This is a genomic window from Enterococcus cecorum DSM 20682 = ATCC 43198, from assembly GCF_000407565.1.
Lineage (GTDB): Bacteria > Bacillota > Bacilli > Lactobacillales > Enterococcaceae > Enterococcus_E > Enterococcus_E cecorum.
In genome coordinates this window covers 958,871-1,015,712 of sequence record NZ_ASWI01000003.1, presented here as the reverse complement: position 1 = coordinate 1,015,712, position 56,842 = coordinate 958,871, and the positions used below count along the sequence as shown (strand labels likewise).

Here is a 56,842-nt window from a genome sequence, read left to right as displayed (position 1 = left end):
ACTTATTTAGATATTGTTTGATTTTCTTTATTTTCAGAAACAATTTCCTCTTTCTCTTTTACCTTTTCAATGTTTTCTTTTATCTCTGCAATATCTTGTATATTATTATCTGATTTAAATACAATCTCGCTTTGATTAAATTTATCAATATTATTAGCTATTTCTTGATTGTCATTTTGATTCAAAAAGAGTAATAACAAGTAAAAAGTTGAAAACACTAATAGCATTACAACAGCGACTTTTCTTAAATTTTTTAAGTGTATATATAACTTCTCCATCAATTCCCCCTCCTTTTTGACAAAAAAGAGAGTAGCGGTTAAACTACTCTAATTTAGCCTTATTTTTTAAATCTTTTAAAAGTTATAAATGCTAAAACACTTGCTAATGATGTTGTTGCTAATGCTATTAAGATATTGTTTTTGTGTGATTTGTTTGATAAAGTTTGTCTTTCTTATCTTCTTTTGTTGTTTCTTTTTCTTTAGAATCTTTTTTAGAATCTTCTTTATTTGTATCTGTTGTTGTAGTATCAGTAGTTCCTTCAGTATCTGTTACAACATTACCATTTACATTTCCATCGCCATTATCAGTATCAGTAGTTTTTTCAGGGTCTGTTGTTGTTGTTGCTAGTGTTAATCCCATCATTGTTGTTACTGCGAAAGTCATTATTGTTTGTTTTACTGTCATTTTAAACACTCATTTGTTTTTTTTATTTTCTCCATTTGTTTAATATTATATTTATTTAAACACAATATTTATCTCTATAATCTATTTATAGCGTACTTAATTAAGTTAGTCAAATTTGAACAACACTTTTAATCAAACATTGTTATACCAACAAAAACAACCTTGAATTTAAGGCTCTTTTAAGTATTTATTTGCTTCAACTATTTTTAGATAGTTTTTATAAAAGTATTTTTTATCTTTGTTTTGTTTATTAGCTTTAATATTAAATAGTGTTTGTTTTGTTATTTTAGATAATTTAGCATATTGATTTACCGATATTTTATTAGATTTAATTGCATTTTCCATTAGTTTGATTTCTTGATTGATTATATCTTTATTTTGCTTCAAATCTAAGTATATTAGATATAATTTTAGATTGTATCGAGGGTTTTTAGATTCTTGATTATTAAAAAATGTTGTGTCACTTAAACTGTATTTTTTCCTAAAAACTTTAAAAATATCAACTTTGCAATCTGCTAAAACACTATCAATTAATCTTTTTGTTTGTGTATAATTAAATCTAATCACTTTGTTGTCTGTAGTAGTATATTGATAGATATTATTTCCTAAATCTTCAAATTCAAAAACAATCTCCTTATTTTTTTCTTTGTTTAATATCTTTACTTTTTTCATTTTTTCACCTCTCTTTAAAGACTTCTAAAAATTGTTATTCCTGATATTCCATTAACTTTTGTTGTTGCTGTTACTGTTTTATCTGTTTTTGCAGTAGCTATTACTCCCATTCTAAAATTGATACTACCATCAGAATATTTCTCCATAAATTCTTCAAAAGTTAGGTAAGTAGTTCCTCTTAAATGAAATTTAAACTCTAAATTTAGCTTTCTAGTCTTGATAATGTCCCCATCTTGATTTCTGAACTCAAAAGCTTTAGTAAACTCATCGATATAATATTCTTCAATTTGATTTTTCTTTAAATTCTTTATCTCATTTGTCTTTTCAATAATAGTGATTTTAGTAATAATTTTTGGGTCAATGGCATCCTCTGCTTGTTCTAATCCATCGGTAAATATGTTTGATAAACTCGGTTTTAAAGTATCTTTAAATAATACATAACTAATCAATACAAATATGCCAAATATTACTATTGCAACAATCACAAGCAAACCTTGTGATGCTCCATCTGTCATGATACCTCCCTCCTTTTATAATAAAAAGCTTTAGATACTAAATAATTAATATCTAAAGCTTTTAAGTATCTTACTTAATTTATTATTTTGTATAATTTAAGCTTGCTTCTGCACCTGAAGTTGCATTATAAAAAATATTTTTTAGGCTGTGTTGTAAATTGTCTCTAAACAAAATATAAGCAATTAATACAAATATACCGAAAATAACAACAGCAACAATTACAAACAAGCCTTGTGATGCTCCATCTGTCATTTTGCCTCCCTCCTGTTTTTTTATTTATATAAATATTATATTTAAATAAATACAATATTTATCTATATTTATATATTATCATCATCTAAAGCTTGTAGTCAATTTTAAGTATCATTGTTGTTTATTATTAATAATTAAAAATAGTTTACTATGTTAGATATTTAAACTGTTTGATATAAAAGTAAAGCAAAAATAGTGCTTGTGATAAGCACTATAATTTATCTAAATTTTTTAAATCTCGCCACTCTTTTTTTCTTGTTGCAATTGTCTTTTGTGAAACACAAAAAATGCTTGCTAATTCTTTATTAGTATATTGATTAGATTCAAAATGTTGATGTAAATGCTTTAGTTGGTTAGTATTTAACTTATGTTTTCTGCCCTCTCTGTAAGTTACATCATTTTGTCTTTTATATTCTCGACCTTCAAGCATTCTTTCAGCAATTAGATTTCTTTCAAATTCGGCAAATGCTGAAAACATTGTAAACATAAGCTTTCCAGAAGGTTTGTTATCTAAGATTCCCATATTTAATATATTTAAAGTTATATTTTTACTTGTCAATAACTCAGCGATTTTTAAAGCATCTGCTGTATTTCTTGCCAGTCTATCAAGTTTAGTGACAATTAAAGTGTCATTTTCCTTTAAAATTTCTATTAAATTATTAAAAACAGGTCTATCTTTTGTGTTTTTTCCTGATACATTTTCAATAAAAATGTTATCTTCTAACACTCCTTCAGCTTTTAATATTTCTATTTGTTTTAAATAAGTTTCTTTTTCAAATTGACTTCTAGTCGATACTCTCACATACCCATATTTCATTTTACACTCCTCCAAATTGTTAATTTTTTTATTTCTTAATTACCTCATGTTTTTACACTGTTCAATCACTTGATAAATAAGGAAATTTAAAAGAGGTAAAAACTTTGAATATATTACCTCATTTTAAATTTTCTAAATCTGCTAAAGCTGTATTAGCTCGTTCATCATCAGTGTTGATTTCATTTTGATTTTGATATGTTTTAAAATTGTCTAAATTGTTATAGTATTCAGCTAATTCATTTTCAAATTCAATATCAGTAGTTTCTGTTGTTGACTCTGTTGTTGCTTTTAAATTGTCAGATTCATTAGTATTATCAATAATTGCTTCTGAATTTAATGTTCCAATTCTTGATTCTTTTTTCTTTTCTTCTTGTTGTTTTTCAAAATTCTCATTATTTTTATCTAACAAGTTACTTCCTTTTTCTGAAATATTATTGACTGATTCAGAGACTTTATTTTTTGCTTTATCAACAATTCCTGTTGTGTTTTCTACTATTTTATCTGTATTACTGTCAAAGTTAGAATAGCTAATATAAATATAAATACAACTAATGATTGCTAAAATAATTGTTAGTTTTCTCCTATATTTGATAAAAATAGGAATTATTAGCAACAAGATAGCTAAACAAAATACAACATTATCTTTATTAGCAATCAAAAATTCAATTAGTTTCATGATTTAATCAATCCCTCCCTTGTTTATAATTTCTTCATCAAAATACAAAATTGGGTTATTAAAGTCATATGTTTCAATGTTTTCAAAAGCTCTCACATCGATTTTATTTTGAACTTTAACAGATGAAAAAGCATCAACACCTATTTTTTTAAGATTTTTTCCCCTCCCTTTAAATTCAACATTTTCTAATTCGCTATACAAAAATGCTCCAGCTTCGATAATTTCAATACTTTCAGGAAAAACAATACTTGTTAGACAATTTGATTGAAAGGCATTTTGACCGATATATTTAACATTTTCAGGTATTATCAAAGTTCCTTCTAAGTTGTTTGCAAATTGGAATGCTCTATCATCAATTACTTCTAAATTTTTAGGTAAAATCAACTCTTTGACATCAGATTCCCTGAAAGCCTCTTTTCCGATATATTTAACACAATATTGTAAAGTATATTTCTAACAGTGTTTACTTCTGTTTCTTTGTTCTCAACATCAGCAATATACTTTGATAATATTTCAAAACTCTCAACATTTAAGTCATCATTTACTTTGATATTTGCTAACTTAAACATCAATACTTGTGTATCTAAAGTATCAATAAATACTGATTTATCAAATGTTTTGTTGGTAATTGGATATTGATTAATGATTGATTGTAGTTGTTCGATTGCTACAAGCAATTCTAAATCATTAATCATATCATCAATAGTTGCTGATTGTTTACTTAATTTATCTTGCTTAAATCCATTGTCGACTCTAGATTTTAATATCAATCTAAAGTCTTTATCTATTACTAGCTCCTGATTTTTGTAGATTTGATTGTAGTATCTATAATTTAAATCTCTATCAAATGTTGTGTTCTCCTTTCCCTCAAATTCTAAATATTTCATTTTATTTTCCTCCTGATTTTTTATATTTTAAATTCTAAAACTTCAGTCACATTAATAAGATTACTGTTACCGATTCTTTTTATTTTTTTAGTCAAATCAATGCTATTAGATAGCTCAATCAATCTTGATAACTGATAAATTATTTTACTATCAAATGCGAATAATTCTTTAAAGTAATGTATTCCTATATATTTTTTTGTGTCAAAAGTGTCAAAACAAGTATAGTTAGTAGTCAAATAAACTTTATTACAATCATCAAAATCTATAAAATTAGAATTACTTATTACTACTTTAGAATCACTATTTAACACATTAGTATCTAATACACATTCTGCAACATCATCTAATACTCTTTCTAATTGCTTAAATAGCTGTTTTACATCTAATTTGTCTATTTTATCTTTTTCTGATTGCTCTAACACATCACCTTTATCTCCATTTTGATTAAAATCTAATACATAATTTTGTTTAATTATCTCTAATTTACTCATATTAAAAACTCCTTTATATTTATTTAGATACAATATTTATCTATATATCTATTAATAGCGTACTTAATTTTAATAGTCAAATTTAAACAACACTTTGTATCAAACATTGATGTATCAGTATTCAAACACAAAAAAGAAGCAAGGCGGAGTAACCTTGCTTCAGAAATAAATTTATAAATGACAGTGAGATATGCGACTTTTCGCTACTAACATATCTTTATATTATTATAGATACAATATTAAGTCAAATTTAAACAACATCATATATTATTAAATTTATCAAAATCCAAAATATCACTTGAAATACCTTCATTTTCTGTCTGTTTTACAGTTTGTTTGTCTGATATTTTATATTTTTTAGTTATATAGTCAGTAAGTGTAAATGTTTGTGATTTAACAACTTTAAAAGCAATTGCATCAATAATTGTATAAATTGTAAATACAATACTTATCAACATAAATAATTTAATCATGATAGCTTTCCTCCCCTTTTTTATAAATCTAAATTATCAAAGTCAAGAACTTCATCATCAGATATAGTTTCATTAATGCTCTGAATAGTTGATTCTTCTTGATTGTTGACAGAATCTCTCTTTTGTCTAAATGCTTCTAACTTATCTTTTGTGTTAAATTTTCTGCTGATATTCTTAGCAATTTCATCTGAATCAATATAATTAGTAGCAACTTCTATAAATCTTTCATCACTCAAGTATAGAAAATTATCTTCATTTTTAACTTTTAATTCACTTGATTTAAAATAAAATTGACCCATATTTTGCTTATTGTTATTTGTTATATGATTAAACATAAAGCCTGATTTATCAATGTTATTCCAAACATTACTACTAGAAACTCCATAAATCTGTGTTGTTGTTTGCTTTCTATAAGCTCCCATTTCTTTAACATTAAAGTCTTGTGTTCCGACTAATATTCTTAATCCTCTGCTTCTATGTGTTCTTGCCATTTTAGCTAATTTAATTTCATATGCTTGTTTTAAATTAACTGTTTCTCCAAATTCATTTTTTATCTTAATATATTCTAAATCAGCAACATTATTTTGCTTTTCATCAATTTTTAAATTAAAAATCCCCAATTTTGGTAAGTGACTGTATTTGCTATTATTAGCGATAGTCTTATTATAGTCTGCAATGTCTTTAGCATATACATCAGTTATTTGTTTACCAACTTCATATTCAAAATAATCATCGATTAAACACAAGTAATCATATTGTTCTTGAGGTTCTTTAACTATTAAAGCACCAGTTTTTTCAAATGGTTTCCTAAAATCCTCATTTGCTTTAACTGACATAAAAACAAAGTCTTGATATTCATATTCGCCATTTTCATCTTTTAATTCCATCTCAAATGCAGTTTTTAAATTAATAAAGCTTGTCTTACCACTCCCGGCTAATCCACCAATTTCATCATTCAAATTCTTAGGATTGTGTGCATTAGGATACTTAACTACCAAATCTTCAGTCAATGTTGAACCTATATTTAATTCTCTTTTTTCAGCCATTTCTCTAATTTCATTGTATTTAACTTCCCTACCTTTAAAATCATCATCAAAGACAAACATTAGATAGCAACTATTATCTCCATCACCTTTAAGAATATAAGGTGTTATACCTAACTTTGAACCAATGTAACTCGCTTTTGACTGTATCTGACTTTTAGTAATAGAGTCTAAAATCATAAATACTTTTAAATATTTCTTAGTCACAACCATTTTTTTAGCGAACTGATTGTGCAAGTGCATTCCCAGCACTTCTTTAGTATTATCTTGTCTTAAAAAATTAATATATTTAAGTGCTTCTTTGCTTAAACCTTTATTTTTTAATTCTAAGTCTTCTAAATCACTATAATATTTCGCAAAATCATTATCTAAAATATACTGCTTAACATCAAAAACTGGCTGTAAATTAAGACTTTCAGCAATTAAATTGTCTAAATGTAATTCTATCTGATAATTACTAACTAATTTATTTTCCGATGGTATTATTGATAGATTTAATCTATCATCTGTTGATTTATTAACTGTAATCTTAGATTTATCATTTATATCTGCTTTTATAGTTATTTTTACTATTTCATTTAAATCTTTAGTTATACCTGTTTTAGTATAATCTAACTTAATATTTAATGTCTCTTCGATTTCTTTTGTCTTTTCTAAGTAGCTTAAAATTAAATTTTGCAATTTATATTGACTGCTTGTGTTTGCAAATAACATATAAATATCATACACATCAGCTCTAATCTTTTTAAGTTCTTTTAAATTTTCTTCATTTTCTGCCTCTTTTACAAATTGTTTAATTTTGTAAAAAATAGGAGCTACTACAAATAATGCAACAAATACAATAGATGATAAATAAACCTTTAAAAACGAAAAAGCAACTTTTAAAATAACAAATGCAATCAACATTAATAATATATTCGCACTTAAATTTTCTTTCTTTTCTTGCCATGACATTTGTTTTCTTGCTTGCTTTCTAGCTAGTTTACTAGCTTTTTTCTCTTCTTTTTTAGCTTCAGCATTACTGATTAATTGATTATATATATTTACATCTGATTTGCTTACTTCTTGCAATATTATTCTAATTAATCTAGATTTATCAGCAGTATATGTTCCCTTTTTATCTAATTTTGTTAAAGATTTTATTTTAAAAAAATCAAATATATTTTTGAAAAATAATTCTAAAAAAGGCTTTGTTACTCGATATATCATTGTTGCTTTATCTGATATATAATTTAATGATTGTTTAGCAAATAGCTTTACTTTCTCCATCAAATCATTATTCTTATTGCTATTGTCACTGTTGTTACTATTGTTGCTACTTAAATTATGCAAATTATTAAAATCTGTCATTTTAGACTACCTCCCTTCTTCTATACTTTTTCTTATCTCTTTTCTTCTTTATATATTGATAATTCAGATTTTTTATCTCATATTCATTTTTGACTAAACTACTTAATTTATTCGATTGAATAAACTGTAACAGTTGCTTATGTTCCCTAATTTTCACTAATTCTAATTCTGAAGAATTGGAATCGAAGAAATACAATGAATCTAAATTTGAATCATAAATCAATATTTCTTTTTTGATTTCTTTTGTTACTATCTTATGTTTAATAACATTAAATAGTTTAGTTTGATTAACTACTAACACATCAACATAATTTTGATTGACTGTTTCAGCATATTCTTTAGCTATATCATCAATGTTTATCAGACTAACTACATTAACTCTTAAACTAAATGTAAATAAAATATCATTGATTTGCTTAAAAATATCTAATATCAAATAACTTTCTTTTCTTTTTTTACTTTCTTTTAAATCAACATTGCTGTATTTTAGATTAAATTGATTAATTATTGACATAATACCAATCAATTTTTTATTATGTTCTATATTTTCAAAATCGACATTTGATTTATAGTATATGTTTTGATTTATCCTATTTTTCTTGATTATTTTTTTATCTGCTAATGATTTTAGATTTGTATTTAATCTTGATGCAGTACAGTTTAGCAATTTTAGTAAATCACTCTCTGCAATCCCTTTACTGTTGTTGACAATATTTAATAACTCTGTTGTGTTGATTGAACGATTATTTAAAGTCATTTACATCACTCCTTTTTTTATTTTTTTATCCCCTCTTTCTCATTCGGTTTTTAATGCAAATTTTAATAAAATTTCTTCAAAAAAATATTTTTTTAGAAATATTTATGTTATATACCCTCTTTTCAGACAATATTTTAGTTAAATTATTTAGAAAATAATTTAACTATATATCTTTGAAAAGTTTGATATATCTATATTTCCAATATATTTATGGCTAATTTTTTCTGAATACACCTCCATCAATTTTTTTTAAAACTACTTAACATCTACTACACATCTACTAATGGTCCTTCACACATCTACTACACATTTATTTTTCAAAAAAATAAAAACATAAATTCTTTAAAACAGTTGATAAATCAACCTTTTAGTAATCTACCTTTAAAAACTACTTATTTATCAAGGTTTATTGTATTTTTATAGATATAATTTTAATCTATAATTTAATTATAAAATGTTATTTATCTGTAGTCAAATTTAAACAACACCTAGTTAAAAAGACTTGATTTTATTAGATTATTTACTTATATACAAACAAATATACCACTTTATATAGATTGTCATGTAAGTAAAAGGTTGATTTATCAATCGTTATTTAAAAGTGTTGTTTAAATTTGATTAAGTCAAAAAATGATGTTATAAATATAGTTAGATAGTTTACAAATTATATTTAAATAAATACAAAAAAAATAACGGAGAGGATGGTAATGACAATAAAATTAGACAGCAAAAGAGTAACTGATGATGATTTAAAAAGTATAAATCTAAGATTTAAAAATAATGGATTGATTACTGAAGAAATCACTAATGATTTTGGAAATTATATTGTTAAAAGTTTTAATCAATTTAACTTTTTTAACATTGATTTGATTAGCTTATTTAATAAAGTAAACGATAAATCCCAATTTTTACAAGAGACCTTTGATGATGTAAAAACTTTGTATTTAAATCAAAATACTAGTATCAACAATCAAATAAAAAGCAATAAACAATTAGAAAATATACTCGATACTGCAATTAAGTATAGATTAGCAACTTTTTACAATGCTTTTCTTTCAGAGGATTATAAAATATACAAGACTTTAGAGATATTAAAATCCGAGGGAATTAAAGCTCATGTATTAATATCTGATATTTTAGACAAAAAATTCGGTATTGATTTTATTTTAATAGTAAATAATGAATTTCCGCTATATTTCCACAGCATAAACGGCAGTAACAATGCAAAAGAGAGATTAAAAACAAAGATAAAAAAACAAGTTAAATTAGGTAATATTACAATAAATAGAGCTACTCTTTTTAACAAAAAATACCATTTTATTTTTACTGATTTTAAAGGTGATTACTATCATTTTAAAGATTTGCAAATCAACAATCAAAAAAAATACAAGGAATCTATAACTAAAAACATTGAAAAACAAGCAAAAAGTATTATCAAAATATATAAAAATGTCTCTGAAGATGAAAAAGAAGAAGCAAAAAAGGAATTAGAACAAATCACAAAATATTTAAATGAAACTAACATCAAAGTTGAAATCAAAGCAATCATAAATTAAGACCTCAAAATTGGGGTCTATTTTTTTATTCAAAATTAATGACAAAACACACTTAAAAAATGACCCCTTTAAAACCTTGATTTTATAAGGGTTTTTATTATGTTGACAAAAAAGAAAGATTATTGTTATATCAAGGTTTTAAGCACCTATTTTTCAAAAAACACCTCTCAGATTCAATTAAAAAAAATTTATGGGTAATTCTACACTAACTTTTAAATTTAAGGTGTTTTTTTGTTATGAATAATTTAAATATCTAATGATAAACAGTTAATAAGTACTGATATATCAATGTTTTATTGATTATTAAATAGAGAGCAAATTTTACACATTTGACTGAACTTAAATATGTTATATAAGTAAGCAAGCTCTGCTTGCTAATACTCAACAATCAGAAATAGAAAAATAGATGCTTTAAAGCTTGATATATCAATGATAACCTTTTATAGCCCCCCTAAAGTAGTATTATATTATATATAGGGGGGCTATGAAGCAATTAAAGTAGAGATATTGTTGATATATCAGTATTTATCTTACATTGATAATGATTAATTTATGTAGTATATTGCTTATTCTTAGATATTAAATAAATAGATAGCAAATAAAAAAGAATACTGTTAAATCAGTACTCTCCTTTCATTTTTATTTTAGATAAAATATATTACCTTTAATTACTGTTGATTTATCAATACATAATTGCTCTTTTAAGTCATTAGATATTTTATCAAAAGCTAAATCTTGCGAGTAGTAATTGCTATATTCTAAAACTACTTTATTTCTAAACTTTGTTAGATTCTTTTGGACTTTTGGGAATTTATTTTCTTTCAATAATTCTACTAATGTTGAATTTTTAATATAATTTGTATCATTTTCTATTAGATAAGTATGTATCACACTCATTATCATTTCAATTTTTTTGGTCGAATCATTACTTATCACTAAATTATCAGTAATATTCTTAACTTCAGAATCAAATTTTTGTGGGAATACTTTTAATGCTATTTCTTTACTGTAGTTAGTATATAACCATTCAAAATTTAGACTTCCTTCGACTGTAAATTTTTTAGAATTTAATTCTTTTAGAATGCTTTCAACAGTTTCTAAATCTGCATTGTCTGCTATGCTTAAAAAATTTGGGTATCTTTTATATCTTTTTAAACCTGTTTCGTTATTGCTTTTAGCTCTAGATTTATCAATGTTTTCTAATAATTGCTTGTCCACATTTTCTATTTTCTCTTTGATTAAAATATCTGTCAAAGTTAGTAAATACATACATTTAACTACTGTTTCTTTGCTTACATTTTTATGTTTGACTCTATGATTGATTTGTTTAGTCAAAGAATCAACAGTTAGATAGCTCATTATCTTAACATTACCACTACTGTCTATATATTTATACTCAGATACAATCTTAAGCATTGATGTAATTTCTTCCAAATTTCGACTTAAAAATTTATAAGAAGTTGGATAAAGATTTGATAAATCAGGATTTTCTAAACTACTAATTAGATAATCCACTGTTCTAATTTGTCGCTGAATCAAAGTATCAGTTACTAATTGACTATCTGTTAGATACATTAATAGTTCAATAGCTTCGAATGCTGTTATGTCAGCTAATTTAGCAACTAATCTAACTAAATCAGCTCGATAATTGTTAGCAAAATTATGATAAATTTGTGTTTCTGTTTCAGAAATGTAAACTCCTGCAGATGGCTTATTATCTTCAAAAACAATGCAATTAAATGATTTTTTTGTCGGTAAATCAAGGAACTCTAACATATCAACTTCAGTTTTAAAGAAATGATTTACACTTGTTTCATTTTTGAATTGATTATTTAAAACATTAGTATTGCTATATTTAATAGCAATAATCTCTTTAGCTTGCTTAAATTTTTTATTTTTAATTAACTCATAAACATAAGTATTATCAATAATTTCAAAATCTTTAGGTATGTTTACTTCATATCTTTTAACTTTTTCTTCTAATACTTCTCTGACCACTTCAGATTTCTTTAATCTATTTTCAAAATTTATTTCTCTAAATCCTGAATTACTACCAAAAAACAGGCGGTTAGGGTTACTTGTGTGTCTGTCTGCTTGAGGATATTTGCTTAACAATACTCTATAAGCCATTTTCACTTCGTCTGCTGTGTTTAATTCTTTATCTAAAGCAAATACTACTCTAAATTTATCAATAAGTTTAGAATCGCTAAAAGTGCGATAGATAAAGCAAGCATTGTCTTTAATAAATTTATCATTAAGTGCTTGCTCTAATGTAAATTGATTGTCTTTATCTTGATTATCAAAGTCTAACATTAAAATAGATTGTTGCTCTAATTCTGACTGCTTTAAATTAGCTATATAAGTTGCTAACATTACTGTTCTGCCTTTTTCAGCAATTTCTTTAGCTAATTCTCTTAAATCTAAATTTGCTCTTTGTTTATATATCTTGTTAGTGATTATTCCAATTTCTTTGCTTTCGGGCTTTCTATTAAATTGTTGATTATCTAAATATACTTGCATGGTTTCACTCCCTTCTGTCATTTTTTTTAGTTTTTAAATTTTAAAAACTTTATCAGTAGTTAGATATTAAGTTATCTAACTACTTAAAAACCTTTAAAATCAACCTTCTTCAACTTCTCCAAAAATTTCTTCAAAATCTTCAACATCTAAATTTTCCATTGCAAACTCTTTAGCTTCTTCGTCACTTACTAGATATATTGTGCAACTACCTGATGTTGTATTATTTCCGATTTCTTTCGCATATTTTGATAATGGACCACCTTCACCATACATAAAAAATGCCCCCTTTTTAGTTTGATAAAGCTCTTCTAAACAATAATTAAAATCTCTTTGATTAGAGTACTCATAAGTTGCTATTAATGTTGCTGTTTCTGTGTTATATTTTTTTCCTTCAATAATTTTTTGCATAGTATTTTTACCGTCCTTTTTATTATTTTGTATTACTTTAGATACAATATTTATTTTTAAATTTTTTTATTAAAAATCCTTGTCAAAAATAGAATTAGTTATCGCATTAGCTCTCAATACAATATATAATGCTAGTGTCTCAGACTGTTCTGTTGTGTATTTTTTATGTTTAAAATCACTTACTAAAGCATAATATATTTCAATTTGTTCTTCTTCTAATCCTAATTCTTCTAACTGCTTAATTTCCTTATTTTTCATGACATTTACCTTCCTTTTATTTTTTGTATTTAATTAGATATAATAATTTTTCAGAAATTTTTTTAACTCTGATTGCTTATTATTACTAATGTTGTAACCTTTTTTTAAATAGTTGCTTAAATGTTGCTTAGATATATTACAATTACTAACTATAAATGATTGCTTTACTCCTTTTTTATTTACTAAATCTAACAACTCTTGCCTTAAAGCACCTTCTTTATCTTTATTTTCCAAGTTAATTACCCCCTTTTTTATTTTTGTATCTTCATAAATATAATACTTATGTCTGCTACATCTACAGTTATAGCATATTTAAAAATAAAGTCAAATTTAAATGTTGACTTTATTTTTAATTTATGTATCAATCAAATATACCATAAAAATTAAACTGTCAATCATTGATACATCAACATTATTGATATGTAAGCATTTCTAATTTTTGCGATATGATTGAGTATAAAAGTTATATACTATAAAATATTTTTTGTCATTTTTATCAATCTTAAGAATTTCTTAATAATTTATATATAAAGATATATAAAAAAGTAGTCTAAAAGCGATTAGACTACTTTTTTGTATATTTATGTGTTTTTTGATAAAAAACTTAAAAGATTTAGTTGCGACAAAACACTGATTTATACACATATTTATTTACTAAAATGACACACTTTTGACCCAAAATTTTTAAACTAGAGCTATTTTTAGCTTAATTTTAAGTGTTTCTGTCTAAAATAAAATTTGAGAAACATTGATATAACAGTAATCTGTTGTTTCTTATTTTTAAGTAGCAAAACACTTCGACTCCCACCGCCTCCATAGGTATTTTTTAAATGTGCTAAAAAAGCGTTGAGATTGCTCAACGCTTTTTTCTTTATATACAAGATAAGAGCGCCTCAACGCGATTGGAAGAAACGCTCTTTTTGTATGGCTAATCATCTGTTGTGATATAATCCACACCCATTTGTTCCATTTGCCAATATTGACTTGCAGGAACAGTCCAGGCACCAACCTGTAAACCAGCAGCTTTAGCTTGGGCTACCTTTTCATAAGTTAGATTTTGCCATTTAATATTTAAACCAGCTCGCGTTCCTAAGTGTTTGGCTTTTTTGATATTACTTGCCGTGATATCTTTATCCAAATACATCACCGCAGCTTCGGGCATGATTTGTTTGATTACTTTTAAGGGTTCATAATGAAACGAAATAAATCTAGCAGTCAAACCAAAACCAGCTTCACGCACCATTTGCACCAAATGTTGATAAGCAGCCTCATTTATTTCTTTATCTTTAATCTCAATGACCGGAATTTTTTGCTTACTTTGACAGATTGCTAAAAATTCTACCAGTGTCGGAATTTTTAACTCCGCATATACATAGTGTTGCTCACCAATACCAATTAAACGAAATTGAAGAAGTTGTTGGTAAGTAAATAAGCCCAATTTTCCTCTACCGTTACTTGTACGATCTAAAGAATCATCGTGCATAATCACCCACTGTTGATCGGCCGTTAAATGAATATCTGTCTCAATCGCTTCATATTTTGTTTGCTTAAAAGCTGGCAATGAATTTTCCGGTGCATATTGATGATTGCCCCGATGATTGACATACATAGCCACTCGATTTTTCGATACCTTATCTTTCATTTCACCCATCCTTTGTGTTCCAGTTTGATCTATCTCAACATCTACTAGACTATCAATTTCCTTGCCATCAAAATGAACTCTGCGCGTATCAATCATCACTTCAAAAATTCCTTGTTGATTTGGCGAATTAACTGTATACCACTGCAAGTCATCTTGATTGCCTCTAGCCGTCCATACTGCAAAACGTGCTTGCAAAATACGCTCATTCTTATTTAACTTTAATTGTAGCGCATAAATACCACGAGGCCCATCTATTTTCTTCATTTTGTAACTAATGGTTTTCAAAATATATTTAGGAATGAAAAATTGCTTGCTAATGAAACTAACTTGCGACTGAGTTGGCGTATTTCTTTGAATATAGCCAGTATAATACCCCGTCTCATAGCGATTATGATCATGGTTCGTAAAATATAAAGATAAATGCTTTGGTCCTGTTTGTTTTAATGGATAATTTTTGACATCATCCAAGCCATTTGCCTGACTGAACATCGCTATTTGATAAGAAACTTTTTTTAATAATGGATAAGTAAAGTTGAAATCCATCTGAATCTTTCCATCATCAATCTTCGTATAGTCAAAATACATACTCTCAATGCTGTTTTGTTTTTGATGTTCAAAATCAGCTAAAGAAAAATCTGTTAAATGATGCCCCATGAATTCATGTTTTTGTGACTTTCTTTCGCTGTGAACAAATTTTTTCAATCGTTTCTCTTTAATCAAATGCATTGGTTGAGAAGAAGCTAACTGTAGGCTCGGGTATAATAATTGCTTAGGTTGATGATAATTTTTTGCTTTGAAATGATCTTGAATTGGAAAATACTCATACTCCATCAACATTCCCGAAAGCAAAACCCCTTGGCGCCATTTTGTTTTTGGACGCTGAGAAAAAAATTTTGTTTGAATATAATAAGTCGTATCAGATAATTTCTTGGCTGGAATTTCGTAATAGTCTTTACTATTTTTTTGATAAAAGACCATTGAGACAAAGCGACTCTGTTGACTAACGGGTATTTCGATATAACTTTCAAAATAGCCATTTTTAGATTGCGACTGATGATTATAGACTTTCACCGCTTGATTGGCTAAACCATCCATTTGGATAGCATTGACTAAACCTAGCTGCTGTGCTAATTGAGGAATCATCGCATCTGGTTTTGTTTTAAAAACATGCTCTTCTTTAGGTGGATGTAAAGCAAGATAAATATCATCTGCATAACAATAGATAAGCATGCCGATTAGGATAATAGCAAGCGTCACACCACTGATAATTTTTTTATTTTTCATGATTTAATACCATCTTTTCTTCACTATGAATCAGTATAAAGCTTTCCAAATGGTATGTGAATAGATGTTATTTCATTCTAAACAAATCTTAATAAAATAAACGGCCTCTTCTCTAAAATTTAGAAAAGAAGCCGCTTTGAAGCTTTCATTATAAACTATCTAAAAGAATCGCGACATATTGTTCTAAAAATTCTTGATCGATTTCATCATACATGCCAATTTTAGAACTATCGATATCCAGTACTCCGATTAACTTGCCGTCTTTAACCATTGGCACGACAATTTCAGACATTGCTGCAGAATCACAGGAAATATAATTCTCATGCTCTTTGACATTAGGGACGATTAATGTTTCTTCCTTTTGCGCAGATTCTCCACAAACACCTTTGCCCATTTGAATTCTCGTACAAGAAACTCTCCCTTGAAATGGTCCTAAAATTAATTCTTGTCCATCAAAAAGATAATAACCGGCAAATACCGTTTCTTTTAATGTTTCATTTAATAAAGCAGATGAATTACTCAAATTGGCAATCCAATTACTTTCAATCTCTAATAAGCCTTTTTGTTGAAGCAATAATAACTCATAAGCTTCACGTTTTTCTTCTTTTGACCACATACACGCTGCCCCTTTCATTTTCCATAATGATACTTTACCATAAGGAATCTGAAAAGAAAATCTTTTTAAGTTATCCACATCATTCAAAAAATATCGGAATTTTTGTTTCACAATTTTTGGGGAAGATAAATTTTTTTCTTGACGTGTTGATATCATTCATTTTTAAAGCAGAACAAACATTTGTATATCAGCAAGTAAAACTGTTTACGTGAGTTATCCTCAAAAAAATGAAAATAAAAGAATGCTTATTTGACGCAATTTCATACGGATTATTTCGCAAAAAGCGTTTTATTTTTTCACCTTGTTTCACTAAAAAATTTGTTTCACAGCAGCACGTCACTTATTGAACATTCATTATTGGAAGAATGCTAGTAAAACACCGGCTGCTACGGCTGAACCAATAACTCCGGCAACATTTGGTCCCATCGCATACATCAATAAATAGTTATGAGGATTGGCTTTTTGACCTTCTAAATGAACTACACGCGCTGCCATTGGAACGGCTGATACCCCTGCTGCACCAATCATTGGGTTTACTTTTCCTTTTGTCACATAATACATTAGTTTGCCCATCAATACCCCTGAAGCGGTGCCAACTGCAAAAGCGATCAGCCCAAGCATAATGATAATTAAGGTCGTTTTGGATAAGAATAAATTTCCTTCTGCCTTGGCACCCACTGTTAAACCTAAAATAACGGTGATAATATACATAAAGACATTTTGTAAGACTTCAGATAATTTCGGTACTAATTTAACTTCACGAATTAAGTTCCCTAACATTAAGCACCCAATTAATGTCGTAGCACTAGGAACTAATAGACTGACAAAAATAGTCACAGCGATTGGAAAGATAATTTTTTCTTTTTGACTCACTTTACGGGTGACTTTCATTGGACATTGGCGTTCTTTTTCTGTAGTTAGTGCACGAATAATCGGTGGTTGAATAATTGGCACCAACGCCATATAAGAATAAGCAGCTAAAGCGATGGCGGGTAATAAATTAGGTGCTAGACGACTGGTTAAAAAGATTGCTGTCGGACCATCTGCCCCACCAATAATGCCAATGGATGCCGCTTCTTGTAGCGACATATGAAACAAAATTGCTAAGAAAAAGGCCGCAAAAATACCAAACTGGGCAGCTCCCCCTAAAAGAATCGTGTAAGGATTGGCAAGCAAAGGTTCAAAATCTGTCGCTGCTCCTAAACATAAAAAGATTAATGGCGGATAAATCCCTAATTCCGTACCCAAATATAAATAATGTAATAAGCCACCTGGTTGACCATTGGTAGCACCGGCCATAAGATTAGCTAAAGGTAAATTCACTAACAACATCCCAAAGGCAATCGGAATCATTAAATACGGCTCATATTTCTTTTTAATTCCCAAATATAAAAAGAAACACGCTAATAAAATCATGATTCCATTTTGCAGCGTTAAATTGGCTATTCCTGAAGTTTCAATCATTTGTTGAACAATTGCTGACATATGCTCCCCCTACTTTCCACCTTGATTTAAGATTTTACTCATCACGACCATTAGCCCCCAGATGCCTAGCAAGACAACAAAAACCACAAGCATCGCAAAGAGCGTTAAAAATAGAATATCGCCTAATCCATACATACACTCACCTTCTTACCACTTTTTGATAGCGCTTTCTATTAACTATAGTATAACACAGTTTCAATCATTTGACTGATAAATAAGAAATTTTTCACATAAAACAAAAAAAAATAAACATGCACCTTGCTTGGTGAAAACAAGGTGCATGTCCGTTAATGATTCATTTTCAATTATGATAAGTCATGAATGTAGCTATCTTGATAGATGCTTTCCCAATCTTGTGAGAAATCATCAATAGCTTTTTGGATAGATGGCATACTAAAGGCTTGAGCAACAACATCTGGACCAATCGTAACAGCTTGAGTCCCTTGATTGATAGCCTGTAACACTTGACTGACATTTTTAAAACTAGCTGCTAAGATTTTACTATCGGAATGAACCCGCTTTATCTCAGCTGCAAGATTTTGAATCACTAAACTAGCCTCAATGTTTAAATTTTCCATCCGATTATAATAAGGTGCTAGATAATCCGCCCCTGCATGAATGGCCAACAACCCTTGAAATTCTGTATAAATTGCCGTGGCTGTGATATGGATACCTTGACGTTTCAACTCCTTCATTACTTTAAAGCCAACTTCATTACTCGGTACTTTAATATAGACTTGATCATCCACTTCCTTTAAGATTCTTTGCGCATCAGCCAACATGCCTTCATAGTCCGTCGCAACCACTTGGACATGTAAGGTACGATTTTTGCCAATGATTTGCCGAATTTGGCGTAAATGTTCAAAAAAATCGATTTTTCCTTCTTTTTTAATGATGGATGGATTACTGGTTACCCCATCAATTGGTAAAGTATTTACATATTTTTGAATTTGTTCTAAATTGGCAGTATCTAATAATAGTTCCATTTTTTTCACCTTCAGTTACAAGTTTTAAATGACATGTTCAGTACGTGCAATAATATCATCTTGAGTTGCTTTAGATAAGGCATTAAAGAAAGCTGAATAACCCGCAACCCGCACAATTAAGTCACGGTGTTTTTCAGGATGTTTTTGCGCATCTAATAAAGTTTCTCTTGAGACGACATTATATTGAATATGGTAGCCTTTCAAAGTATTAAAGAAAGTACGTAATAACATAATCAATTTTTGTTTATCTTCTTCCTTGGCTAATGTTTGCGGATTCACTTTTTGATTTAAGAGCACACCACCTAAGATATCTTCCGTTGGCAGTTTAGCCACTGATTTTAAGACTGCGGTGGGGCCGTGCTGATCCATATTATGTGATGGTGAGCAACCTTCAGCTAATGGGCTCCAGGCTTTTCGACCATCTGGAGTAGCCATCGTGCCTTTTCCTTGACCAACATTTGCAGAAATAGAAGAAGTACCTGAGTAACGAATACCACCAATTGGGCCACGACCATAACGAGTATTTGGATATTTTTTGATTTCATCAATATATACTTCATAAGCATCATGAACTAATTGATCAACATAATCTTCATCATTGCCATATTTTGGCACCTCTTCAATAATCAATTCACGGATTTTTTCATTCTCTTCTCCTTGCCAATCATGAATCAACGCATCCCATAATTGTTCAGTCGTAAATCTCTTTTCTTCAAAGACAAGCTTTTTAATTGCAGCTAAAGAATCAGCTAAATTCGCAATACCAATCTGTAAAGCAGAAATATAATCATAGACGGCACCGCCTTCTTTTAAGGTTAAACCACGTGCAATACAATCATCTGTCAAAGCCGAACATAAAATATCAGGAACTTCACTTTCAATCGCTAAATCGACCACGTTTTCGACAATGACACTCATTTTGGTTAATTCACGTAAAGTCTGATCCCAAGCTTGAAGCAAATCATCAAAACTTTGCATTTGGGTAAAATGGCCATGACCTTGTGCATAACGTTTACGGCTAACAGGATCAATCCCATCATTCATCGTAATCATCAATATCTTAGCAAAATTGATATAGCTCATACCGGTACAACGATAACCCCATTTTCCAGGTACAGCTGTTTCTACACAACCAATCGCACTATAATTGTAAGCATCCTCTTCTTTGACACCAAACTTGATAAAAGATGGAATAATAATTTCATCATTGTTAAAAGCTGGCATACCAAAGCCGAGTTTCATTACTTCAATCGCTTCATTCATAAATTTCGGATTTAAATTTTTATGATAGCGCACCGTCAAATTTGGTTGTGGCAAACGTGTTTGAGCAACACTTCGCAATACTAAGAAAGATAAATCATTCACTGCATCTTTTTTATCTGTTGTCTGGCCACCAATTGTTACATTTTGGTATAAAGGACTACCTGCACTGCTGAAAGTATGGGATTGGCTACGAACTTTATTAATCGTTAGTGTTTTAATCCAAAGGTTAGTTAATAATTCAATAACTTGGTCTTCAGCTATTATTCCTGCGTCAATATCATGGCGGTAATAAGGATACATATATTGATCAAAACGACCATAAGATAAGGAATGTCCGTTCGATTCAATTTGCAAAATTAATTGGATAAACCAAACAGATTGAATCGCTTCATGGAATGTTTCAGCTTTTTCATATGGTACTTTCGCACAAATACGACTAATTTCAAGTAATTCAGCCTTACGTTTCGCATCTTGTGTTTGTACAGCTTTTTCTTTAGCTAATTGACTAAAACGCATAGCATAGCTTCTTACCGCATCAATTACAATTAACACAGCGCGGTAAAAATGATACTTATGGATATTTTCTGGTTTGGTTAAGTCTAATGCCGCTTTAGCTTTTTTCGTTCGTTCTTCAAAATCGCGTAATCCATATTTTAAGACTTTTTCGTAATTCACGGCTAAATGGGCATCTCCAGAATTCATCTTACCTTCCATACCGAAAAATCCTGATTCCATATAAACTTTTACTTCTTCTGGCAACATCGCACCGGCTCTAGCTCTTAGATTATTATTTTCCCAAAATGGCGCAATGGAACGTAATTGTTCTTTGGTTTCTTCTGTAATATAGAAAACATCGCCATCACGTTTTTCAAAAGTATCCAATTCATTCAAGACAAATTCGAGGGTGTATTCTGGAAAAATCGGTGCATCTTTATTGGATTTTGCTTGATTTCCTACAATTAAGGTCTCATCTTCAATATAAATACTCATGTGCTCCAAAATATTTTGTAACATATAAGCACGTTTCAAAAGATTAGGTTCGTTTTGATGCCGTTTATAGCTTTCAGTAGCTAAAATCGCGCGCTCTGCACAAATATAAGGCTTCTTGTCTAAAACTTCTTCACGATATTGATTCATCCGTGGGGTTAAATCTCCAAAATGTTTACGATTAACATGATCTTGCGTCGCTACAGCAGTTGACATATAAATCCCTCTTTTCTTCATTTGAAACCTTTATTGATTTCTTCCGCACACAATATAGCACATCTTTTCACAATTTGTCAAATGAAACTTTGTTAAATTACGAATGAAAGTTATAAACTTAAACCAATAAAAAAAGTCTAAGTAAAACTAGCGAAACTAGATCTACTTAGACAAAAAACATTTATTTTAGACTGTCTCAACCTGAATGTCTTGCTCATTTAAAAAGTGAATGGTTGCTTCATCAATTCCCGCATCCGTATACACATGCGAAATATCGGCAAAATTAAATTCAGAAATGACCCCCATTTGTTCAAACTTGGTGGAATCAGTAAGCACAATGGTTTGATTGGCACTTTGCATCATCGCGTTGGCAGTATCCGCTCGAGTGATATCACTACCAGTAAAACCACGTGCACGATCAAAGCCATCAATCCCAACAAATAGTTTATCTACTCGAAATTCACTGATTACTTTTTTGACAAGCGGCCCCACATTGACTTGCGAATCTTTTTGATATTCTCCACCAAGCAAAATAATTTTGACACTATCTGACTTACGCACATAAGAAGCAATAAAACAAGAATTGGTAATAATCGTCACATCATTTTTATTATATGCTAATTCTTCTGCTAGAAGTGCACAAGTCGATCCTGATTCAATCATCACCATCTCGCCATCTTTTACTAATTCAGCAGCTTTTTTAGCAATTTTACGCTTCAAGTCATAATTAATAGCCAGGCGATAATTGATATCATCTTGATTATTTAATACGGCAAAACCATGTTGGCGATGCAAAATTCCCCGACTTTCTAATTTATCTAAATCTTTTCGAATCGTGACCCGTGAGACTTTTAATAAATCAGCCAATTCATTGACTTCTATTTTTTTCTTTTCACTAACAATCGCAATAATTTCTTCTTCTCTAGTCATCAACCTCATCCTTTCTCAGGCAAATCTAGCATAACATAAACCAGCATGCCTTTCAATTTACAGATATCATATTTCGTTTGAAACAAATTATATTTACGTTTGAAGTTTATTGTGTTAAGATAAACATGAAAGAAAGAAGGGATACTATGATGCGTTCAGTTAAACAAGCTTGTATTTTCAATATTCAAAAATTTAGTCTACATGATGGTCCTGGGATTCGCTCTGTCGTATTTTTCAAGGGTTGTCCATTACGATGCTATTGGTGTGCCAATCCAGAATCTCAAAATGCCCATCCTGAAGAAATGTTTCATCCTCAAAAGAAAAAAATGCAAATAGTTGGTAAAATGCAAACAGTCGACCAAATTATGGAAGAAGTATTAAAAGACCTTCCTTTCTACCATGAATCAGGTGGTGGCGTTACACTATCCGGTGGAGAAGTCTTGTTTCAAGCTGATTTTGCCCTCGATTTACTCAAAGCCTTAAAAGCCCAAAATATCCATACCGCTATAGAAACGACTGGATATTGTAAAGCAGATACCTTTCAAGAAATCGCACAGTATGTTGATTTAATTTATTTTGACATTAAACATTATGATAACGAAAAGCATCGCCAAGGTACGGGGGTTAAACAAGATATCATCTTGCAAAATCTCAGTTATGCCATCCAGCATCATCAAATCATTGTGCGGATTCCGATTATTCCAGGATACAATGATAGCCTAGAAGATGCTAAAGAATTTGCAAAATTATTTACTTTATATGGTGTGCAAAATATTGAGCTACTTCCTTTCCATCAATTTGGTGAAAAAAAATATGAACAGCTCAACCGTCCCTATCGTCTAGCTAAGGTCAGCCAACTACATACAGAAGATCTCTTCAAACATCAAAAAATCTTTGAAAAAGCAGGAATTACTTGTCTCGTGCGCTAAAGCATTTTTTTGGTAAATTCATCCATTCTTGATATAATGAAAAAAAGAAAGGATGAACGTCATGACAACTATTGATATTCGCAGTAAAAAAACACGCCAACAAATCATCGAGGCCTTCATTACTTTATTGCATCAAAAAAGTTTAGAAAAAATCAAAATTGCCGATATAACCAATCAAGCACAAATCAATCGAGCCACTTTTTATAATTATTTTACTGATAAATATCACTTGCTAGACACGATTACTAAAGAAACCTTACTCGCTCAAATTCAAGAACAAATTCTACCAGACGAGCCTTTTTCTTTAGAGTTATTAAAGAAGATTTTCTTAATTTTGGCTGATTTTCATACCGATATGGCTAGCATCTGCAAAAAGAACTATGTCGAAGCCTTGAGTTTTTATACCAGCCCTGTATTAAGAGAAGATTTGCAACTGATTTTACAACGGGCGATTCCAAAACCATTACGCACACCAGAAAGTGAAATTTTAACCACTTCAACCAGTTGGCTATTAATCGGTATGGCCTATGAATGGAAAAAGTCGCAAAAAGTGCCAGCTGCTCTTTATTTTGATAGCTTTAAGCACCAATTCGAGCAATATGTCTTACAAATCCAAATGAGTGCATAAAAAAGAACGGTCAGCCAACCGTTCTTTTTTTATTCCTCTAATTCGCCTAATTTCACTTGATGGCGGATATAAATTTTCACACAAACCATACTGATCACTGCCAGTAAAATAGCTACGAAAAATGCTGCATGGAGTCCTTCATAAAGCACTTTTCGTAAAATCTCATGTAATCGACTCGCCACTTGATGCGCCGTTTTTGGATTGACAAATTGGTTTAACAAATCTGTGCGTCCAGCTAAATGTTGCTTATCTAATTCTTGGTTGGTCATAAAGTTAAAGATTAAACCAAAGACAGCTACCATCACCGTTTGTCCAATGGTTCTAACCAAGGTATTAAATGAGGTTGCTTCTCCCAAGTGACTTTTGGGTACAACTTGTTGTGCAGAGACCGTTGTCGAAACAATTACTATCCCCATGCCAATTCCAAAAATGAACATCAGCAAGACAAAATACCATGCGCCAATCCCCATCGGAGCGAAAAATAAACCAACCGTCGTCATAAGAATCGCCAACAAACCAAGCATGACAACCTTTTGAATAGATTGTTTGGCCATCATTTTACTGGCCACATTCGTACCTACAACCCAAAATAGTGAAATCGGTGCTAATACTAAGCCTCCAATTCCAGCAGCTAAACCTAATACACCTTGCATCCACATCGGAATATACACATCTACCCCCATTAAGATGCCACTTACCAATGCCGCAATTAAATTGACGCCAACAAATAAAGGATTTTTAAACAAACTAAATGTGATAATTGGATCTTCGGCGCGCTTTTCCACCCAGATGAATAATACAAAAAATAGCACACTAGCAATAAAGCAACTCATGACCAGCCAACCCAATCCTTGATCACTTAATAATTGGAAACCAGCTAATAAACTCAGCAAGACCAACATCAAAACAACACTACCGAAAAGATCCATTTTCTTCGTTTCACGCGCACGTTTTTCTTCATGCAAACTCATAAAAACTAAGAATAGTTGCACTAAACCGATTGGCACATTAATAAAGAAAATCCAATGCCAACCAACTGTATCAACAATTAATCCACCAGCTAATGGCCCAATCACGCTAGCTATTCCCCACATCGTTGAATTATAACCCATGACCTTTGTACGCTGTTCAATTGGATAAAGGTCCGCCAACAAAGTCAATGAAACCGGCATTAATGCACCAGCACCCATTCCTTGTAAAGCCCGCGCTAAAATCAACGTATGCATATTAAAGCTCATGCCACAGAGTGCTGAACCGATAATAAAAAGCAAAGTCCCAACCATGAAAACAGGTTTACGGCCAATTTTATCCGTTAGTTTTCCATAAATTGGGGTTAACATCGCACTGGTTAATAGATAAATCGAAAAGACCCAGTTCATTAACTCAATCCCGTGTAACGAACCGACAATGGTAGGCATCGCAGTCGTCACAATGGTCCCTTCTACCGCCGTCATGAAAGTCGCCACAAAAATTGCCACTGTCACTAGGCCCACATTTGTTTTTCGCAAAATCATAACTCCCTTCTTAAAAAAATCAACATTCCTAGCATAGCAAAAATTAGCGCAAAAATATAGTACAACGACCTTTTTCTTAAAAGATTAGTCGCTGTACTAAAACAAATTATGATTGTAAAACTCTTAGCTTCGTCGCTTGTTCAAAAGCATAGCCAATTTGCAGCAAGGTAGCATCTTCCTCTTTAAAATATTCTCCTTAAAGGTGATTGGTATACCAAATAATGGGTATTTATTGTAGTCTATCGTTGCCTTTTGTTCATCACATTTACGTGCCTGTTCGATAGCTTGCGGATGAATCTCAGAAATTGCATTCATTCCACCTACTAAGATATCGGTTTCTAACATCCGAAATAGGTAAAAGGCGGTTAAATCTTCATAGCTAAATTTTCCTGCTTGAATTGCTTGTTGCAGTTCCGGAATTGATTTTTCGATAATTTCTGGTGCAAGTCGATGTAAGTAAGCAACATCTTGACCTACTAACTGTTCCTTGATTTGGCTAACCAAACGCTCACTTTCATATTGAATACGTTCTTGTGGCGCTTCATAATCAACCGTAATTTTTTCCATTACCTCACTCATGACAACAACCTCATTTTATCTTTTTTTCATATTGTAGCAGTGTTTTTCCCTGCTTACGAACCAAATGACTACTTGATTTATCACCTTGACAAAGTTTTTTTAAGCGTTTACGATAATTACAATAAAAGAAAAGGAGAAAACAGATGAAACGATATCTTTTAGACATTTTTATCACTAGTTTGTATTTCGAAAAAAATCACTTAGCTAGTCAAAAAGCAATGGATAAAATGTTATATCTAATACATCTTCTAAACAATTTATTGATTACCCCGATACTATTTAGTCTTTTCAGCTATAGTATCAAAGAAAAATATGCATACTTCTCCTTACTCTTCTTATTGCCGATTTGTTTACTACTAGTTGGATTAAAAGAAAGTACCCTCACTCTTCAAAATGAAAAAAGAAAATACTCGCTGTATAACCTTGGGCTTTCTTTTAAACAAATTCACTTTGCGATTGACTGGGCGCTTAATTATACAAAAATAATTGGTTTGTCGCTTTTTACTTATCTCTTTTTTATATTTCATTATGCTAAATATCAGCTCAATTTTAGCTACTTATTCATTGAGCTCATACTTTTAGTCAGCGTAATCTGTATTCGACCTATACTTTTAAAACCAAAATGGCAAAGTCTAGATTTCTTAGGCAGATACCTAATCAACTATCCTACTTTGGTGATTATTTTTTCAAGTATTTCGCTTTTCAAAAAAATTTTGACCACAACGCTACATGTCAAGATATGGATAGTTTTAATGATAATCATGATAGGCATCTTACTTTTGAGTTATCGAATCCTAAAAAACAAAATCCAATTACGATTCAATCAGAGCTCGCTATTTCTTGAATTTTCGATTCTTATACATGAATCTCACGTAACGATTTCTGCTTTTCTTTTCATGGTCCTAGTCCTACCTGGTCTTTTAATATATTTTGCCTTTGAAGTAAGCCGAAATTATAGCTACCTTTTTAAAGACAGTATCCGATATTGTATACTATTTTGGTTACTATTTACAGCTATCGGTAGCAATAACTCTTTTTTATCTACGTTGACAAGCTTTGATTTAGAAGCAAAACGGATGATTCAACTCCAGCATTTTGGTCACTTTTTACAAGAAAAATTTATACGAAAATTACAAATCAATTATCTACTCCATTTCTTTTGTGATGCTATCTATTTTTTAGTTTTTCTGAGTATGATTCCAGAAAGTTGGACAGTAAAATTAATGATTGTTATTTTAGTGCTTCCTTTTGCATTAGTCATATTACCAGCTAGTTATCCGATTGCCACTTCAATCTACCCAAACTTTTTTAGAACCGGTCCATTTTATAATCGACCAACGATAAAAGCGATTCTTATAAATGTTATCGGTATTCTTTTATTTGAACTCATCAATTTAGTTGTCTTGTTTCAATTGCACCAGCCTAATGCCAACGTTTATTTGCTACTTACTTTCTGGGCACTATTGCATTTGATAGGAATCTTTCTGACTATTTTGGCCATTTATCTAACCAAAAAACATTTAACACATTTTGTAGAAAGGAATAGTAACCATGTCGCATAATCATTTAGAAGTAAAAAACTTAAACTATAGCTATCCCAACCATACTTTTGCCTTAAAAAATATCCAAATGTCGTTAAAATCTGGATATATTTATGGCTTAGTAGGTAAAAATGGCGCAGGAAAAACCACCTTATTAGATAATTTAGCTGGCTACTATTCTGCAAGCTATCCTTATCTTCTGTATAATAATGAACCTTTTACTCATGAATTAATCAAAAATAATTTAGGCTATCTCGAAACCAACTTATTATTATATGATTACTTGACGATTGATGAAAATATGAGATATATCTGTCAAATTAGAAGGCTGCGATATCCTAGTGACGAAATGGATCACCTAATAGAACACTTTGAATTGACTCCCTTCTTAGACCGACCATTGAATCAATTATCAAAAGGAACGTTGCTAAAAGTGCATTTGATTATGACTCTTATTCACCAACCGGCAATTCTTTTATTAGATGAACCATTTGATGGATTAGATCCTACACAAGTCAAAAATCTACAAGAGCTATTGATAGATTATGCCCATCAAGGAAAAATCGTTCTGGTTTCTTCCCACGTTTTAGCTTATCTCACTGACTTATGTAATGAAATTTTTTATATGCAAGAAGGAAGGATAACCGCTGACTTATCTTATCGGGAATTTCCATTATTAACTGATTTCTTTCAATTAAACGATTAATATACGACTATCTATTTTTTCTTTTCTTGATACTTATCACTTAAACTTTTACTTCTCAAACCGTTTTTTTCAATACTCTCACTGATTATTTCTGAAACAGCCTAGAGATTTTCAAAAAAACATCTGTCTGACAAGAATTTTCTCTTTACAGCACTGCGCAAAATATGTTAATATACTTTTTGAGCGTGTTTGCTCGTTAATTACGATATTCCGCTGGGGCCTTATAAAGTCTTAAGAATATTTGGTATAAGGAGAAAGAAGAAATGAATCCATTAATTCAAGAATTAACTCAAGAACAATTACGTTCAGACATCCCAGCATTCCGTCCTGGTGATACTGTACGTGTACACGCAAAAGTTGTGGAAGGTTCACGTGAACGTATCCAAATTTTTGAAGGTGTAGTAATCAAACGTCGTGGTGCTGGCATTAGCGAAACTTACACAGTACGTAAGATTTCTAACGGTGTTGGTGTTGAACGTACATTCCCATTACACACACCTCGTGTAGCTAAAATCGAAGTAGTACGTTACGGTAAAGTACGTCGTGCGAAACTTTACTACTTACGTGCATTACACGGTAAAGCAGCTCGTATTAAAGAAATCCGTCGTTAATTTATCGACACAAACCACTTGCCCATTTGGTGAGTGGTTTTTTTCTTTTTACAGCAAAAAACAAACGGATAGTCTGCCTACCCGCTTGCCTTCTTTATTCTTCAATATCTTTTTGTGCTTCTTCTTGTTTGACCTCAGCTAGTAGTTTAGCCATTTGTTTGGTTAAATCCAATTTTTCAAGCATATCTGGACGACGTAAATAGGTTCTGCGCAATGATTCTTTTAATTGCCATTCTTCTATTAATTTATGATTACCATTCGTTAAGACAAACGGTACCTCCATCCCCTTGAAATTCGCTGGTCGGGTATATTGTGGATGCTCTAATAACCCGGTCGAATGTGAATCCGTTTGAGCAGAAGTTTGATTGCCTAAAACATCTGGCAATAAGCGGACTGTAGCATCAATCATTACCATCGCCCCGAGTTCGCCCCCGGTTAGCACATAGTCCCCTAAAGAAACTTCATCCGTCACTAAAGTTCGAATACGTTCATCATAGCCTTCATAATGACCACAAATAAAAACAAGCTGCTCCTCTTTAGAAAATTCTTCAGCCATTTTTTGATTGAAGGGTTTTCCCGCCGGATCAAGTAAAATAATTCGCTTCTTGACATCCGGTGTTTGTGCTTCAATCGCCTTTAAATTATCATAGATGGGCTGAACCTTCAAAAGCATGCCCGCACCGCCACCATATGGATAGTCATCAACGGTTTGATGCTTGTTGTCTGAATAATCACGGAAATTATGCACATGAAGCTCTAACAAATCCTTCTCTTGGGCCTTCCCGATAATCGATTCACCTAAAGGATTGGTAAACATATTTGGAAAAAGAGTTAAGACATCAATCCTCATCATCCATCAACCCTTCTAACAATTCCACTTTCACAAAGCCTTCTGCGACATTAATCTCTTTTACTACTGGCTCAATATATGGCAACAAGAAATCTTTCTTCCCTGGACGTTTGACTACCCACACATCATTCGCACCTGGAGATAAAATTTCCTGAACCTTCCCGATTACTTCACCCTTTTCATCAATGACACTTAATCCGATAATTTCATGGTAGTAAAATTCACCTTCAGCTAATTCAGATAAATCCTCACTTGAAACTTTTAAAATGCCATCGCGAAAAGCTTCTACTTGATTGACATTCGTATAGCCCTCAAAAGTTAATAAGTCAAAGTTTTTATGCTTACGGTGACTGGTAATCGTTAGTGTCAACGGCTCATGCTTAGCCCTAAATAAAGTGAGTTGATTGCCGACTTGATAACGCTCTTCTGGAAAATCTGTCTGGGAAATCACGCGGACTTCTCCTCGGATACCATGCGTATTCACAATCTTACCAACATTGTAAAATTCCGTCATTACTCTCATTCCTTTCTTACTATTTTAAATATATTGCGAAACAAACTGTCTTATTTTTTCTAGTCCATGATTCAACCAATCTTTGAAAGTCTGTAAATCAATGAGTTTAGGAGAACCTGACTTTAATTGCTGGACCATCGTCATCCATTCACTCTGATAAACCCAAAGTAAAAAGAGGATGATGATCAAAAATAGTAATTTCAGCAATTTAGATTTGACTTTGAATAAAGCAATGAAAAGACACACAACCACAAAACACATAATCCAAAAATCCATCAGTATCCCTCCTCATATCCTTCATCTTGTCCCGGCTCACATCCTTGTAATAATCTGTGTTCGCCGGGAAGCTCCTGTGCATCTAAGCCGGCCTGTCTAGGAAAATCTTAAAATATGGTGGATTTTCCTGACATTCCGGAAAACCTTAGCTGCTTGGAGCTGATCGTCCCGGCTCACATCCTTGTACTAAAAAAGACTAGAACTTATTGAGTCCCAGTCTTTTCTTTTCATCATTACTCTTTGCCGTCTAAGATATTTAAACGAACCTTCTTTGGACCATTTACACGTACACTGTAAACAATAGTACGAATGGCTTTTGCTACTCGACCTTGTTTGCCAATGATACGACCAATATCTTCTGGTGCAACGGTCAAATTGTATTCAATAAATTCTTCTGACTCAGACACTTCCAATTGGACTTGGTCAGGCTGAGTAACTAATGGACGAACGATTGTTAAGACTAAAGCTTGCAAATCTTTCATATCCATTCACCTTATTTCTTAGCAAATTTAGCTTCATGATGTTTCTTCATAACGCCTTCTTTTGAAAGGATGTTACGAACAGTATCAGAAGGTTGTGCACCTTTTGATAACCAATCAAGTACTAAATCTTCTTTGATTGTTACTTCTGCAGGGTCTTTCAATGGGTTGTAAGTACCTACAGTTTCAATAAAACGTCCGTCACGAGGAGAACGTGAATCAGCAACTACAATACGGTAGAAAGGAGCTTTTTTAGATCCCATACGTTTTAAACGAATTTTAACTGCCATGTTAATTAACACCTCCATAATTTTTAATCACATGTGCTAGTTTAACAGTTTTTGCTCACGGTGTAAAGAGTTTTTTCTTTACAGCTTAAAATTTTTTCATTAAATTTTTTTCATTTTTGAAATAGCGTCCTATTGACTGTATTAAGTGTACTAGTTATAATAGTACACGAAGGACAGTGAAAATAGATAGAAAGGAGCAAAGCAGATGATGTTAAGTATCGACAAAACGAGCAGCAAACCCTATTATGAACAGCTTGTCTTATCTGTAAAAGAAAGTGTCATACAAGGTGTTTTACAACCAGGCGATCAACTTCCCTCGGTTCGTGAAGCTGCCAAACAACTCTTAATGAATCCTAATACTGTTAGTAAAGCCTATAAACAACTAGAAGCTGAACAAGTCATCGTCACAGTCAAAGGCAAAGGGACATTTATCAAAGAAACACAAGACTTACCAAAAGATACTTACAAGATTCAACAACTGAAAAGTCAACTTTATAATTTCATGATTGAAGCACGGCATCTGAAAATAGAGAATCATGAAATCTTACAATGGATTGACGAAATTACCACCGAGTTAGGAGGAGCAGAAAATGAAAGTCACGAATCTATCTAAAACGATTGACCAAAAAGAAATATTACGCAATATCCACTTTGAATTAACTCCTGGAGAAATCGTTGGCTTAGTTGGACGCAATGGCTCAGGAAAAACCACCCTTTTTCGTACCCTAAGCAATCAATACTTAGCAGATACAGGAGAAGTTTGGATTCATGGGGAAAATATTTTTGAACAACCGCAATATAAAACTGAACTATTCTTTATTGATGAAAAGGAAAACTTCTTCAATCCTTATTCATTGAAAAAAATTGCTGGATTCTATCAATTGAGTTATCCGAAATTTGATCTCGATTTATTTACCCAGCTAATGAACGCTTATCAGTTGCCATTGAATCGGACCTATCAACGAATTTCTAAGGGGATGCAAAAATTATTCTTACTTATTTTAGCAATGAGTTCTAAGGCTACTTATATTTTACTTGACGAACCTTTTGATGGCCTAGATTACTTAGTGAAAAAACAAATGGTGGAACTCTTGTTAGATGCCATCAGCAATGAACCAATTAGTATCTTAGTCTCTTCGCATCAACTCAATGAGCTAGAACCGATTATCGATCGCGTACTATTTTTGAGCCAACACACCATTACTCAGGATTATCAATTAGAAAGTTTACGGGAAAAGGCGCGCAAACTTCAACTGGTCTTTAAAGTCAAGGACATTCCAGAACTCGTCAAACAAAATTCTAAAGCGATTGATATCCAAGGGCGTGTCATTGTAGCACTATTTGAAAACTATACCGATGAACTGGCGACTCAACTCAAAGCACTCGAACCACTTGTCATGGAAGAACTACCTATTCAATTAAGCGATGTCTTTGAAGCCAATCTCAGAAATGAAAAAGTCTAAGGGGTGAAACGATTATGCTATATAAAATTTTTTGGCAACGCAGCAAATGGATTATCCTCTTTGCTAGCCTAGTCATTTTTGCTAGTTTTGCCTTTTCTAGTCTAAGCATTGTCTATAACTGGCAAGATAGTAGAAACTTTTATCAATCAGAAGCATTCAAGAAAGATTTTGATTCCTATCCAAAAAATTACGTGAAAGATGAAAATAAATATCGGGCGAGCAAGCATCAAGCAGCCATTCGACAAAAATATAGTGATCGTCAACTCATGGTGCATTCAAAGAACAGTCCCTTATACACTACGCAAACGCAGATTTTTAACGATTCACCTTCCAATGTGTTTTATTTCCAAACCAATGTACAACTCGGACAAGCTGAAAAAGTCGTCCTATTTCTATTGTTAGGATTTGCTGTATTCTTCTTAGATTTGAAATTACATTTTAATCAATTTCTTTTTGGATTAGGCATAAAACGTTCGAAAATCTTTTGGAAAAAGGTGCTTTTTTATACGGGAATTCTCTTTATCGTCACTTTATTGAGCAACTATTGCGCACTAGGAATCATCGGTGCAAACATTCCGGATAAATATCTTGATTTTACATGGACGCAATTTTTATATAGTGGCTTCAGTTGCACAATGAGCTATCTATTTATCTTTATCATTGGATTATTATTTGGTGTTGGATTAGGAAATTTATTCTTTGCGCCACTTTCACTTGTTCCCTTACTTTTCTATTTTGTTTTTTATCAAGAAAAACTTAGCTATCTAAAAGAAGAATGGTTCGACACTTGGCAACTCCTACCAAGCTTTTACGGGAGCCATCCAATGTTAATCGTCTTCACGATACTAGCTTCTCTCAGCTTATTAGCCCTAGGATGCTATAGTTTTAACCGGACAAGTCTTGAAAATAGTAGCGAGTTTCTATTGGTCAAAAAGCTAAGATTACCAATCTATCTACTGATGATTGCAAGCTCTGTTTATCTTGCTGCAAGAACCAGTTTCTTAACACTTAAAACTTGGCAAGACTTGAAAATTTTTGTTGTTATCACCTTATTTTGTACAGTAATTGCAACGATATTTGTCTATTTCCAAACAATGCTTAAATGGTGGCAGAGATATCGTGAAAATAAATGGTAAAGGAGGAGATTTTGATGCTCTATCGCTTACTGTGGCAAAAATCAAAAGTACTCTTATTATTATTTAGTTTGTTGGCTATTACTTTTTTGGCCTCAAACACACGCTCAAATATTGTAGGGTGGCAAGGGAGCTATGATTTTTTTTATTCTGATTATTTTGCTAAAGGTTTTAAAGCGAATAATTATTACCTATATGAATCAAATGGTAGCCAAAAGAAAGTCTCTTTAGAAAACTATCGAACGCATCTGTTAGAAGTGAATCCGAAGAAAAAAAGTTTTCCCTATACCTCCACTCTTTTAGGAAGAGAACGTCTCTATTTTCGTTACGATTCTCTTTCTAAGAAAAATTTACTATGTATTTTTCTCGTTCTAGCCTTTGGTTTTAGTATGTGTTTTTGGGACTTGAAGAGTAAATTTAATACCTTCCTCTTTAGCTTACAATACAGCAGAAAGCAGCTATTCAGAAGTAAATTTATTCTTTATAGTTTATTTTTGCTAGGAACCATTTTCATTGGAAGTGCGCTTGCTGAGGGGATGATTTATTTCTCAATTCCTGAAAAATATATTCATTGGGATTGGTTGCAAACACTATATGCCATTTTTAGTTGCTGCCTTTCCTATTATTTCCTTTTTGTGATTGGGGTTTTCTTAGGCGTAATCTTAGGCAATTTATTCACTGGGCCAATGATAATAGCATTTGTATCCTTGCTTTATACACTCTTTCAACAAAGCATTGTCTTTTATCCGCACTGGGAAGATTGGCTTGGCACGGCTGTACATGATGCCGCCTTTAACGGGATGCATCCAAAACAAATCATCCTTTATACCTTACTCATCGCAGCATGCCTTTTTTTAAGTAATCATTACTATCAACGCTTAAGTCTTGAAACAAATGGACAATTTTTACAATTTAGTCATTTAAAATTGCCAGCATTTCTCACGATGTCTATTGCGACAACGTTGATTATCATTAGCTATATTCGAGTAAGTAGTTATATCACCCATTTAGGAGACTATATCTATTTATTTATACTATTTCTGCTAATCACTATGCTTTCTGCCGTTATCGTATACTATCAAACTTGGCTAAATAGATGGGCAATGCGTAAAGAAAGAAATACTTAATAATGGGAAGTGTCAAAATGAAGAAGACAAAGAAGTTAGCCTTACTTTTACTATTTTGTATTTTAATACTATTTTTCTACTTGCATTTCAAGGAAAGTCCTCCACCAATGATAAAAGATTGGTGGAGGAATATGTGAATGCAAATGCTAATAATAAACAAGGAATAGAGAATTGGCATTTTCTAATAAAGTAAGCGATTATCTATCCTTTCTACTGATAGACAATCGCTTAATGAATGCTTTATGCAGATGTGATACGTCCCTTCTCTAGCTTAAGGATGCAATCACAGGTCTGGCTTAAAAATGGTTGATCATGGCTGATAACCACGATTAAGACTGGATAATTTTGTTGGATAAATCTTAATTGCTGGCTGACTTGCTGCATCTGAAGCGCATCTAAACCACTCGTAGGCTCATCAAAATAAAGACAAGACTTTCCTGATAGCAAAGCACTGGCGATGGCAACGCGTTGTTTCTCCCCTCCAGATAAACTCTGCGGATGTCGGGACAATAGTTGTTCTAATCCAAAAGCTGCCACTATTTCATCGTAGCATGCTAGCCTTTTTGCTTGAAAGGTCAGCTCTTTTGCTACAGTTTCAAAAAATAATTGCAAACTCACTTCTTGACGGACAAGAAAACTTTGCGCCAACAAGTCTTTTGCGCGCATCAATTGACCGTTTAAAGTAATTCGACTTTGCTTAGCCTTTAGCAATCCGGTTAACAACTGTACTAGAGTGGATTTACCCGCACCATTTTCACCGACGAGTCCGATGATTTGGCTGTTATCCAACGTCAATGAGGGAATAGCAATTTGCTTTTCTTTTTGCTTTGGATAGGCAAAGAAGAGATTTTCTAGCTGTAATTGAATGGTCGCTTCTTTCTTTTCCATTTGTAAGGTTAGCTGGTTTACCGCAGCTTGCCAATGTCGTAAACCAAATCCAGCCAATCCGTTTGCGGAATAAGTTTTTAATTCTGCAGCGGATAATTCTTGCTTTAGTTGACCATTTTCTAATACGTAGATGCGATCAATCAAATCTAAACAGTAATCTAAACGGTGTTCTACCAATACAAGAGCGACACCCGAGCGTTTCAAATGTTTTAACGTCTGCTTTAATTTGGCCAATCCAGTTTTGTCTAAATTGCTGGCAACTTCATCCAAAAACAAAATTTGGCAAGCTGGCAACAAACTACTAGCGAAAGCAACAGTTTGCTTCTGTCCACCTGACAATTGATATAAAGGTTGCGCTAAAAATGCCTCAATCTCAAAAAAGGTAGCGACTTGCTGGATTTTCTCTTGCATCATTTCCCGCGAAAGTCCTAAATTTTCCATCTTGAAGGCTAACTCACTTAGGACCTCACTGGTAAAAAATTGGGATTTAGGATTTTGAAATACGCGACCGATTTTCTCCGCATGACTAGGAAAATCACTGATTGGAAATTGTTGACCTAACATTTGTCCTTGACCAGCCAGTTGCCCTTCAAATAATTCTGGAACCAATCCACTTAAAACATTCAAAAGGGTTGTTTTGCCACTTCCGCTTTTTCCGCATATCAGTACACATTCACCTGGAGAAAGTTGAAAATCAATTCCTTTAAGCAGACACTCCTGATTAGGTGTATGGTATTCTAGATTCTTTAAATCAATGAGTGCAACCATAATTGACCTCCAATCATTCCTAGTCCAATTAGGAATAGTAAATAATCTAACATTTTCAAACGAATAGGATAAATACTCGTTTTGGGATTGGTATTTTGAATACATCGAATGAGACTGCTACTGGATAAATCCATAATGACTTGCTCACTGGAAGAAAGTAACGGAATAACAAAATACTCAAAAAACTGCCATGGATGAAAGAGTATCTGACGCCAGTTTTGGGCTAATCCACGATATTTCAAAGATTGCGCAATTTGTTTACCTTCTTGAATAAATGTCGGAATGAATCGAATACAAACCACCAGTGGAATAAAGAGAAAATTGGGCATCTTCATCTTCGCCATCGCCGCCTGCCACTTCCCCATTGATTGACGGTCCATCGCCAAACTCATCGTCATAAAAAGTGGCAACATACGTGCAAAACCAATAGCTAAAAAGTCGCGAATCAGCGCTAATATTGGATGGCGGATAGCTATAGGCAGTACAAAGACAACAAAGATGAGTAAGTAGCAGAGAACTTGGCGATATTTTCCTATAAGTAATAGCGCACCTGCCACAACGCCAAAGAAACAATACTGCACACTTAGCTGAAAAGGAAAGATTAAAAACAAGCTTGCCAATAAGACATAAAACAAACTAACCCGAGGATCAATGGATAACGATTTTTTATTCATAAATCTGTCCAAAACGAGTAGCAAAATGTTTTTGATACAAACGAAAAGCAAACGAAATGCCAACAATACTACCAATGAATATCGCTAACAGACTCACAATAAACATCTGTTGGGTCACATGTTCAAATACGAAATGAATATACTTTTGATCTTTTCCTCGAGCAAGTAACGCATCAATGTAAGCTTGACGCATAAACCAAAGTGGCAAAAGCGGTCCAACTAAACCATAACTAAATACGGTATAACTTAGCATCGTTCTTATCTTGATTGGCAAATTCGTTTTAAATTGAATGAAATCCGCCAAAATGGCCGCAACAATATTTGGTAAGAAAGCTAGAGGAAAATGGCCCGTCATTAAAAATAATAGGCCAATCACACTACCCATAATTGAAATAGCACCAAAACGTTGAACTTTAGCAATTAAAATTAAATAAATCAATCCAGTAAATAACGCGGTCACACCAGGAAGCAATAAATTATGAAAACCAGGAATCGTAAAGCGCAAAACGAGTAAGCAAAGTGCCATCAAAATAAAATATAACGCTGTATAAATCCCGGTTGCAATCAAATGTTGTATTTTTAATCTTTGCATAAAAAAACTCCTTTCAATAAGATAAATTCATTGTAACGAATAATCAGGCACAATGCAAAAAAAATAAGTCTAGTCATAAACTAAACCCCAATAAATTATCGAATAAAAGAACTTGGCAATACCGCACCTAAATAGTATTTCCAACGATATTTTAGAAGTAATTTTTTCAAGTATTGTAATTCCTTATAACTTTGATGGCTTTGAGCAGCCTTTTCCTCTGTCAGATATAAGCGATACGCAATCAAGCTAATGCGTTCTTGGTTGTTTGTTAGTTTTTGAGCCGCCTCAAAAAATGCTTGTTTTTCTACTTGCGAAAGTGGATAAGTGGGTTGCTTGTAGATTTCATGGATGAGCTCATATAATCGTTTCGCTTTTGGTTTCAACACATCCTCCTTTTTTAACGAATAAGAAGATAATAGCCACCAGTTTAGTTGAACGACTGGTGGCTATTCTGTCCGTTTATTTACGTTTTTTCTTCTTTTTCTTTTTATTCTTCTTAATCATGCGGTTCATCGCCATTTTCCCCAATTTCCCTTTAATGCCTCCGCCAAACATTTGGTCCATACCTGGCATATTAAAGTTACCATTGGTCATTTGTTTCATCATTTTTTGGGCTTCTTTAAACTGCTTAATCATGCGGTTGACTTCGACCACACTATTTCCTGATCCAGCAGCAATTCTTCGACGACGACTTGGATTGAGTAAGTCAGGATTTTCACGCTCTTGGGGAGTCATGGACATCACAATGGCTCTTTGTCTAGCAATTTGTTTTGGATCCACTTTTAGATTTTCGATTCCTGGCATGGTGCTCATCCCTGGAATCATCTTCATCAAATCTTCTAACGGTCCCATACTCATCACTTGATCTAGCTGCTCGATAAAGTCATTAAAGTCAAAGCTATTTTCCTTCATCTTACGGGCTAGTTCTTCCGCTTTTTTCTCATCGTAATCTTGTTGGGCTTTTTCAATTAAGGTTAATAAATCCCCCATACCTAAGATACGACTAGACATACGGTCAGGGTGGAATACTTCAAGGTCTGTTAATTTTTCACCAGTACCAGTAAATTTAATCGGCGCACCCGTAACTGAGCGAATGGATAATGCTGCACCGCCACGAGTATCCCCATCAAGTTTGGTAATAATCACCCCGGTAATGCCTAGCTGTTGATTGAAACTATCCGCTACAGTCACCGCATCTTGACCGGTCATGGCATCAACAACTAAAAGAATTTCATTTGGTTGGGCGATTTCTTTAATTTGTTTTAACTCATCCATCAAAGTTTCATCGATATGCAGACGTCCGGCCGTATCGATTAACACATAGTCATTGCGTTTTTCACGGGCAACTTCCATCCCTTGACGTACAATCTCAACAGGTGAAACCTCAGTACCCATCTCAAAAACAGGCACTTTTAACTGTTCGCCTAAAACTTTTAATTGATCAATCGCAGCTGGTCGATATACGTCACCTGCAATCAGTAATGGACGCGCTTTTTCATTTTTGATTAAATGATTGGCTAATTTCCCTGTGAAGGTTGTTTTACCAGCCCCTTGTAACCCGACCATCATAATAACTGTAGGAATCTTTGGTGACTTGATTAATTCAGCCGTTTCAGAACCTAACATCTTCGTTAACTCTTCATCAACGATTTTCACAACTTGTTGCGCTGGGGATAAGCTTTCTAAAACTTCTGCCCCAACTGCCCGCTCGCGAACATTTTTCGTAAATTCTTTCACGACTTGTAAGTTCACATCGGCTTCAAGTAAGGCCAAACGAATCTCACGCATCATTTCTTTTACATCGGCTTCGGTTACTTTCCCTTTGCGACGTAATTTACTCATCGCATCTTGTAATCTCTTCGTTAAACTTTCAAATGCCATAAAAAACTCCTTATCTCTTAATCCTCTATTGCTTGTAATTCATTGATAAAACTTTGCAAGGTCTCGTCTTTTGGATAGTGACTGGCAATATATTCTTGAAACTGCTCATAAACTTGCCTTCTGACCATATAATCTGAATACATATGTAATCTTTTTTCATAGTCTTCTAAAATTTTTTCGGTCCGCTTGATATTATCATAAACGGCTTGCCGACTCACTTCAAACTCTTCAGCAATTTCACCTAAAGAATAGTCGTCCGCATAATATAATTCCATATAGTTCATCTGCTTGGTCGTCAAAAGTGTCGAATAGAACTCAAACAAAGCGTTCATGCGATTTGTTTTTTCAATCTCCAAGTAAAATCCCCCTTTGTGAGCATAAGGTTGGTAAGTCCGCCTCACTATAAACTTGCATCCCTTTTTGGATAAAATAGGCCGTGGCTACTCCGACACCTGTCTGCTTCGTACCTGAAAAAGTGCCATCATAAATTTGTGACTTACCACAAGAAGGACTGCGCTCTTTTAAAATTAAGGTCGTCACTTGCTGCGCCTGTAACTTTTCATAAGCTACTCTCGCCCCATGTTTAAAGCTTTCGGTGACATCTTCTTGATTCTGGTTGATGACTTTGGCTTTTCCTTGCCAGACATCAAAGCCATCACCACCGACAATCTCAGCTGGCACGCGCGGAATCGGTAAACCACCCATCACTTCAGGGCAAACTAAGACAGCTTCATTGGCGGCTATCAGTTCTTTTATTAGATTGATTTTTTGCATCCGTCCATCATAGCGGCAACACACACCGCCCAGACAAGCACTTATTCCAATCATGATTTCTAACTACTTTCTAAATAAGATTGACTAACATTTTTCATTATATCATTGTTTTGTGGTTTTCCATAGTACTTAATGGTAAAATGGAAACAGAAAATCATTTGGAGGTTTTTATGAAAAAAGTATTAGTTGTCGATGATGAAGAATCTATTCGTACCCTATTACAATTTAATTTACAAAAAGAAGGTTACCAGGTCACTTTAGCTGAAGATGGTCAAAAAGGTTTAGCACTCGCCTTGCAAGAAGCTTTTGATTTTATCATTTTAGATGTGATGTTGCCGTATCTGGATGGAATGGAAATCACCAAAAAACTCCGTCAAGAAAAAGTCGACAGTCCCATCTTGATGCTTACCGCTAAAGATGATGCCATTGACCGGATTTTAGGCCTTGAGATTGGCGCAGATGATTATCTAACCAAGCCATTTAGCCCGCGTGAAGTACTGGCACGTATGAAAGCAATTTTTCGCAGAGTCGATGTGAAAAAAGAACATGATACTATTCATCCAATAGCCAGTAACCAAGAAGGACAAACCTTACAAATTGGTGAAATTATCGCTGATTTAGCAAACTACCAAGTCCAAGTGTGTGGTCAAGAAATTACTTTAACACCTAAAGAATTTGAACTCTTGGTGTATTTTATGCAACGTAAAAATCGCGTCATCAATCGTGATACCTTGCTTGAACGTATTTGGAATTTTGATTTTGATGGTCAAACACGGATTGTTGATGTTCATATTAGTCATCTAAGAGAAAAAATCGAAGTGGATCCGAAAAAACCGCAATATTTAGTCACAGTCCGCGGTTTTGGCTATAAATTTCAGGAGCCGGACAAGTAAACTACCACATACCCAAGGATATGTGGCTTCCATTAAATAGTTTACCAGACTCAGTATATAGAAATATATACTACGATAGTTAAGTCATGACACCTTTGGTTGACGCAACAGACCAATGCTCTGTCATATACGTTTAAGTTAGGTTGGAGTAAGCAAAGCCTTGTGACGTATATCTAAAAAGCTTAATTATCATTGTCGAGTTGAAGACGGAAAAAATCATATGGTAATAGTATGATTTAAGTACGCATTACCTGCTTTTAAGCAGCGTTTTTAAATATTTTTATTTTAAAGGAGTGACTGGTTCATGGTATATGTTTTATCTATCGATAACGAACCTTTAATGCCTTGTAGCAACGTCATCGCACGTTTATTGTTAAAACAAGGAAAAGCAAAAGTCAAATATCGAGAACCTTTTACGATTAAGTTGACGTATGAAACAACTACCTATACGCAACCTTTAACCTTAGGTGTTGATACTGGTAGTCAAACGTTTGCAACAGCCGTTGCAGATGAAAAAGGAAATATTCTTTACACTTCTGAAGTGACTTTAAGAGAAGATAAGAACAATTCAATTAAAAAGAAAATGGATCAACGACGTATGTATCGTCGCAATCGACGTAGCTGTAAGACACGTTATCGTAAAGCACGGTTCAACAATCGTAAAAACTCAAAACGTAAAGAGCGTTTTAGTCCAACAATGACTAGTAAATTGCATAGTCATCAAAAAGAAATTGAATTTATTAAAAGCATTCTACCTATTGCAAAATTAATTTTTGAAACAGGAACATTCGACCCACATTTAATGAAAAACCCTAGTTTGGCGAATCCAAAAGTAAAACCATGGGGCTATCAACAAGGTCCGAATTACGGTTTTGAAAATACGAAAGCAAGGGTTTTAGTAAGAGACAATCATACTTGTCAAATTTGTAATAAAAAGCCCAAAAACGAACGCTTAGAAGTTCATCACATTGTCTTTAGAAGTCAAGGTGGCTCTGACGAAGAAAACAACCTAGTTACGCTTTGTCATAGTTGCCATGTTGAACTGCATAAAGGATTGATTCATCCGAATTTTGAAGGTTCTTTAAAAAGTGCTTTAAAATACGCAACGCAGATGAATAGCATTCGTATACAACTTTTAAAATTATATCCAGACGCAATTGAAACATTTGGGTATGTCACTAAAGCAAATCGTTTAAATTTAGGTTTACCTAAAGAACATTATGTAGATGCGGCTGTCATTGCAACAGCTGGAAATCAAGTAAAATTTGCATGTAATCTAATGATTAAACGTTGTATTCCTAAAGGTGATTTTCAACGTACAAAAGGTGTTCGTTCAGAAAAGACTATTCCAAAAGGTAAAATTGACGGATTTAAAAAATATGACAAAGTAAGATATTTTGGTAACGAATATTTCATTAAAGGAAGACGAACATCTGGTTATTTCACTTTAATGGATATTTACGGACAAACAATTTCTTTTAATCATATGTCTAAAGGTCAAAAAACTCCTAAAGCAAAGAATTGTCACAGAATATCTGCTAGAAAATCATGGATCGTTACAACTAAGAAATTAGAAAATATAGCATAAAATTATAAAAAAAGAAAGGAGATAGTCGCTTCTCCCACCACCTAAAGGTAGTGGGTTTCCGCGACAAATATTTTTTTATGAAAAAATATCTGCATAAGGAAGCCCTAATTTGGGGAATCGGCCTGATCATTCTTTATCTGTTTAGCTGGCAATTGATTCATTATTTTTATAACCAACAAGTCATTACGCAGCAAAATCGCTTTTTGATTGAACAAGCCCAAACGCTAAGTCGCATCAGCCAAAATCAAGCGGAAAAAATCATCCAGCTCGCTCCACAATATGTCCAAAATGAAAATGAGCGGCTCACCTTAATTGATGGTAAAACCGGTAAAATCCTATTTGATACGTTTGAATCCCAATTACGAGCTGATTCTCGCAAAAATCGACCAGAAGTTAAAGCGATATTGGATGGCAATGAAACCGGCCAAGCAATCCGTGAAAGTCAGACTTTACATAAGGAAATGATGTATGTCACACTTGCTTTACAATCTAAAGGACAATTACGTTATATTTTACGTTTAGCTGAGCCGACTGCAACCTTTTATAAGCAAGCTAAGTCCATGCAACGCGCGATTTTTATCGTATTTAGCTTGATGTATTTGATGATTACGATCTTTATTTTACGAGTTATCTATAAACGCAACCAACCGCTGCAAACCGTGGTCCCTATCTTAGAAAAAATGCTCAATCAACCTGACCACACCGAATGGATTTTAACGCAAGATGAACAAAGTGGCGAATTATTCTATTTGATTAATCAATTAAATGAAAAATTGCGCCAAACCCATCAAGCATATACCCAAAGTCAAGTACAATTTGCTCAAGTCTTACAAGAATTAACGATTGGTATCTTTTTAATCGCACCAGATGGCAAGCTACAACTGATGAACCAAGCAATGTGCGAACAACTCGGTTTAACAGAAAGCAAATTAAATGCTGATTTTACCCAAACCATCACTGATCCGAAATTGATTCAAATGATTTATCAAGTACAGTCGAATCATCAGCTGCTACATGAAGAACTGACCACTTTTCAAACCAAGCGAAAATTAGATTTATCGATTCGGAGTTTTTCTGATCAGCAACAAATTCTGGGCATGAGTTATGACTTAACCAAGATTAGACATCTCGAAAAGCTGCAAAAAGATTTCGTCGGTAATGTCACCCACGAATTAAAAACACCCGTCACCTCGCTGATTGGCTTTACCGAAACCTTGCTGGATGGCGCGATGGAAGATCCTGAATTATGTCGCCAGTTTTTAACCATCATGCAAAAAGATGCCAACCGCTTACAAGATTTGATTCAAGAGATTATTCAACTGTCGAAAACCGATGAATTATTTGCTTATGAATCAAGTCAAGTCGAATGTACACAATTAGTCAAACAAATTCTTAGCCAATATGGAAAGAATATCGAGCATAAACAGCTATCCTTAACGCTTACTTCCGAGAATGAAGTCACGCTCTTAACTAAAAAAGAACTGATTCAACCCATTCTCAAAAATTTAATTGAAAATGCGATTTTTTATGCCCCTGAAAACGGCAAGATTACGATTCAATTGAAAAAACAAGCCCAGCTATTCACCTTTAAGATTACCGATAATGGCTTAGGAATCGAAGCAAAAGATCAAGCACGAATTTTCGAACGTTTTTACCGGGTAGACAAAGCGCGGGCAAGACACTCTGGTGGAACTGGTCTTGGTTTAGCTATCGTGAAAGACTATACTGAAAAATTAGGTGGCCGCGTCTGGGTGGAGAGTCATCCTGGCTTAGGCGCTACTTTTATCGTTGAACTTCCTGAATTAACAGAAAACCCCTCATAGTTTTCAAGCTACGAGGGGTTTTCTATTATGGAGAACTTATGATGAAATGAAAAGCGTGAGTAGGTTTTGCTTTTCTTTCAAACTAGAAGAGACTGGATTATTTTTCGGTCACTTGTCCATCGGCAGAACGTGATACTTGCATCTTCGTTACTGGTAAATAACCTAAGTCTTTGACCAAACCTTCTTGAACTTCATCAGAAACCATGTAATCTAAAAATTTCTTGATTTCTTTTGTTGGCTTGCCTTTGGTGTACATATGTTCATAAGACCAAATTGGCCAATCATTGGTTTCGATATTTTCAGCAGTTGGTGCGACACCGTCTAAAGAGAGTGCTTCTATACTATCATCAATATAAGACAAAGCCAGATAACTAATCGCACCAGGAGTAGAAGAAACAATCTTTTTCACTGTTCCTGATGAATCTTGTTCTTGCGCTTGAATGGTTTTTGCCCCATCTAAGCCCCATTTTTCAAAAGTGGCGCGCGTACCTGATCCACTTGCTCGGTTCACAACAACAATTTCTTGGTCCTTACCGCCTAACTCTTGCCAATTTTTCACCTTACCAGTAAAAATCGCAATTAATTGATCTTTAGTAACATTTTTGACACCGACCGCTTTATTGACAACTGGGGCCATCCCAACAACTGCCACTTGATGATCAACGAGTTTGCTTGCATCTACGCCATCTTTTTCTTCTGCAAAGACATCGGAATTACCAATTTGCACCGAACCACTGGCCACTTGACTCAAGCCTGTACCTGAGCCTCCGCCTTGCACGGTAATTTGATAATTCGCATTTTTTGCAACAAACTGTTCTTGCGCTGATTCAACTAAGGGTTGTAAAGCAGTAGAACCGACCGCAACGATTTGGACTTGTTTAGAATTAGCTGAACTGTTTTCTGTTGAACTAGCATTGCCACATCCGGTTAAAAATACTCCTGCTAAAAGTAACATGGCTGATAATTTTTTCATAGTAATGACTCCTCTTACTTACTTTAATGAATTGATTTGTAAGTTGACTTCTTGCTTACATATTTATCTTAACAAGTGGATGTAAAAGTCCGTTTGATTCTATGTAAAAATTTCTCTTAGATTGTAAAGGTTAGGTAAATAAAAGCAACATTATTTTAGTATCGAAAAAGCGATCAATCTTCAAGGACTAACCGCTTTGTATGTAGGATATGAAATTGTTTATTGCTTTGTATGGTCACTTAGCTGTTCTTGAATGTTACGTCCGCTGTACATGACACGTAAAACAGTTACTACTTGTTCTTTTATATCTGGAATGTAAAACACGATATAGTTATCTACCTCAACAAAACGCAATCCACGGCTATACCACGGTTCTTTTCCATATCTCGGAAAGCGTTCTGGCATTTTATCTAAACTCAATATCTGACTTTCTAGACGTTCCAGTTGCTTTGCTGCATTTTCCGGTGACAAAAGCCTAAAAGAGATATACTCAAATATCTCTCGTAAATCTTCTTCTGCCTGTATTGATGTGTCTACAGTAAAAATCATAAACCATGCTCTTTGCGCATATCAGAAAAAACCGTCTTTGCATCTTTGGTTCGACCAGCTTTCATATCCGCATATCCTTTATCTAGCTCTTCATGCAATTCATCTGTTCTCAACGCACTTATATCTGTGGGTGTTCTGTCCGGAATTTTTACTTCAAAAGGAAGCCCTCGCTGTAAGATAATCTGTTTATAAAACATATTGATAGCACTAGATGCAGGAATACCCAGTGTAGAGAGGATTTTTTCAGCCTGCTCTTTGATTTCAGGCTCTATTCTCGCATATAAATTTGCTGACTTTGCCATAATAACTCTCCTTTCTCGTGTACATCTTTTTCCTTATTATACACGAGTGTCCGCACAACAGCAATACATACCAAATTAGAAATACCACTTTATAAATGTGTAGTTAAAATGTTAAGCGGTTTATTTTTTTTGTACGGAATTTTTCTTTTCTTTTGTTCGTTTCTGCTTGCGATAGGCTTGGTACAAAAACCCAAGATTAAGAAAGAGGAAGGTCCAAATATTTTCAATTAAAAAATCGCCATTTACAAGATATTCAATTGTAATACCAAGGATTGAGCCCACTATAGCAAGAATAAAAACCTCTTGATAAGGATGCTGTTCAAAATAATCGTTTATCTGATTCCAAAATGACTTCATACCGCGCACCTCTGCTACGTTTTCTTTCATCATACCATATGTCCTCCCAATTTAATGACAGATATGAAAAATTGCCCACCTTATATAGCAAAGTGAGCAATCTTTCATTAACTAGGATATTTTAAGCTTTTTCGTTTTGAACGTATTTTTCTAAACGGTTCATCGCTTCGACTAATTTTTCCATACTTGCGGCATAACTTAAACGGACATAACCTTCCGCCTCTGGACCAAAGGCAATACCTGGAATAATCGCTAATTGTTGTTTTTGCGCCAAATCCACACAAAAATCAAAAGAATCTTGTATGAGACCAGCTGGAATTTTAGCAAAGATATAAAAAGCACCAGATGGACGAGCAATTTCAAAGCCAAGTGCTGACATTTTTTCAAAAAGATAGTCGCGGCGTTTTTGATATTCGACTTTCATTTCATCCGCATCATTAATACCAGCCACTAAAGCTTCCACAGCGGCTTTTTGAGAAATCGTGGATGCTGCTGTTACTAAATATTGATGTACTTTGATAATTTCTTTGGTCAATTCTTTCGGTGCACAGATAAAGCCGATACGCCAACCAGTCATTGCATGCGATTTTGACAATCCATTAATTAAAATGGTTTGTTCTCTTAAATATTCAGCAATTGAAACATGATGGCCATCATAAGTTAATTCACTATAGATTTCATCACTGATTACAAAGACTTCATACTTTCTTAATACATCGGCTAAAGCTTGTACTTCTTCACGTGTATAAGTCACACCAGTTGGATTGCTTGGATAGTTCAAAATAACTGCTTTGACCTTATCTCGATGCGCAATTAAGGCTTTTTCCAAGGTATCAGGCGATAAAACAAAGCCATTATCACTCGTATCCATATATACTGGTTTTGCCCCAGCTAAGGTAATCACTGGTTCATATCCGGGATAAATAGGCGCTGGTAGTAAAACTTCATCGCCTGGGCATAAAACCGCAAGCAAGGCCGCCGAAATCGCTTCGGTCGCTCCCACGGTCACTAAAATCTCATCTTGCCAATGATAATCCACTTGATATTTTTGTTTTAAAAAGGCACTCGCTGCTTGACGTACATCTGCTAAACCGGCCATTCCTGAATAGTGGGTATGATTTTGCGTAATGGCTTCTCTTCCTGATGCTTTGACATGCTCCGGAGTCGTAAAGTCAGGTTCCCCTAAAGTTAATTTTAAAATATTCGGAATGGATGAAACCCGCTCATCAAACTGACGAATTAAAGATACGGCAATTTTGCCAACTTGTGGATTGAATTTATTCGTTAAATCAACCAAATCAAACACCTCGTTATTTTTCTTTTAATTGTTTTTTGCCTATTGTATACAATGTCACTAAACTTAGCAAGAGTAACCCAAAGAATAGCAGAAAACATTGCATGAAAAAAGACTCTGGCAAAACATTAATAATTGGATCAGTAGCTGGATCAAATAACCAATCCGCATTTCTAAATAAAATCTGATGAAAATAGATAAAAAAGCGCTCAAAACCAATCGCCATCAAAAACAACAGAACCGCAAACACCAATACGGTCCACTGAATCGGGCGAATAAATAGCCAAGTCATTTTTTGCCGATATAACTGCTTTAAAATGCGTAGACTCGGCACAAAAGTTACAAGTAAAACGGCATAATTGAATAAAAATAATCGTTTCACCTCGTAAAAATGTTTCGCTCCAGAGCTACTACTTGGAAAATCGGGTAATCGCAACTCCTTTATCCAAGGCAAATCCAAATAGGCTAATAATTGATGATAGTTATGAAATAATTGCGTGCGCGTCAAGCCAACACTTTGCGCTAGATGCTGCTGAAACTCTTGTAAATAATACAGTGGCGTAAAATGAATGGTTATCGTAATCGCCAAACTAATCACAGTCAACAACACGCACAAATACTTCAGCCAATAACTAGTCGTAAAGGATAACTTCATTATTTAAAGTCCCATTGATCCAAATTATTCACAACATAACTTGGCGCCTCAGGTAAATGTGGCACTTGTTCTTTAGAGGTAAATCCAGAAAGCACCAATAAAGTATCAATCCCATTATTTAACCCTGAGCGAATATCCGTTTCATAATTATCACCCACCATGATGACTTCCTCTTTAGTCATTTGCAGATGTTCAAGGGCTTTTTCCATGATGATGGCTTCAGGCTTACCGATATAGGTTGCTTTGGTTTGCGTAGAAGTCTCTAAAAATGAGATTAACGCACCAGCACCCGGCAACAATCCACGCTCAGTAGGAATATTTTTATCTGGATTCGTTCCAATAAAGTAGGCGCCTTTTTGAATCGCTAAAGTCGCTTTGACAAATTTTTCATAAGTCACATCATTATCCAAACCGACAACCACATAATCAGGATTTTCATCATCTAATTCAAAACCTGCTGCAACAATTAAATCAATTAGACCAGCTTCTCCAATCACATAAACCTTGTTACCTAGATTTTTTTCCTTCATAAAATCAATCGTCGCTAAAGTCGCAGTATAAACATGTTCGGAGGTCACATGAATATCAAATTCATTGGCTAGACGATGCGCCACTGTTTCTGGAGATTTCGTCGTATTATTCGTTACAAATAAAAACGGAATCGCCTTTTCTTGCAGATGTTCGACAAATCGCTTACCTGCTGGGATGGGTTCTTTTCCTAGATAAATTGTCCCATCTAAATCAATTAAGTATCCTTTATATTTCACAGCCTAGTCCTCTCGCTTTCTTACTACAAAATTTCGCTTACCTTCGGCATGACTGATGGTATGCTTTTCTTGTTTATGATTTTCAGAAGTTTTTCGTGATTTTATCGTTGGCTTTTTCTTGTGAGTAATGACTTCACGTTTTTCTTCTACAAAAGCTTGATTATTTTTATGCTTTTTATTTTTACGATTTTGCATCTTCTCACGCTTGCCACCAATTCGTTTCACCACAAAATAGGCACAACCAAAATTACAATACTCATATAAATAATCTTCTAAAGTATCAATTCTTTGCTCGGGTAAAGCTTTTTTATTATTTTCATCAAAAAAGCCTTTTAAGCGCAACTGTTCATAACCCCAGTCGCCAACAATATAATCATACTTTGCTAGTACCTCACTATAACGTTCACCGAATTTTTGCGCATCGAACCCGTCACGATGATTGGCTACTAGTTCATATTGTCTAGATCCAACTTGATATTTATTTTCTTCAATTCGGGTAACGACTTCCCCTTTATATTCCACTTTTTCTTCAGCGGCTTGTTCTTGGGTTGTTTGCACTTCTTGTTGCGTTTCCTGATTGGTCATCTTTTCACCATCCTATCAATAATATACTGTCCTTTTTATTATACCTTTTCAGCGATTGTTTGTGTATGTTTAATTCTCATTTCTTGCTAAAAATTCGCCATAAATCCCCCGCAATAATTTCGGATAATATAACGTGACCTTCCCAGCAATTTCTAGTGTTGGGAAAAAAGGTAAAAAGACCCAATAATCCAAAGTCACTAACGAATAGCTTTGATTGGGTGCAATTGCCTTTCCTCTAAGACTTGCTGTTCGACTTTCCGGATGATAGACTAAGCCGTCATTATAAATTTGCCCGAAAATCTTACCACGAAATCCTAAGCCTTTTGGTTGATAATAACTCAAAAAGGTTTGATTTTTAGCTATTTCAGCTGCTAAACGTATTAAATCACGTCCTTGCAACTGAACAGTCACTAAATGCATCAAATGAGGCAAAATCTCATGTAAGTCTTTTTTCGTAATGACACCTTTAGCTAAAGCATGTAAAACTAAGCCTGTATTTAATAAAGCCAAGTCTTGATTGGTCGCAGCTTTCATCGCTTGAGCTAATTCTGCGGTAATTTTTTCAATGGATTTTTCTTCATTGATTGTGCAAAGGACTTGCTCAGCTAATAAATGTTGACCTTCTTGAAAATACCCTTCACTCACACGTCCTTCATCGGCTACCGGTGGTAAATCTTCATAACAAATGGTCCGTGCTCGTTTCTCTTTTAGCTGATGATTTTCCAAAGTTAAAGTAATTTCACCCACATATTGACCATACTTCCCGGCCGCTGCCAACAAAGTCTGATTTACATATTCCCCCTGAAGAAACACATGATGCGTATGTGAACCAATAATAAGGTCAATTTCAGGAAATTTTTGAGCAAGTAAACGATCTTGCTTCACCCCTAAATGGCTCATCACACAAATGAGGTCAGCTTGTTGCTTTAATTCTGGTAAAAACGCACGCAAAGTTTCTTGTGGATCTAAAATTAACCAATCATTGGCACGATACCCAGATTCAAAAGGAGCAGTCAAACCGATAAAGGCGATTTTAGTTTGGTCTTTTGTCGTCAGAATCGTATAGGCGTGACAGTTAGGCGGAAGTTGTTGATTCATTTGTCTGACATTAGCAATCACCACTTGAAAATTAGCTTGTTGATAAAGCTCTTTAAATTCATCTTGGCTAAAACCTAGTCCTTCATTATTACCCAAAGTAACAAGATCATAGTGGGCTTGATTCAGTAATGCGATATTGCCTTTTCCATGCGTGGCCTCGGTTAAAGGATGCCACCGATCACAAAAATCGCCTAAATCCAAGGTCCAAAGTGTTTCATCGTCTTTGGATGCTTGTTGTTGACTTTGGATGTAATGCGCTATTCGCGGCCAATTTTCCAAATGTGAGTGGATATCATTGGTATGTAAAATCTTTATCGTTTCCATGAAAATACTCCGTAACTTTCAATTCTAACTTTAACTATAATGCTTTTTAGACGAAACACAAGCAAAACGCCTAAAAAAGAGTGCCTAAAATCAGACACTCTTGTAATTTATATCATTTTTACTTTTTTCGGCAACATCGCAATCACACTTAATACCACCACAACACTCAATAAGCGATCGACATAATCGGTAATCACTTGCACCAAGATCACGCTAGTTAATTGGTTGAGTCCTAGCCCATGAATCAATTGCACAATAATACTCGAGCCTGAAGAAGTGATACCTCCAAATAAGAAATACGTGATAAAAGAAGAAATCAACGTACCTGGTAAGGAAATCACCGCAGCTTCTATCGGAACACGCCAAGGCTTATGCAAACGCTGATAAACCATCCCCGCAATAAAACCAGTACACAGTGCGACGGGAATATAATAAAGCGAGAATAAATCAGTCGTAATGCCACTAAGTAAGCCACTTAACAAACCAGCTGCCATCCCCGCAATCGGTCCAAGTAAAAACGCAGCCATAATTGTCCCTAAGCTATCAAGATAAATGGGCAAACGTAAAAATAAGGCGATATTCCCACCCACATAATTAAGTCCGACACATAAAGCAATCAAAGCAATTTTTTTCGTTGAGATATTTTTCAAAGTCATTCACCTAGTTTCAAATTTTTCATATCTTGTGCAATGACTTCGTGAGGTACATCTAAGACAATGGCTAGAAATTCCACAAAGAACGCTGTCGAATCGACTTGAGTCAAAATTTTGGCATTTGCCGGTTTGCGCCAAAAATCATGCGCATCTACCAAACTTTGACCACGACTGACTCCTTGATTTTCAATAATTACATAACTATCGAAACCACTACATAATTGGGTGTGAATAAAGTAAGCCACAGCTAGCGGATCATTAATCACACAGCCTAAGACATGCTCTTGTTGCCAGTGAAAATCAAAATAAAATTGGGTTATTTTTGCAAGTATTTCACCCATTTGTGGATTTAAATACTGACTATATTGCAACAAATTCGGTGTCAAAACAATCTTACGTGTCACATCTAAGCCGACCATTTCAATCGGACAACCTAATTTTTCATAGACGATTTTCGCCGCATCGGGATCACACCAATAATTATACTCTGCCACCGGTGAACAATTACCATGACTAAGATAAGCACCACCCATACTGACAAAGCGTTGCATATTTAAACCGAGATTGACATTCAAATCGAGTGCTTGAGCGATATTCGTTAAAGGACCTAAGGCAATAACCGAGATTTCCTGTGGGTGAGCAAAAGTCTGAGCATAAAATTCAGCAGCCCTTTGCTCTTGTGGCGTAACTATAGTCGCTTGAGCTAAATGACATTCCCCGAGACCATCGAAACCATGCGTATCTTGCGCACTCACGAAAGGCACAACCAAAGGCTCAGTCGCACCGAGATAAACAGGAATATCCCGCCGATTGACCAAATCCAAGCAGTAATACACATTTTTCACACCGATTTCGACTGGAACATTGCCTGCAACAACACAAATCGCTACAACATCAATTTCTGGTGACTTGAGCGCATATAATAAAGCCAGCGAATCATCAATCCCTGGATCACTATCAATAATTACTTTGCGCATCTCTCCAACCCCTTTCATAATATTCTCTTTTTCTTTGACAAAAAAAAGAGTTTCTGAGATTCTTAGTTTTTTATCCTGGGAAGTTCTCGAACCAGTCCAAGTTGACCTTGATTTCAATGCACGAATCAAGCATAGCGAATTTTAGATTAAAAGACAAGCCCTATTTTTTACCAATGGATAAATGAAGCAAAAAAAGTGAGCCTCTAAAAAGAAACTCACTTTTCAAGATAAGATTTAAGCATTTTTTACTTCTTTCGCAAATTTTGCTACAAAGAAAGTCCCAATCGCTGAAACAATCGCACAGACAATCAACATCATTGACACGCTGCTATATTGAAGGATAAAACCACCTAACAGACTTCCAAGCACCCCACCCATGGTAATGGTCATTGTCAGGTAAGCTTGGCCTTTGAATTGGTCTTGCGGTTTCATCATTTGATTGGTGTAATAGACAGATGCTGGGGTGAATAGCGCAAAAGCAAACATTTGGAAAATTTGAGTCGCATATAATATCGGAATATTGACTGCAAAAATCGTCGCAATCGCTTTAACCGTAAACATAATACTTGCAAAAACCAATAACTTATGACTGCTATATTTGGCTACAATCTTTGAAAATAAGAACATGGTCGGAATCTCAACCATCGCCGCAAGTGACATCGTTGTTCCTAACTCTTTTGAAGTCCCATGCAAGGCTTCTACCACTTGGATTAAATAACCGTTAAACATATTATGATAGATAAATAAGCAAGTGCTACCAATTAAGACAAAGCAAAAACTTGGATATTCCTTGATAAAATACATGAAGGAACCACCAGGCACATGGTTAGGATTTTCATCGTGTGCTACTTCTTCGCTCATCTTTTGAATCATCGGGAAACTCAACATCAATAATACGATCAGTCCCACGCAAATTAAACTACTAAACGGAATGACCCAACTCGCGAATTTTGATAATAAATATCCTAAAATACTTGAAAGAATCGCAAAAGCTAGCGAACCTGTTCCACGGGCTAAACCGAAGTCAATTTTCATGCCATGACGAATATAGTAAAAACTCATCGCATTGATTAAGGGTTGTAACACCTGTAAGAAAATATTGGCAAAAATAAATAAAAGACCTACAAGTAAAAGTTGGCTAGGCACAATCGTTAAGCCTGCTAATAAAATAGCCAATACAGCTGCTACCATTAAAATAATTTGCCGAATACTTAATTTCTTCGCTTGATCGGCCAAAGTTGAAACATAAGGTTGTAATACACTACTTAAAATGTTACTACCAGCCACAATCATCCCTATCATCGCACTATTAAAGCCTTTTGATAAAAGATAAACTGTCGCAAAACTATACAAGGCACAATAACTCATCCAATAGCTACCTTGTAGAAGACTATAATTCAGGGTAAGGTTTTTCCCTTTCATTTCTGTCATCCTTCCATCAAATCTATTTGCAAAAATATTGCTGAAAACTTACAGCAATGACAAAAATTATACCATACAATCATAATCATTTGCAAAGGAAAAATCATATTTATTCTTCTTTCATGACGGCCAGACATTCCTCTTGTCTTTTCAACAAGCGAACCATTCTAATGCTGACAACAAAATAAAGAAAGTAATGATTTTCCACTAATAGAACAATCACTTTTAGACAAAAAACTTCCATTCATTATATGACAGCTATCATAAAATTTTTTTCTTCTACAAAAATGTTATACTGAGAAGAGAGTTATTTTGGGCATTAAAATTAAAAAGACAGTCGAAAAAATGAATTGCTAAAAAAAGGATGCGTTCAAATCAGTATAGGCGGTGAAAACATGAAGAAAAAAGTAATCATATGGGTAGTATTCATTATTGCATTTTTGGGTGGTTATTTTATATACAATCATGGAAAAGACAATACTATCTCTATCACAAATCATACAAATTTATCCTTGACTGATATGATAGTAAAGTTTCGTGGAAATGTCAATCAAAGCTTCCAAGCAAAGAAAAAGATAAAGATACCCCAAAATTTTTCTGGTCATATTACGCTTCAAATCAAAAATAAAAATTCAACAAAAGAACACTGCATTTCAGGTTATTATGAGTATGCTTTTAAAAAAACATTTAACGTTTACATCACCAAAAATACCAACAATCAGCTTACAGTAAAAATCAAAGAATAAGCACGATGCATAAAAAACGCCACTTAATCTAACTTGATTTGGTGGCGTTATTTAGCATTCATCATTTTAAACCTTGATTTAAACAAAACATAAAGAAGTCTTTCAAAAAATCACTTTGAAGGTAAAAAAAATACACCAGTCAATACTGATGTAATCAATCAGACACATGGAAAGACATGCTTAGTGCTGCTTCCTTCCAGACCTGACACGCTTCACAAGCTTCCCATTGTCCTAGCCATAACGGCAAGACCTATTATATACTATTTTCTGGTGAATGACTAGCCTTTTTTCGTAATTTTTTTGCTTCTCTTAGCTTTTTAAAAAATTGCGATAATAACTGGCCACATTCCTCAGCTAAAATACCTGACTCGACATAGCTCCAATGATTAAAACGTTCATCCGTGGCGATATTTAATAAAGAACCACATGCCCCACCTTTTGGATCAAATGCCCCGAAATAGATTTCTTCGACACGGGCTAACTGAATGGCCCCGCTACACATTACACAAGGCTCTAAAGTCACAAATAATTGACTGCTCTCTAAACGCCAACTACCGACCTTTTCACAAGCCTCTTGAATGGCAAACATCTCTGCATGGGCGGTGGCTTGTTGCTGCGTTTCTCTTTGATTATGTCCGCGCCCTATGATTTCACCTTGATAAACCACGACCGCTCCGATGGGAACTTCTGCCATTTGTTCCGCTTTTTTGGCTTCTTTAATGGCTTCTTGCATGAAATACTCTTTTTGTTCTTGGGTCAGACTGCTCCTTTTTTCCATTTTCTCATCCTAACTTCTTATTAAGAAAAGTCCCAAGAGCAATTCTTGAGACTATCTGTACTAATATTTGAT

The 56,842-nt window shown here is 33.5% G+C and carries 67 protein-coding genes, 1 other RNA gene and 1 riboswitch (2 of these 69 cut by a window edge); of the genes, 14 read left to right on the top strand and 54 right to left on the bottom strand.

Translation table 11 applies throughout. The features are described from left to right. The 14 genes from I567_RS12630 to I567_RS05640 form a co-directional block, all read right to left on the bottom strand. Nucleotides 1–2: a 2-nt sliver of a hypothetical protein gene (locus I567_RS12630; RefSeq protein WP_018345211.1), read on the bottom strand. Its footprint begins 157 nt before the window's first position; a 2-nt sliver of its 159-nt coding sequence is all that appears in the window; only part of the start codon is in view: it crosses the left edge, with 2 bases visible at nt 1–2; the stop codon falls past the left edge of the window. Further along, on the bottom strand, nt 3–278 hold the full coding sequence (locus I567_RS05695) for a hypothetical protein (RefSeq protein ID WP_016251299.1): 276 nt from the start codon (nt 276–278) through the stop codon (nt 3–5). It lies immediately after the preceding gene. A 127-nt stretch (nt 279–405) separates the two neighbouring features. Continuing rightward, on the bottom strand, nt 406–684 hold the full coding sequence (locus tag I567_RS05690) for a hypothetical protein (protein ID WP_016251298.1): 279 nt from the start codon (nt 682–684) through the stop codon (nt 406–408). Nucleotides 685–852: 168 nt separating this feature from the next. Beyond that, a complete protein-coding gene (locus tag I567_RS05685) occupies nt 853–1,356 on the bottom strand; it encodes a hypothetical protein (RefSeq protein WP_016251297.1) in 504 nt (167 codons plus the stop codon). 14 nt (nt 1,357–1,370) lie between these two features. Then, nucleotides 1,371–1,871, bottom strand: coding sequence for a hypothetical protein (locus I567_RS05680; protein ID WP_016251296.1), 501 nt, complete (start codon nt 1,869–1,871; stop codon nt 1,371–1,373). Between the two features lie 82 nt (nt 1,872–1,953). Beyond that, complete coding sequence (locus I567_RS12750) at nt 1,954–2,124, bottom strand: hypothetical protein (protein ID WP_016251295.1); 171 nt, start codon at nt 2,122–2,124, stop codon at nt 1,954–1,956. A gap of 211 nt (nt 2,125–2,335) precedes the next feature. After that, on the bottom strand, nt 2,336–2,941 hold the full coding sequence (locus I567_RS05675) for a recombinase family protein (RefSeq protein ID WP_016251294.1): 606 nt from the start codon (nt 2,939–2,941) through the stop codon (nt 2,336–2,338). A 118-nt stretch (nt 2,942–3,059) separates the two neighbouring features. Then, complete coding sequence (locus I567_RS05670; protein WP_016251293.1) at nt 3,060–3,617, bottom strand: hypothetical protein; 558 nt, start codon at nt 3,615–3,617, stop codon at nt 3,060–3,062. A 3-nt stretch (nt 3,618–3,620) separates the two neighbouring features. Further along, on the bottom strand, nt 3,621–4,001 hold the full coding sequence (locus I567_RS05665; RefSeq protein ID WP_010785548.1) for a leucine-rich repeat domain-containing protein: 381 nt from the start codon (nt 3,999–4,001) through the stop codon (nt 3,621–3,623). Then, a complete protein-coding gene (locus I567_RS05660; protein ID WP_010785547.1) occupies nt 3,998–4,504 on the bottom strand; it encodes a hypothetical protein in 507 nt (168 codons plus the stop codon). The genes I567_RS05665 and I567_RS05660 overlap by 4 nt, the downstream gene beginning before the upstream one ends. A gap of 20 nt (nt 4,505–4,524) precedes the next feature. Next, nucleotides 4,525–4,995 carry a hypothetical protein gene (locus I567_RS05655; RefSeq protein ID WP_016251292.1) on the bottom strand — a complete coding sequence of 157 codons (471 nt, stop codon included), beginning with the start codon at nt 4,993–4,995 and terminating at the stop codon, nt 4,525–4,527. Nucleotides 4,996–5,255: 260 nt separating this feature from the next. After that, nucleotides 5,256–5,468: a hypothetical protein gene (locus I567_RS05650; RefSeq protein WP_010785545.1), complete on the bottom strand. Its 213-nt coding sequence runs from the start codon at nt 5,466–5,468 to the stop codon at nt 5,256–5,258. Between the two features lie 20 nt (nt 5,469–5,488). After that, the gene (locus I567_RS05645) at nt 5,489–7,861 is read right to left on the bottom strand and encodes a hypothetical protein (RefSeq protein ID WP_016251291.1); all 2,373 of its coding nucleotides are present in this window, start codon (nt 7,859–7,861) and stop codon (nt 5,489–5,491) included. Between the two features lies 1 nt (nt 7,862). Next, the gene (locus I567_RS05640) at nt 7,863–8,618 is read right to left on the bottom strand and encodes a hypothetical protein (protein WP_016251290.1); all 756 of its coding nucleotides are present in this window, start codon (nt 8,616–8,618) and stop codon (nt 7,863–7,865) included. Between the two features lie 707 nt (nt 8,619–9,325). On the opposite strand from I567_RS05640, the gene I567_RS05635 reads away from it, so the two are divergent. Continuing rightward, on the top strand, nt 9,326–10,174 hold the full coding sequence (locus I567_RS05635; protein WP_016251289.1) for a hypothetical protein: 849 nt from the start codon (nt 9,326–9,328) through the stop codon (nt 10,172–10,174). 639 nt (nt 10,175–10,813) lie between these two features. Here I567_RS05635 and I567_RS05630 read toward each other — a convergent pair. From I567_RS05630 to I567_RS05580, 11 genes are all read right to left on the bottom strand, one after another. After that, nucleotides 10,814–12,694, bottom strand: coding sequence for a hypothetical protein (locus I567_RS05630; RefSeq protein ID WP_016251288.1), 1,881 nt, complete (start codon nt 12,692–12,694; stop codon nt 10,814–10,816). Nucleotides 12,695–12,793: 99 nt separating this feature from the next. Next, a complete protein-coding gene (locus I567_RS05625; RefSeq protein ID WP_016251287.1) occupies nt 12,794–13,102 on the bottom strand; it encodes a hypothetical protein in 309 nt (102 codons plus the stop codon). Nucleotides 13,103–13,171: 69 nt separating this feature from the next. After that, nucleotides 13,172–13,360, bottom strand: coding sequence for a hypothetical protein (locus tag I567_RS05620; RefSeq protein WP_016251286.1), 189 nt, complete (start codon nt 13,358–13,360; stop codon nt 13,172–13,174). A 33-nt stretch (nt 13,361–13,393) separates the two neighbouring features. Continuing rightward, on the bottom strand, nt 13,394–13,594 hold the full coding sequence (locus I567_RS05615) for a hypothetical protein (protein WP_010785538.1): 201 nt from the start codon (nt 13,592–13,594) through the stop codon (nt 13,394–13,396). Nucleotides 13,595–14,288: 694 nt separating this feature from the next. Beyond that, on the bottom strand, nt 14,289–16,286 hold the full coding sequence (locus I567_RS05605) for a glycerophosphodiester phosphodiesterase family protein (RefSeq protein ID WP_016251285.1): 1,998 nt from the start codon (nt 16,284–16,286) through the stop codon (nt 14,289–14,291). A gap of 148 nt (nt 16,287–16,434) precedes the next feature. Further along, complete coding sequence (locus I567_RS05600; RefSeq protein ID WP_018345209.1) at nt 16,435–16,902, bottom strand: GAF domain-containing protein; 468 nt, start codon at nt 16,900–16,902, stop codon at nt 16,435–16,437. 354 nt (nt 16,903–17,256) lie between these two features. Then, nucleotides 17,257–18,387 carry a sodium ion-translocating decarboxylase subunit beta gene (locus I567_RS05595; protein ID WP_016251283.1) on the bottom strand — a complete coding sequence of 377 codons (1,131 nt, stop codon included), beginning with the start codon at nt 18,385–18,387 and terminating at the stop codon, nt 17,257–17,259. 9 nt (nt 18,388–18,396) lie between these two features. Continuing rightward, nucleotides 18,397–18,522, bottom strand: a complete 126-nt coding sequence (locus I567_RS12700) for an OadG family protein (protein WP_016251282.1) — start codon at nt 18,520–18,522, stop codon at nt 18,397–18,399. A 170-nt stretch (nt 18,523–18,692) separates the two neighbouring features. After that, entirely contained in the window at nt 18,693–19,373 is a 681-nt protein-coding gene (locus I567_RS05590; RefSeq protein ID WP_016251281.1) for a fructose-6-phosphate aldolase, read from the bottom strand. Between the two features lie 24 nt (nt 19,374–19,397). Next, on the bottom strand, nt 19,398–21,839 hold the full coding sequence (locus I567_RS05585) for a glycyl radical protein (protein WP_016251280.1): 2,442 nt from the start codon (nt 21,837–21,839) through the stop codon (nt 19,398–19,400). Nucleotides 21,840–22,025: 186 nt separating this feature from the next. Continuing rightward, complete coding sequence (locus I567_RS05580; protein WP_016251279.1) at nt 22,026–22,769, bottom strand: DeoR/GlpR family DNA-binding transcription regulator; 744 nt, start codon at nt 22,767–22,769, stop codon at nt 22,026–22,028. Nucleotides 22,770–22,918: 149 nt separating this feature from the next. Here I567_RS05580 and I567_RS05575 point away from each other — a divergent pair, with 149 nt between their 5' ends. After that, nucleotides 22,919–23,698: a glycyl-radical enzyme activating protein gene (locus I567_RS05575; RefSeq protein ID WP_016251278.1), complete on the top strand. Its 780-nt coding sequence runs from the start codon at nt 22,919–22,921 to the stop codon at nt 23,696–23,698. A 61-nt stretch (nt 23,699–23,759) separates the two neighbouring features. Beyond that, on the top strand, nt 23,760–24,326 hold the full coding sequence (locus I567_RS05570; RefSeq protein ID WP_016251277.1) for a TetR/AcrR family transcriptional regulator: 567 nt from the start codon (nt 23,760–23,762) through the stop codon (nt 24,324–24,326). 29 nt (nt 24,327–24,355) lie between these two features. Here I567_RS05570 and I567_RS05565 read toward each other — a convergent pair whose 3' ends face one another. Both I567_RS05565 and I567_RS05560 read right to left on the bottom strand, forming a co-directional pair. Further along, complete coding sequence (locus I567_RS05565) at nt 24,356–25,840, bottom strand: MDR family MFS transporter (RefSeq protein ID WP_016251276.1); 1,485 nt, start codon at nt 25,838–25,840, stop codon at nt 24,356–24,358. Nucleotides 25,841–25,963: 123 nt separating this feature from the next. After that, nucleotides 25,964–26,419, bottom strand: a complete 456-nt coding sequence (locus tag I567_RS05560) for an amidase family protein (RefSeq protein ID WP_016251275.1) — start codon at nt 26,417–26,419, stop codon at nt 25,964–25,966. 1,076 nt (nt 26,420–27,495) lie between these two features. Here I567_RS05560 and I567_RS12915 point away from each other — a divergent pair. From I567_RS12915 to rplS, 3 genes are all read left to right on the top strand, one after another. Next, on the top strand, nt 27,496–27,981 hold the full coding sequence (locus I567_RS12915) for a hypothetical protein (RefSeq protein ID WP_231940206.1): 486 nt from the start codon (nt 27,496–27,498) through the stop codon (nt 27,979–27,981). Further along, on the top strand, nt 27,971–28,666 hold the full coding sequence (locus I567_RS05550) for an ABC transporter ATP-binding protein (RefSeq protein WP_016251273.1): 696 nt from the start codon (nt 27,971–27,973) through the stop codon (nt 28,664–28,666). Before I567_RS12915 ends, I567_RS05550 begins: the two co-directional genes overlap by 11 nt. A 263-nt stretch (nt 28,667–28,929) precedes the next feature. Next, nucleotides 28,930–29,277, top strand: coding sequence for a 50S ribosomal protein L19 (rplS, locus tag I567_RS05545; RefSeq protein ID WP_016251272.1), 348 nt, complete (start codon nt 28,930–28,932; stop codon nt 29,275–29,277). Nucleotides 29,278–29,371: 94 nt separating this feature from the next. Here the strand turns inward: rplS and trmD are convergent, their stop codons facing one another. From trmD to rpsP, 5 genes are all read right to left on the bottom strand, one after another. Continuing rightward, on the bottom strand, nt 29,372–30,127 hold the full coding sequence (gene trmD, locus I567_RS05540; RefSeq protein ID WP_026209897.1) for a tRNA (guanosine(37)-N1)-methyltransferase TrmD: 756 nt from the start codon (nt 30,125–30,127) through the stop codon (nt 29,372–29,374). Continuing rightward, nucleotides 30,117–30,641 (bottom strand): ribosome maturation factor RimM, encoded by a 525-nt coding sequence (gene rimM, locus I567_RS05535; RefSeq protein WP_016251270.1) that lies wholly within the window; start codon nt 30,639–30,641, stop codon nt 30,117–30,119. Before rimM ends, trmD begins: the two co-directional genes overlap by 11 nt. A 24-nt stretch (nt 30,642–30,665) precedes the next feature. Further along, a complete protein-coding gene (locus I567_RS05530) occupies nt 30,666–30,917 on the bottom strand; it encodes a hypothetical protein (protein ID WP_016251269.1) in 252 nt (83 codons plus the stop codon). A 233-nt stretch (nt 30,918–31,150) separates the two neighbouring features. After that, nucleotides 31,151–31,399 carry a KH domain-containing protein gene (locus tag I567_RS05525; protein WP_016251268.1) on the bottom strand — a complete coding sequence of 83 codons (249 nt, stop codon included), beginning with the start codon at nt 31,397–31,399 and terminating at the stop codon, nt 31,151–31,153. 11 nt (nt 31,400–31,410) lie between these two features. Then, entirely contained in the window at nt 31,411–31,686 is a 276-nt protein-coding gene (rpsP, locus tag I567_RS05520) for a 30S ribosomal protein S16 (RefSeq protein ID WP_016251267.1), read from the bottom strand. A gap of 208 nt (nt 31,687–31,894) precedes the next feature. On the opposite strand from rpsP, the gene I567_RS05515 reads away from it, so the two are divergent. The 4 genes from I567_RS05515 to I567_RS05500 are packed head-to-tail and all read left to right on the top strand — an operon-like array spanning nt 31,895 to nt 35,409. After that, on the top strand, nt 31,895–32,299 hold the full coding sequence (locus tag I567_RS05515; RefSeq protein WP_026209896.1) for a GntR family transcriptional regulator: 405 nt from the start codon (nt 31,895–31,897) through the stop codon (nt 32,297–32,299). Further along, entirely contained in the window at nt 32,277–33,149 is an 873-nt protein-coding gene (locus I567_RS05510) for an ATP-binding cassette domain-containing protein (RefSeq protein ID WP_016251265.1), read from the top strand. Before I567_RS05515 ends, I567_RS05510 begins: the two co-directional genes overlap by 23 nt. Nucleotides 33,150–33,163: 14 nt before the next feature. Continuing rightward, nucleotides 33,164–34,285 carry a hypothetical protein gene (locus tag I567_RS05505; RefSeq protein ID WP_016251264.1) on the top strand — a complete coding sequence of 374 codons (1,122 nt, stop codon included), beginning with the start codon at nt 33,164–33,166 and terminating at the stop codon, nt 34,283–34,285. Between the two features lie 14 nt (nt 34,286–34,299). Next, nucleotides 34,300–35,409 carry an ABC transporter permease gene (locus I567_RS05500; protein WP_016251263.1) on the top strand — a complete coding sequence of 370 codons (1,110 nt, stop codon included), beginning with the start codon at nt 34,300–34,302 and terminating at the stop codon, nt 35,407–35,409. Nucleotides 35,410–35,649: 240 nt separating this feature from the next. On the opposite strand, the gene I567_RS05495 is transcribed toward I567_RS05500, so the two are convergent. The 7 genes from I567_RS05495 to I567_RS05465 form a co-directional block, all read right to left on the bottom strand. Continuing rightward, the gene (locus tag I567_RS05495; protein WP_016251262.1) at nt 35,650–37,065 is read right to left on the bottom strand and encodes an ABC transporter ATP-binding protein; all 1,416 of its coding nucleotides are present in this window, start codon (nt 37,063–37,065) and stop codon (nt 35,650–35,652) included. Beyond that, on the bottom strand, nt 37,044–37,739 hold the full coding sequence (locus I567_RS05490; RefSeq protein ID WP_016251261.1) for an energy-coupling factor transporter transmembrane component T: 696 nt from the start codon (nt 37,737–37,739) through the stop codon (nt 37,044–37,046). The genes I567_RS05495 and I567_RS05490 overlap by 22 nt, the downstream gene beginning before the upstream one ends. Further along, nucleotides 37,732–38,331 carry an MptD family putative ECF transporter S component gene (locus tag I567_RS05485; protein WP_016251260.1) on the bottom strand — a complete coding sequence of 200 codons (600 nt, stop codon included), beginning with the start codon at nt 38,329–38,331 and terminating at the stop codon, nt 37,732–37,734. The genes I567_RS05490 and I567_RS05485 overlap by 8 nt, the downstream gene beginning before the upstream one ends. Before the next feature lie 95 nt (nt 38,332–38,426). Then, on the bottom strand, nt 38,427–38,717 hold the full coding sequence (locus I567_RS05480) for a hypothetical protein (protein WP_235426565.1): 291 nt from the start codon (nt 38,715–38,717) through the stop codon (nt 38,427–38,429). Between the two features lie 73 nt (nt 38,718–38,790). After that, the gene (gene ffh / locus I567_RS05475; RefSeq protein ID WP_016251258.1) at nt 38,791–40,212 is read right to left on the bottom strand and encodes a signal recognition particle protein; all 1,422 of its coding nucleotides are present in this window, start codon (nt 40,210–40,212) and stop codon (nt 38,791–38,793) included. Between the two features lie 17 nt (nt 40,213–40,229). Then, on the bottom strand, nt 40,230–40,568 hold the full coding sequence (locus I567_RS05470) for a putative DNA-binding protein (RefSeq protein WP_016251257.1): 339 nt from the start codon (nt 40,566–40,568) through the stop codon (nt 40,230–40,232). Beyond that, the gene (locus I567_RS05465; protein WP_016251256.1) at nt 40,558–41,040 is read right to left on the bottom strand and encodes a 2-thiouracil desulfurase family protein; all 483 of its coding nucleotides are present in this window, start codon (nt 41,038–41,040) and stop codon (nt 40,558–40,560) included. The genes I567_RS05470 and I567_RS05465 overlap by 11 nt, the downstream gene beginning before the upstream one ends. Nucleotides 41,041–41,156: 116 nt before the next feature. On the opposite strand from I567_RS05465, the gene I567_RS05460 reads away from it, so the two are divergent. The 3 genes from I567_RS05460 to I567_RS05450 all read left to right on the top strand — a co-directional run bounded on the left by I567_RS05460 (nt 41,157) and on the right by I567_RS05450 (nt 45,290). After that, complete coding sequence (locus I567_RS05460; protein ID WP_016251255.1) at nt 41,157–41,879, top strand: response regulator transcription factor; 723 nt, start codon at nt 41,157–41,159, stop codon at nt 41,877–41,879. A 304-nt stretch (nt 41,880–42,183) separates the two neighbouring features. Continuing rightward, a complete protein-coding gene (gene iscB, locus I567_RS05455; protein WP_016251254.1) occupies nt 42,184–43,467 on the top strand; it encodes an RNA-guided endonuclease IscB in 1,284 nt (427 codons plus the stop codon). Between the two features lie 77 nt (nt 43,468–43,544). Next, entirely contained in the window at nt 43,545–45,290 is a 1,746-nt protein-coding gene (locus tag I567_RS05450; RefSeq protein ID WP_016251253.1) for a sensor histidine kinase, read from the top strand. A 97-nt stretch (nt 45,291–45,387) separates the two neighbouring features. On the opposite strand, the gene I567_RS05445 is transcribed toward I567_RS05450, so the two are convergent. The 12 genes from I567_RS05445 to I567_RS05390 form a co-directional block, all read right to left on the bottom strand. After that, nucleotides 45,388–46,263 carry a phosphate ABC transporter substrate-binding protein gene (locus I567_RS05445; protein ID WP_016251252.1) on the bottom strand — a complete coding sequence of 292 codons (876 nt, stop codon included), beginning with the start codon at nt 46,261–46,263 and terminating at the stop codon, nt 45,388–45,390. Between the two features lie 219 nt (nt 46,264–46,482). Next, nucleotides 46,483–46,812, bottom strand: coding sequence for a type II toxin-antitoxin system RelE/ParE family toxin (locus I567_RS05440; protein WP_016251251.1), 330 nt, complete (start codon nt 46,810–46,812; stop codon nt 46,483–46,485). Then, nucleotides 46,809–47,114 carry a type II toxin-antitoxin system RelB/DinJ family antitoxin gene (locus tag I567_RS05435; RefSeq protein WP_016251250.1) on the bottom strand — a complete coding sequence of 102 codons (306 nt, stop codon included), beginning with the start codon at nt 47,112–47,114 and terminating at the stop codon, nt 46,809–46,811. Before I567_RS05435 ends, I567_RS05440 begins: the two co-directional genes overlap by 4 nt. 120 nt (nt 47,115–47,234) lie before the next feature. Continuing rightward, on the bottom strand, nt 47,235–47,504 hold the full coding sequence (locus I567_RS05430) for a hypothetical protein (RefSeq protein ID WP_016251249.1): 270 nt from the start codon (nt 47,502–47,504) through the stop codon (nt 47,235–47,237). 88 nt (nt 47,505–47,592) lie between these two features. Then, nucleotides 47,593–48,768 (bottom strand): pyridoxal phosphate-dependent aminotransferase, encoded by a 1,176-nt coding sequence (locus I567_RS05425; RefSeq protein WP_016251248.1) that lies wholly within the window; start codon nt 48,766–48,768, stop codon nt 47,593–47,595. A gap of 13 nt (nt 48,769–48,781) precedes the next feature. Next, nucleotides 48,782–49,420 carry a TIGR01906 family membrane protein gene (locus I567_RS05420; RefSeq protein ID WP_016251247.1) on the bottom strand — a complete coding sequence of 213 codons (639 nt, stop codon included), beginning with the start codon at nt 49,418–49,420 and terminating at the stop codon, nt 48,782–48,784. Further along, nucleotides 49,420–50,187, bottom strand: coding sequence for a TIGR01457 family HAD-type hydrolase (locus tag I567_RS05415; RefSeq protein WP_016251246.1), 768 nt, complete (start codon nt 50,185–50,187; stop codon nt 49,420–49,422). The genes I567_RS05420 and I567_RS05415 overlap by 1 nt, the downstream gene beginning before the upstream one ends. Nucleotides 50,188–50,190: 3 nt before the next feature. Continuing rightward, nucleotides 50,191–50,772 (bottom strand): YutD family protein, encoded by a 582-nt coding sequence (locus I567_RS05410; protein WP_016251245.1) that lies wholly within the window; start codon nt 50,770–50,772, stop codon nt 50,191–50,193. 69 nt (nt 50,773–50,841) lie between these two features. Continuing rightward, a complete protein-coding gene (locus tag I567_RS05405; protein ID WP_016251244.1) occupies nt 50,842–52,194 on the bottom strand; it encodes a bifunctional metallophosphatase/5'-nucleotidase in 1,353 nt (450 codons plus the stop codon). Nucleotides 52,195–52,301: 107 nt separating this feature from the next. Further along, nucleotides 52,302–52,850, bottom strand: a complete 549-nt coding sequence (locus I567_RS05400; protein ID WP_016251243.1) for an ECF transporter S component — start codon at nt 52,848–52,850, stop codon at nt 52,302–52,304. After that, on the bottom strand, nt 52,847–53,824 hold the full coding sequence (locus tag I567_RS05395; protein ID WP_026209893.1) for a nucleoside hydrolase: 978 nt from the start codon (nt 53,822–53,824) through the stop codon (nt 52,847–52,849). The genes I567_RS05400 and I567_RS05395 overlap by 4 nt, the downstream gene beginning before the upstream one ends. Nucleotides 53,825–53,880: 56 nt before the next feature. Further along, nucleotides 53,881–53,925, bottom strand: a riboswitch (PreQ1 riboswitch). Nucleotides 53,926–54,058: 133 nt separating this feature from the next. After that, complete coding sequence (locus tag I567_RS05390; protein WP_231940207.1) at nt 54,059–55,255, bottom strand: MFS transporter; 1,197 nt, start codon at nt 55,253–55,255, stop codon at nt 54,059–54,061. A gap of 386 nt (nt 55,256–55,641) precedes the next feature. On the opposite strand from I567_RS05390, the gene I567_RS05385 reads away from it, so the two are divergent. Further along, nucleotides 55,642–55,992 (top strand): hypothetical protein, encoded by a 351-nt coding sequence (locus tag I567_RS05385; protein WP_016251240.1) that lies wholly within the window; start codon nt 55,642–55,644, stop codon nt 55,990–55,992. 143 nt (nt 55,993–56,135) lie between these two features. Here I567_RS05385 and ffs read toward each other — a convergent pair. The 3 genes from ffs to I567_RS05375 form a co-directional block, all read right to left on the bottom strand. Next, nucleotides 56,136–56,235, bottom strand: an RNA gene (ffs, locus tag I567_RS12395) — signal recognition particle sRNA small type. 10 nt (nt 56,236–56,245) lie between these two features. Beyond that, nucleotides 56,246–56,770: a tRNA adenosine(34) deaminase TadA gene (gene tadA / locus I567_RS05380; RefSeq protein WP_016251239.1), complete on the bottom strand. Its 525-nt coding sequence runs from the start codon at nt 56,768–56,770 to the stop codon at nt 56,246–56,248. Nucleotides 56,771–56,830: 60 nt separating this feature from the next. After that, a protein-coding gene (locus I567_RS05375; protein ID WP_016251238.1) for a hypothetical protein crosses the window boundary here: on the bottom strand, nt 56,831–56,842 show its end. It continues 333 nt past the right edge of the window; 12 of the gene's 345 nt are visible here — the last part of the coding sequence; its start codon lies off the right edge, out of view; it ends in the stop codon at nt 56,831–56,833.

Excerpts from the sequence above, each read along its gene's own strand:
- I567_RS05645 (WP_016251291.1), bottom strand. The coding sequence starts at position 7,861 with ATGACAGATTTTAATAATTTGCATAATTTAAGTAGCAACAATAGTAAC.
- I567_RS05660 (WP_010785547.1), bottom strand. The coding sequence starts at position 4,504 with ATGAAATATTTAGAATTTGAGGGAAAGGAGAACACAACATTTGATAGA.
- I567_RS05450 (WP_016251253.1), top strand. The coding sequence starts at position 43,545 with ATGAAAAAATATCTGCATAAGGAAGCCCTAATTTGGGGAATCGGCCTG.
- I567_RS05390 (WP_231940207.1), bottom strand. The coding sequence starts at position 55,255 with ATGACAGAAATGAAAGGGAAAAACCTTACCCTGAATTATAGTCTTCTA.
- I567_RS05580 (WP_016251279.1), bottom strand. The coding sequence starts at position 22,769 with ATGACTAGAGAAGAAGAAATTATTGCGATTGTTAGTGAAAAGAAAAAA.
- I567_RS05550 (WP_016251273.1), top strand. The coding sequence starts at position 27,971 with ATGTCGCATAATCATTTAGAAGTAAAAAACTTAAACTATAGCTATCCC.
- tadA (WP_016251239.1), bottom strand. The coding sequence starts at position 56,770 with ATGGAAAAAAGGAGCAGTCTGACCCAAGAACAAAAAGAGTATTTCATG.
- I567_RS05430 (WP_016251249.1), bottom strand. The coding sequence starts at position 47,504 with ATGATGAAAGAAAACGTAGCAGAGGTGCGCGGTATGAAGTCATTTTGG.
- I567_RS05440 (WP_016251251.1), bottom strand. The coding sequence starts at position 46,812 with ATGATTTTTACTGTAGACACATCAATACAGGCAGAAGAAGATTTACGA.
- I567_RS05690 (WP_016251298.1), bottom strand. The coding sequence starts at position 684 with ATGACAGTAAAACAAACAATAATGACTTTCGCAGTAACAACAATGATG.
- iscB (WP_016251254.1), top strand. The coding sequence starts at position 42,184 with ATGGTATATGTTTTATCTATCGATAACGAACCTTTAATGCCTTGTAGC.
- I567_RS05640 (WP_016251290.1), bottom strand. The coding sequence starts at position 8,618 with ATGACTTTAAATAATCGTTCAATCAACACAACAGAGTTATTAAATATT.
- I567_RS05585 (WP_016251280.1), bottom strand. The coding sequence starts at position 21,839 with ATGTCAACTGCTGTAGCGACGCAAGATCATGTTAATCGTAAACATTTT.
- I567_RS05650 (WP_010785545.1), bottom strand. The coding sequence starts at position 5,468 with ATGATTAAATTATTTATGTTGATAAGTATTGTATTTACAATTTATACA.
- I567_RS05575 (WP_016251278.1), top strand. The coding sequence starts at position 22,919 with ATGCGTTCAGTTAAACAAGCTTGTATTTTCAATATTCAAAAATTTAGT.
- I567_RS05620 (WP_016251286.1), bottom strand. The coding sequence starts at position 13,360 with ATGAAAAATAAGGAAATTAAGCAGTTAGAAGAATTAGGATTAGAAGAA.
- I567_RS05445 (WP_016251252.1), bottom strand. The coding sequence starts at position 46,263 with ATGAAAAAATTATCAGCCATGTTACTTTTAGCAGGAGTATTTTTAACC.
- I567_RS05515 (WP_026209896.1), top strand. The coding sequence starts at position 31,895 with ATGTTAAGTATCGACAAAACGAGCAGCAAACCCTATTATGAACAGCTT.
- I567_RS05385 (WP_016251240.1), top strand. The coding sequence starts at position 55,642 with ATGAAGAAAAAAGTAATCATATGGGTAGTATTCATTATTGCATTTTTG.
- I567_RS05510 (WP_016251265.1), top strand. The coding sequence starts at position 32,277 with ATGAAAGTCACGAATCTATCTAAAACGATTGACCAAAAAGAAATATTA.
- I567_RS05485 (WP_016251260.1), bottom strand. The coding sequence starts at position 38,331 with ATGCAAAGATTAAAAATACAACATTTGATTGCAACCGGGATTTATACA.
- I567_RS05595 (WP_016251283.1), bottom strand. The coding sequence starts at position 18,387 with ATGTCAGCAATTGTTCAACAAATGATTGAAACTTCAGGAATAGCCAAT.
- I567_RS05670 (WP_016251293.1), bottom strand. The coding sequence starts at position 3,617 with ATGAAACTAATTGAATTTTTGATTGCTAATAAAGATAATGTTGTATTT.
- I567_RS05655 (WP_016251292.1), bottom strand. The coding sequence starts at position 4,995 with ATGAGTAAATTAGAGATAATTAAACAAAATTATGTATTAGATTTTAAT.
- I567_RS05495 (WP_016251262.1), bottom strand. The coding sequence starts at position 37,065 with ATGGTTGCACTCATTGATTTAAAGAATCTAGAATACCATACACCTAAT.
- I567_RS05490 (WP_016251261.1), bottom strand. The coding sequence starts at position 37,739 with ATGAATAAAAAATCGTTATCCATTGATCCTCGGGTTAGTTTGTTTTAT.
- I567_RS05405 (WP_016251244.1), bottom strand. The coding sequence starts at position 52,194 with ATGGAAACGATAAAGATTTTACATACCAATGATATCCACTCACATTTG.
- I567_RS05530 (WP_016251269.1), bottom strand. The coding sequence starts at position 30,917 with ATGGATTTTTGGATTATGTGTTTTGTGGTTGTGTGTCTTTTCATTGCT.
- I567_RS05680 (WP_016251296.1), bottom strand. The coding sequence starts at position 1,871 with ATGACAGATGGAGCATCACAAGGTTTGCTTGTGATTGTTGCAATAGTA.
- I567_RS05600 (WP_018345209.1), bottom strand. The coding sequence starts at position 16,902 with ATGTGGTCAAAAGAAGAAAAACGTGAAGCTTATGAGTTATTATTGCTT.
- I567_RS05395 (WP_026209893.1), bottom strand. The coding sequence starts at position 53,824 with ATGCGCAAAGTAATTATTGATAGTGATCCAGGGATTGATGATTCGCTG.
- I567_RS05635 (WP_016251289.1), top strand. The coding sequence starts at position 9,326 with ATGACAATAAAATTAGACAGCAAAAGAGTAACTGATGATGATTTAAAA.
- I567_RS05695 (WP_016251299.1), bottom strand. The coding sequence starts at position 278 with ATGGAGAAGTTATATATACACTTAAAAAATTTAAGAAAAGTCGCTGTT.
- I567_RS12750 (WP_016251295.1), bottom strand. The coding sequence starts at position 2,124 with ATGACAGATGGAGCATCACAAGGCTTGTTTGTAATTGTTGCTGTTGTT.
- I567_RS05500 (WP_016251263.1), top strand. The coding sequence starts at position 34,300 with ATGCTCTATCGCTTACTGTGGCAAAAATCAAAAGTACTCTTATTATTA.
- I567_RS05410 (WP_016251245.1), bottom strand. The coding sequence starts at position 50,772 with ATGACCAATCAGGAAACGCAACAAGAAGTGCAAACAACCCAAGAACAA.
- trmD (WP_026209897.1), bottom strand. The coding sequence starts at position 30,127 with ATGAGGATTGATGTCTTAACTCTTTTTCCAAATATGTTTACCAATCCT.
- I567_RS05460 (WP_016251255.1), top strand. The coding sequence starts at position 41,157 with ATGAAAAAAGTATTAGTTGTCGATGATGAAGAATCTATTCGTACCCTA.
- I567_RS05625 (WP_016251287.1), bottom strand. The coding sequence starts at position 13,102 with ATGCAAAAAATTATTGAAGGAAAAAAATATAACACAGAAACAGCAACA.
- I567_RS05675 (WP_016251294.1), bottom strand. The coding sequence starts at position 2,941 with ATGAAATATGGGTATGTGAGAGTATCGACTAGAAGTCAATTTGAAAAA.
- I567_RS05570 (WP_016251277.1), top strand. The coding sequence starts at position 23,760 with ATGACAACTATTGATATTCGCAGTAAAAAAACACGCCAACAAATCATC.
- I567_RS05465 (WP_016251256.1), bottom strand. The coding sequence starts at position 41,040 with ATGATTGGAATAAGTGCTTGTCTGGGCGGTGTGTGTTGCCGCTATGAT.
- ffh (WP_016251258.1), bottom strand. The coding sequence starts at position 40,212 with ATGGCATTTGAAAGTTTAACGAAGAGATTACAAGATGCGATGAGTAAA.
- I567_RS05685 (WP_016251297.1), bottom strand. The coding sequence starts at position 1,356 with ATGAAAAAAGTAAAGATATTAAACAAAGAAAAAAATAAGGAGATTGTT.
- rpsP (WP_016251267.1), bottom strand. The coding sequence starts at position 31,686 with ATGGCAGTTAAAATTCGTTTAAAACGTATGGGATCTAAAAAAGCTCCT.
- I567_RS05400 (WP_016251243.1), bottom strand. The coding sequence starts at position 52,850 with ATGACTTTGAAAAATATCTCAACGAAAAAAATTGCTTTGATTGCTTTA.
- I567_RS05630 (WP_016251288.1), bottom strand. The coding sequence starts at position 12,694 with ATGCAAGTATATTTAGATAATCAACAATTTAATAGAAAGCCCGAAAGC.
- rimM (WP_016251270.1), bottom strand. The coding sequence starts at position 30,641 with ATGACGGAATTTTACAATGTTGGTAAGATTGTGAATACGCATGGTATC.
- I567_RS12700 (WP_016251282.1), bottom strand. The coding sequence starts at position 18,522 with ATGTATGGATTAGGCGATATTCTATTTTTAACGCTCTTTGCGATGCTT.
- I567_RS12915 (WP_231940206.1), top strand. The coding sequence starts at position 27,496 with ATGATTCAACTCCAGCATTTTGGTCACTTTTTACAAGAAAAATTTATA.
- I567_RS05590 (WP_016251281.1), bottom strand. The coding sequence starts at position 19,373 with ATGGAACTATTATTAGATACTGCCAATTTAGAACAAATTCAAAAATAT.
- I567_RS05505 (WP_016251264.1), top strand. The coding sequence starts at position 33,164 with ATGCTATATAAAATTTTTTGGCAACGCAGCAAATGGATTATCCTCTTT.
- I567_RS05435 (WP_016251250.1), bottom strand. The coding sequence starts at position 47,114 with ATGGCAAAGTCAGCAAATTTATATGCGAGAATAGAGCCTGAAATCAAA.
- I567_RS05420 (WP_016251247.1), bottom strand. The coding sequence starts at position 49,420 with ATGAAGTTATCCTTTACGACTAGTTATTGGCTGAAGTATTTGTGCGTG.
- I567_RS05605 (WP_016251285.1), bottom strand. The coding sequence starts at position 16,286 with ATGAAAAATAAAAAAATTATCAGTGGTGTGACGCTTGCTATTATCCTA.
- I567_RS05525 (WP_016251268.1), bottom strand. The coding sequence starts at position 31,399 with ATGAAAGATTTGCAAGCTTTAGTCTTAACAATCGTTCGTCCATTAGTT.
- I567_RS05565 (WP_016251276.1), bottom strand. The coding sequence starts at position 25,840 with ATGATTTTGCGAAAAACAAATGTGGGCCTAGTGACAGTGGCAATTTTT.
- I567_RS05560 (WP_016251275.1), bottom strand. The coding sequence starts at position 26,419 with ATGAGTGAGGTAATGGAAAAAATTACGGTTGATTATGAAGCGCCACAA.
- rplS (WP_016251272.1), top strand. The coding sequence starts at position 28,930 with ATGAATCCATTAATTCAAGAATTAACTCAAGAACAATTACGTTCAGAC.